A 57,671-nucleotide genomic window follows, 5' to 3' on the forward strand; every position below is an offset into this window, starting at 1 on the left:
CGGACCTCGCTGACCGACGGCCTGAAGACCCCGCCCGCCTGCGGCGTGGACACCCCGGCGCCGCAGGACCCCAGCGCAGCGGCCGTGCCCTCGGCCAAGGTGCCGGCGGGCAAGCGGGCACTCGCGGCGACGTGGGAGGAATGGAAGACGCACCAGCGGCTGACCGGGCCGGGCGCCATCCCCGACTTCGCGAACCCCGCACAGATGAACCACTTCACCTGGTACCAGACCCACGCGTGGACCACGCCCTACCCCGGCGAGGACAAGATCTTCGCGCCCAAGGACGTCCCGGGCGCCTACATCCCCTCGTCGGAGTCCGACGGCTGACGCAGACTCATCGCGTCCAGGGGCCCCCGGTCGGCGTCACCGCCGGCCGGGGGCCCTTCTGTCCCCACCCGGGCCGAGTCCGCGCTCCTCTGCCTGTTCGTGAGGGGCCGTCATGCACTCCAGCCACCATGCCGCGTCATCCGCGGTGTCCCCGGCGGGCAGCTCGCCGGTCACAACCGGCGGACCGACTGCGTCGCCCGCCGGGGCCTCGGCCCCGGCGGACTTCGACCACGGCAGCGAGGCCATCAGGCATACCTCCCGCCACCCGGTTCCAGGGCGCTGAAACCATCGTGAAACCGCGCTGAATGCGCCCTGCCGCAACCTCCTCGGCATGACGAAAACGACCTCGCACTCACTCGCCATCGCGGCCAAGGGGCTGCGCAAGGCCTACGCCGACAAGACGGTCCTCGACGGCATCGACCTGGCGGTGCCGGCCGGCACGGTCTTCTCCCTGCTCGGACCGAACGGCGCCGGCAAGACCACCGCCGTGAAGATCCTCTCCACTCTCATCACCGCCGACGCCGGCGAGCTGCGGGTCGGCGGTCACGACCTCGCCGTCGACCCGCAGGCCGTGCGGTCCGCGATCGGCGTCACCGGACAGTTCTCCGCCGTCGACGGTCTGATCACCGGCGAGGAGAACATGCTCCTCATGGCGGACCTGCACCACCTCTCCCGCAGCGAGGGCCGCCGCACCGCCGCCGAACTCCTCGAGCGCTTCGACCTCACCGAGGCCGCGAAGAAGCCCGCCTCCACCTACTCCGGCGGTATGAAGCGCCGCCTCGACCTCGCCATGACGCTGGTCGGCGACCCGCGGATCATCTTCCTCGACGAGCCGACCACCGGCCTCGACCCGCGCAGCCGCCACAACATGTGGCAGATCATCCGCGAGCTGGTCTCCGACGGAGTCACCGTCTTCCTCACCACCCAGTACCTGGACGAGGCCGACGAACTCGCCGACCGCATCGCGGTGTTGAATGACGGCAAGCTCGCCGCCGAAGGCAGCGCCGAGGAGCTGAAACGGCTCATCCCGGGCGGACACGTCCGGCTGCGCTTCACCGACCCCGCCGCCTACCAGTCCGCCGCCGTAGCCCTGCGCGAGGTCACCCGCGACGACGAGGCGCTGGCGCTGCAGATCCCCAGCGGCGGCAGCCAGCGCGAACTGCGTTCCATCCTCGACTGGCTGGACGCGGCCGGCATCGAGGCGGACGAGCTGACCGTGCACACCCCCGACCTCGACGACGTGTTCTTCGCCCTGACCGGCCCCACCACCATCCCCACCCAGCCGAACCAGCCCAAGGAGAACGTCCGATGAGCGCCCTCTCCCTCGCCGTCCGCGACTCGAACACGATGCTGCGCCGCAACCTCCTGCACGCGCGCCGCTACCCGTCCCTCACCCTGAACCTGCTGCTCACCCCGATCATGCTGTTGCTGCTCTTCGTCTACATCTTCGGCGACGTGATGAGCACCGGCATCGGCGGCGCCGACCGCTCCGACTACATCGCCTATATCGTCCCGGGCATCCTGATGATGACCATCGGCGGCACCGTCATCGGGACCGCGGTGTCCGTCGCCACCGACATGAACGAGGGCATCATCGCCCGCTTCCGCACGATGGCGATCCACCGCGGGTCCGTGCTCGTCGGGCACGTCGTCGGCAGCGTGCTGCAGTGCATCGCCAGCGTGGTCCTCGTCGGCGCCGTCGCCGTGGCCATCGGCTTCCGGTCCACCAACGCAACCGCCCTGGAGTGGCTGGCGGCGTTCGGCCTGCTCGCACTGTTCGCCCTGGCACTCACCTGGATCGCCGTCGGGATGGGCATGGCCAGCCCGAACGCCGAGGCGGCCAGCAACAGCGCACAGCCGTTGATTCTCCTCCCGCTCATCTCCAGCGCCTTCATCCCGGCCGACACGATGCCGGGCTGGTTCCAGCCGATCGCCGAGTACCAGCCGTTCACCCCAGCCATCGAGACCCTGCGCGGGCTGCTGCTCGGCACCGAGATCGGCAACAACTGGTGGATCGCGATCGCCTGGTGCGTCGGCCTGACCGTGCTCGGCTACCGCTGGTCGACGGCGTCCTTCAACCGCGACCCGAAGTAACGGCCATGACAGCGCGGGCTGCCTCCCGCAACTCGTCCCGCTCCAGGGCGGCGTACCCCGACACCGCGTCGGCGTACGCCGCCCCGGCAGTGTCTCCGGCGGCCGCGACCGCCTCCCGGGCGCGGTCCGCCGACATCGTCGGCTGGAACTCGCGCATCACCCCCAGCCGTTCGGCGAGCGCGATCATCCGTACGGCATCGGTGTCGCCGGACGTGAGCCCCGCCCTGCCGAGGGCGTGCAGCAGCGTCCCGAACAAGGGGAGTTCGGAGGGCGAGCCGACCGGATCGCACAGCAGGGTGCGCAGCCGCTGCCGCAGCCGGTCGACCACCTCCGTGACCAGCCCGAGCCGGCCGGCATGCGCGTGCGCCGTCACCGCCACGGACTGGATCAGGAACGCCCACGGGTCGAGCCGGGCGTCGCCGCCGCGCAGCGAGCCGGCCGCGAGCATGCGCTCCACGGCGCCGCGCCACAGGCCGAGCCCGACCTCCGTCAGCCCGCGGGCGAGCGCGATCTCGGCGCGCCCGCCGAGGTCGGGCCGGTAGAAGTCGTCCTGCTGCGGGGTGCTGTCGCTCTCTGCCTGCCGCAGCCAGTAGTCGGCCTCGTCGGTCTCGCCGCGCTGCAGACAGGCGAGGACCAGGAGCGAGCGGATGCTGATGTAGTCGTGCCCGTCGCCGAGCCGCGGCAGCACCTTGAGCGCCGCCTGGAGATGCTCGTACGCCTCCTCGCCCCGCCCCGTGCGCAGGCACAGCTCGCTCAGCCGGGAATGCACCATCAGCTGCACGGACGGATTGTCGACCGCCGCCAGTCCGGCGACCGCCCGGCGGGCCGAGACGAGCGCGCGGTCGATGTCGTGCTCGAACTCCCAGACGTAGCAGGCGACGCACTCGGCGATGCCGGAGAGCAGCGGCTGCTCGCTGCCGTCCGCACCCTCGCAGAGCTCCCGCAGCACGTCGTAGCCGGGAGGCCGTATCTCGGGGATCGCGCTCAGCACGAGCGCGGTGGCGCGCATCAGCGTGTCCGGCGGGGCCGGGGGCAGCCGCCGGAGGGTGACGAGCTGGCGTACGGCGCGCGGGCCGGAGCTCATGAATACGGTGGCCGCGCCCAAGACCGCGGCGGTGCGGGTGACTTCGACGTACTCGGGCCCGGGACGGTAGTGCGACAGCGGCGGGCCGGTGTCCGCGGCGATGGCGGCGAGGCGGGGAAAGTTGGTGCCGGTGGACCACAGACTGGCGAGGACGGCGGTAACGGCGGCGGTGGCGGGGTTGTCCGTACGGGCCAGGGCATGCCGCAGGGCCAGCACGAGGTTGTCTTGCTCGGCCTTGATCCGCTCCCAGGCGGCCTGCGCATCCGAGCCGAAGAGCGCGTCGTGGTACGCGAGCCCGAAGTCCCGTGCCCAGGCGAGGAACCGGCCCACGGCCTCCTCGTCCCCGCCCGCCTCCGCACGTCGGGCCGCGCTGAACTCCCGTACGGTCTCCAGCATCCGAAACCGCACCCCGGCCGGGGTCTCGGCGACGGTGAGCAGCGACTGACCGGCCAACTGTTCAAGAAGCAACAGCGCATCCTCGCCGAGGACCCGCTCCGCCGCTTCACCGCCAAACCCCCCGGGGAACACGGACAGCGTGCGCAGCGCCGCCCGGGCATCCTGCGCGAGCAGGTTCCAGCTCCACTCCACGACCGCGTGCAGCGTGCGGTGGCGCTCCGGCACCCCCCGCACCCCGCCGCGCAGCAGCGTGAACCGGTCACCAAGGCGGCGGGCGATCTCCGGCACCGACATCACCCGCACCCGCGCCGCGGCCAGCTCCACGGCGAGCGGCAGCCCGTCGAGGTGACGGCACAGCCCTGCCACCGCGTCCGGCGGCAGCTCCACGCCGGGCCGGGCGGCCCGGGCCCGCTGCGTGAACAGCTCGACGGAGATGCCCAGCCCCAGCTCCGGCAGTGCGTACACCGCCTCCGACGTCAGGCCCAGCGGAGCCCGGCTGGTGGCCAGCACCCGCAGGTCCTTCGAGGACGAGACCAGCGCCTGTACGAGGCCGGCGGCACCGGCGATGACCTGCTCGCAGTTGTCGAGGACCAGCAGCGCGGACCCGGAGCCGAGCACACCGAGAATGCCGGACACCGGGTCGTGACCGCGCACCGCGCCCGGCCGCCCCTCACCCGCGCCGAGCGCGGAAGCCACCTCCGCGGCCACGTCCTCGTCCGCCGTGACACCGGCGAGCGGCACGAAATACACCACGCGCTGCTCGGCCCGGCGGCTGACGGCGTGCGCGAGCCGGGTCTTGCCGAGGCCGCCGGGGCCGACGACGGTGACGGCGCGGGAGGCGCGCAGCAGTTGCTCCACCGCCGCGACGTCCTCGTCCCGGCCCAGCAGCGGGTTCGGCTCGTGCGGCACACCGTGCCGGACCACAGGCGACTCGCCGCGCAGCAACTCCTGCTGTACGGCCTTGAGCCCGGCGCCCGGATCCGTGCCGAGCGTCTCGCGCAGCTCACGCCGGTACGCCTCGTACCGCATCAGCGCGGCGGACGGGCCCGCCGTCGCCGCCAAGCCGCGCAGCAGCTCGGCGAGCACCTCCTCGTCCCGCGGATGCTCCGCGGCGGCCACGGCCAGCGGCCCGGCCGCCTCCGCGTGCCGCCCGAGCCGGGCGAGCGCGAGCGCCCGCGCGCGCACGAGCGCGCCGCGGACCGGGGCGCGCTCGGCGCGCAACGCGGCCACGGGGTCGTCGGTGCTGCCGGCCCCGTCAGGAGTGCCCTCCCACAGCGCGAGCCCGGCCTCGGCCGCGGCCAGCGATCCCGCGTGGTCCCCGGCTCTGACCCGGTCCGCGCCGGCGGCGGCGTGCAGCAGCAGGGCGGAGCTGTCGACCTGGTCCTCGGCGAGCGCGAGCCGATATCCGGCGGGCGTGCTCGCGAGGACGTCGGCGCCCAGCTGCGCCCGCGCCCTGGACACGAGGACCTGCACCGCCTTTCCCGGCCGCTCCGGCAGCTCGTCCGGCCACAGCCCGGCCACCAGCCGCTCGGTGCTGCAGCCCGTGCGCAAGTCGCCCGCGAGCAGCGCGAGGAGACCGCGGAGCCGGGGCGCGGTGATCTCCTGCCCGCGATAGGCGACACGTGGCAACAGGGTCAGGTCGGTGGTCACCCGTGCAGATTAGCCAAGGCACCGGCCACCGGAACTCCCGCCGCAGGCCGAACTCCCGCTGCCCGTGCGGCTCTGCTCCACGCGCGCCCGCCGCCGGGGCGTCTGCCGCAGCCGCGTCGACCGTTCCCGCCACCTCGTGCCGACCGTCCCTGCACCCCGTGCCGACCGCTCCCGCCTCCGCGCGCCGACCGCTCCTGCCCCTGCGGGCCAACCGATCCCGCCGCCGTGCCCGCACCCCGTGCCGCCGTGCGTCGGCCAACTCCGCCGGTAGGAGCACGTATGCGGTCCCGGGGCTGCCGGCGCCGGAAGGCCGGCCCGTGCGGTGGGCGTCTACCGTGCGGGAGCTCGCAGGCCCGACTCTTGCGGACTCAGGTCCTGTTCGACCCAGATCGTCTTCCCTTCCTCCCCGTAGCGAGTGCCCCACCGGCTGGCCAGTGAGGCGGTGATGAACAGGCCCCTGCCGTTCTCGTCCTGCGCTCGTGCGTGCCGCAGGTGGGGGGAGGTGGTGGAGTCGTCCGAGACCTCCACGGTGAGATGTTCGCCCCGGATGAGGCGGATCCGCGGATTCCCGGTGGCGTGGGTCAGCACGTTCGTCACCAGTTCGCTGACCACCAGCTCCGTGGCGAATGCGTGATCGTCCAGCTGCCATGCTTCCAACTGGTCGCGGACTCGCGTCCTGCAGTCGGCGACAGCGGCGCGGTCCCGGGGCGACGTCCAGGACACGTAGTCGTCGTGGGAGAGCCGCCTGACCACCGCGGTCAGGACGGTACCGCCTTCGCGGGCGCGAGCATGGTCGCCCATGAGCGCGTAGACGATGTTGTCGCAGGCTGCTTGGGCATTTCCCGCAGACGTGCCTGCTGCGTGCTGGATCAACGCGAAGGCGTCGTCGCCGTGCGCCGGGTGCAGCATCGAGGCCGAGTAGAAGGTCAGCAGCGTGTGCGGCTCAAGTGTGGTCCGGGACAGTTCGTAGCTGGAATGGTGTCCCAGACCGGGGCCGACGGGAACGCCGACCGGGCCGGTGGTGCCGTCCGGGGCGGTCGTCAAAGGCGGGGGCCAGTCCGCGGAGGCGGTCGCGATTCCTCCCGCGATCGGGTCGTAGACCGCGTACAGGCAGCGCGCTTCCCCGACGTGGGTGTTCTCTCCCGCGTCGGCAGATGCCTCGTCCTCCTGCTGGATGTTGTGCGTGACGTCGTCCAGGTGTGCCAGCAGTTCGTCGGGGGCCAGGTCCATCCGGGCGAGCGTGGCGAAAGCGGTTCGGAAGCGCCCTATGTCCACCGAGGCCCGCAGACCGCGCTGCGAAATCTGGCCCATGGCCAGGCCCACCCGAGCACCGGACAGGGCGATCACGTCGAACCAGTGCGTCTGGTGGGTGCCCGGGTTCCAAAAGTGCGCCGTGCGCACGCCGGGCACCTCGGGAAGGTTCTGCGGCAACAGCCTGCGCTGCAGGGTCGTCGCGGCGGTGCGCTCCCGGGTGTAGCGGCGTGCGTTTTCCATGTGGACGGCCGCCCGGTCGGTGATCTGCTCGGCCAGGGCCACGTCATGGTGATCGAACGGCGTGGTGCGCCGCCGGGCCCGGTAGAGGCAGACCAGCCCCAGGACACGGCCCTGCTGCACCAAAGGCGCAAGGATCATCGAGTGCACGCCGGCCGAACGCAGGAGCCCGGAACGGGCGGCGTCGTGCATGTGCCAGTCCGACGGACTGCCCCGGGGATCGACCAGGCGCGGCTTCGTGTCCGCCAGCGCCTGGCTGTACGGGGTGGGGTACGCGAAGCGGCTCGGCTCACCCACCGCATACAGGCTCGTGAATTCCGCGACGGAGACGAACGCCGCCCGGCGCAGGGGAGTGGTGCTGCTCAGCGGAGGCAGCGGGGCCTGTTCGCCGTGGAAGACGGCCTCCACCAGATCGACGGAGGCCGCATCGGCGAACTCCTCGGTGGCGACCGACGCCAGCTCCTGCGCCGTCTGCATCACGCCGAGTGTCGTTCCCACCCTTTTGTCCGTCGCGGCGAGCAGTCGCTCCGCGTCCTGGGCCCGCACACCCTCTGTGACGTTGTGGATGACCGTCGCGGCCCCCACGACCGCCGCGCCCTCGCCCAGCGGAAGAGCCAGCACGGAGTAGATCTTCTGCCCCTTCCGGACGTCCCGTACGACGACCGGGCTCGCGTCGGCGGCCCGTTCGGCCTTCATGACCTCCACGAGCAGCGGACTGAGCTGAAGCGTGTAGTCGAGCTCTGCCGCATTCTGGCTGATGACGTCATCGGCCGGCAGGCCCCGGATGGCGAGGGAGGCGGCGTTGCTGCGCAGAATCGTCAGTTCGGTGTCGTACAACTCGAGACCCGCGATGGCGTTCTCGAACGCCGACGGCATATAGGCGCTCTGCACCCGAGCCGTCCCGGGGCTGGCCGCCGATCCGACCGCGGAGATCACGGTGCCTTCGCCGCTTTGCCAGGCGTCGAACTGGACCACGGGCGTGCCGTCCTCCGCGCTCGCCTCCAGTATGTCCCCCAGCACGTCCAGAGCGGACTGTCCGACAAGGCCGTCAAGAACTGCCTGCGGGGTCCCCATGCCACGCACGGCAGTGATGAATCCGCGGGCGTCGAAGCTGAACGAACGCCTGCCGGCCACCCCGGACCTCCCTTCATGTGATGCCCGCCGCCAGGCCCGCAGCGGCTCCCCACCTCGATATCACGCTGCGTATCGAAGACAGCACCAGTTGTGGAGAGGGCCCTCCGGCATCACGACTCGTGGGGACACAACGAGCGGGACCACAGCGCTCGCTGTTGCGATGCCCTCGCCCCACCATTGTCCGGCTCGGGCCACGCGCACGCACCTTCCGCACGAGCCCGCAGACGTTGACTCCCCGGAGATGTAGTAATGCCACTCGTCGTTGGTGGGGCGCCAGTGCAGTCCCGGATGGCGCCGGGGGCGATCTCCACCAGAGCGCGATGTACAGCTCGGACGTCGGGATCGCGGAGAAGTCCTCCTCGACGACACCGAAGCCCTTGGCCGACACCGACCCGGGCGTGTGCGCGAACCAGTCGCTGATCAGTCCTGCTGTCCTGGGGGCTGTTCAGCAGGTGTCTTGCCGGCGAGCACATCCTTGAGCCGCTGCGTACCGAGAGTGACAGCCTGCTGGGTAGAGTCGGCCTCGGTGCCGCCAAGCCCTCCGTTCGTCACCGCGATCGCGTTGGTGCCGACACGAACGGCGGCAAGATCAAGCGTCATCGTGGCGGCTTTGCCACCCACCGGGCCCTGAAGCGTCAGGCGCAGCCCCTGGCGAGAGTCGCCGGCCTTCGGCAGCGAGGTCTCGATGACCTGGGCAGTGCGGGTGCTTCCGTCCTTGCCCGTCACGGTGAACTGGTCGCACTTCACCGGCAGCGTCTTGAGCCAAGCCAGCGACGAGTCCAGTTGCCCACGGTCATGGTCGGCGACCTGATAGAGCATTCGGGCGCCGTCGCTGCCACCGGAGAAGCCTGCCACCGCACTTGCCCCGGAGGGCTTGCCCAACAGCGCGTCACTGTAGAGCACGTCGAGCAGCTTCTGGCAGTCAGCAGCGGTCGTTTTGCTGTCGGTGAAGAACTGGGCAGCATCCACCTTGCCGATGAGCAGCGAATCCCGCCAGGTGGCGGCATCGTTGACCCGCGTCCAATTGCCCTCCAGATCCGTCGCGTTGATCAACGCGGTTTCCGCCGCGCCCTGGGTCAGAGCTTCAGCGGAACTGGATGACGTAGAGGTCGCTGCGTCGCTCCCTTTCGAGCAGGCCCCAGTGGCCAGCACGGCGCCCGCCGCCAGGGCCAGGGCGAGGAACCGGGCAGCGCGGGGTGGGTGACGAATCATCGCCGATGCCTCCTGAGGGACTCCCAACAGCACACTTCTGTCCCACTGCATCACCGCCCCTCCCGCCCCACGAGTCCTACAACCCGTATGGGTGGCAGTTCCCCCTCACTCCGCGCGTTCGCCCGTACGGAGATGCGACCACCCTCCGCACGGCTCAGACCTCCTGCTCCCGCAGGCGCGCAGCGGAGCGGCGAGGCGTACCAAGGGCTGGTGGCCGCGGATGATCCCCCCCGCCGGACAGCCGTACGCTCTCGGACTGGCATGCGGACGCCCATAAGGCCCCCGGCCCCCTCCCGCGGAGTGGGCACCGACACTCCCTGCGCGCGCGGCAGGAGGCCACGGAGATGTCCGGCCGCTCGCGGCAGCACGTGCGCCCGGTCGGCATGCCCCGCCTTGCGGGGGCCACCGTCTCCCAGCAGCCTGTTGGACGGGGGCGGCGAGAAAGGGAGCCCTGCGATGACCCAGCATCCGCCCACGGCGCCGCTCGACCGGCCGGTGGTCGGTTCGTACCCGACCTACGAGGGCGCCCAGCGCGCGGTCGACTTCCTCTCCGACAGCAAGTTCCCGGTGGAGCGCACCGCGATCATCGGCTCCGACCTGCGGATGGTCGAGACGGTCCTCGGCCGGCTCACCCGCGGCCGGGCCGCCCTGGCCGGCGCGGGCTCGGGAGCCTGGTTCGGCCTGCTCATCGGCGTGCTCCTGTCGCTGTTCGCCGCGGGCAACCACCACGTCCTGGTGCTGATGATCAGCGGCCTGTTCTACGGCGCGATCTTTGGTGCGCTCTTCGGCTTCGCCGGCCACGCGTTCACCGGAGGCCGCCGTGACTTCGCCTCCCGCAGCCAGATCGTCGCCGCCCGCTACGACGTGGTCGCCGAGACGGAGGTCGCGGAAGAGGCGAGGAATCTGCTCATCAAACTCGGCTGGCGCGAAGGCTGAGCAGGACGGCCGCTGCGGCCGCACGGTCCGGCACTGGACGGTGAGGACCCGTCACCGGTCCATGAGACTGCAGACGGTGAGGGCGAGCGAGGCTCCGGCCACGGTCAGGCTCGCCCGGACACCGACCAGCTGTCAGTCGTCGGCACCGGGATCCACAGCCAACTTGACCCGGCCCAGGAGTGGAGTGCGACCCGCTGGGGCTTGCGGAGCCGTACCCTCTGCCGGATTCCATGGAGTTCCTCCCGCCTGCCTCAGGCAGGCCGCCCACTCGACCCGATCAAGCCTCGCCGCCGAGAAGGCTCATACCCCGCGGGACCGACGCCCGCAGTTCCCTCATCAAGGCGCGCACGACAGCGGATCCGGCCAGTTCGGAAGTGGTGACATAGCCGACCTGGCGTGTCGGGCGCCCGGGGCCGAGGTCAGTGATCCCGACCGAGTCCGGTGCTCCGACCAAGGACAGCGCCGGCATGATCGCCATTCCGTGACCCCCGCTCACCAACGAGAGCACCGCTCCGTCGTCCTCCGCCTCGACGGTTGCCTTCGGGATCCAGTCCTGCGCAGCCCACCAGCCGCGGGTGTACGAGCCACAGTTCTCGGCCCAGTCGACCAGCGGCAGCGAGCGCGGGGCGGCGTGACCCGTCGCGTGCACCAGCGCATACGGCTCTTCAAGGAGCCCGGTCGCGACCAGACCCGGTGGAAGCTGCACGGAGCCGCCCAGTGTGGCGATGGCGATGTCGGCCTTCCCGTCGGCCACTTCGCCCGCAGTGCCGCGACCCACCTCGCGCACGATCCGCACCCGCGGCTCGATCCCGGGGTGCCGGGCGCGCAGCCGCTGCAGGACGGCCGGCAGCAGGTGGAGAGCCGCGCTGCGGAAAGCCGCGATCCGCAGCGGCCCCTGCGCAGCATCGGGCCGGGCCGCGCCGCGCGCCTCGGCGGTCAGGACGTCGAGCAGGCGCAGGACGCGGCGGGCGTACGCGACGGCCTGCTCTCCGGCAGGGGTGGGGCGGGCGCCGGTGCGGCCGCGCTCGAAGAGAACGGCACCGATCCTGCGCTCGCTGCCGCGAACCGAGTGGGAGACCGCCGACTGGGTCAGACCGAGGGTGCCGGCCGCGGCCGAGAAGCCGCCGCTGTCCGCGACCGCCACCAGGACGCGCAGTTCCTGCGGGGCGAGATCGGAGTCGGTCGTACGGGCCACGGGGCGCTCACCTCGACGTATGAGAACTGCTCATGGAACGGTGTGTCGCATGAGCCCAACCGGCTGCCCAGGGGGCGCATTCCCGCCCTACGGTCCGGTCATGAACGAGACCGCGCTCACCGTGCACCAGATCGCCCGCCCCCACGGCTTTCCCACCGCCGAGTGCTTCGCCTTCGTCGAGTCCGCACTTCCCGGTCCCGCAGCCGGCAGCGCGCTCGTGGAAAACCTCTACTGGTCCGTCGACCCCTACCACCGCGAGATGATGGACGACGTGCCCGGCGGCTTCGCGCTCGACGGACCGCTGGAAGGCCGCACCATCGGGCGCGTCATCGCCTCTCGTACGCCCCGGCTGGCCGAGGGCGAGATCGTGTTCCACCGGCAGGGCTGGCGCACGCACGCGGTGGTCACGCCCGAGGAGATCCGACAACTGCCCCGCTTCGACAAGGTGCCCCTGACCGCGTACTTGAGCACCCTTGGCGGCACCGGCCTGACCGCCTATGTGGGTCTGACCCGGATCGCCCGGCTCCAGGAGGGGGAGGACCTGTTCGTGTCGGCCGCCGCGGGCGGGGTCGGCACGGCGGCCGGGCGGTTCGCCAGGCTGCTCGGCGCCGGACGGCTCGTGGGCAGCGCGGGCTCGGCGGCGAAGGCCGCCCACCTCACGCGGGAGGTGGGCTATGACGCCGTCTTCGACTACCACGACGGGCCCGCCGCCGACCTGCTCGGCAAGGCCGCGCCGGGCGGCATCGACGTGTTCGTCGACAACGTCGGCGGCGCGCAGCTGGCCGCCGCGGTGGGAGCGCTGCGCGAGTTCGGGCGCATCGTCCGCGTCGGCACGATCAGCCAGTACAACACCCCCGACGCACCGCCGCCGCGCTTCAACTACGCGGACATCGTGGAGAAGAGCCTTCGCATGGAGGGCTTCCTCATCAGCAACTACCGCGACATGCAAGAGGAGTTGTACGAGTTCGCGGTACCGCATCTGCAGAGCGGCCGGCTCGCTCTGGACGAGACGGTGGTTGACGGCTTCGAACACATCGTGGACGCATTCCTGGGAATGCTGCACGGCAAGAACACCGGCAAGATCATCGTACGAGACCGCACACAAGCCCGCCCGGAAACCGGCACCCAAACTCCGGTGTCATGACGGGAATCCGTCCCACCAGTTCACCAGAGAACTCGGTATCACGGAGCGCCGCCGCTTCCAGGACCTCGGCACTGCTGCACCACGACCGGCCTCAGGCCCTGGATGGCGCTGCCGATCTCCGGGCCGATCAGCCGCTACGCCTTGACCGTGTGGTTGTCGGAACACGCCGGTGAGCTCGAGGCCCACGATCCACCAGCATGTCCATGAGCAGCGCCATCGCCTGGTCCGGCGGAGGCTGCGTGGTGACCTCGCTGGGCAGGCCGCCGGCCCGCTCGCCGAACAGCACCCCCGTAGCGCCGCCGGTACCGCAGCGCCCAGTCGCGGAACGTGGTGGCCACCAGCCGCACCCGCGTGCGCGGCGTCCTCCTGCTGCCCTCCACGGCCCGGCTCATCGCCTCCGACATCGCCATGCCCCGCGCGATCCGTTGAGCGACCTCGCCTCCGTGACCGCCCACGTGCACCTGGGCCATCGCAGCAGCCTTTTGGCGGGCTGACCCGGCCCGGCGGGAGGAATCGCCACCGGGGACCGTGCGGGGCAGAACGGCGCCATCTCCTCGCCGTCGCGATGAACTCCAGCGGCCACGCGGGGACTGGTAGGCCGGCGCCAGGGACCCCGTGCTCGTCAGACCGTCACCATGCCCAGCGATCCGCAACGGCACCGCGAAGAACCGACATCAAAGCGCGTGGCGCCGCCGCTGTCCCGGTCGCTCTTATTGACGCCGTGTCACTAACAGTGGTTCAGTGGCTGAGCCACTGAACCGCTGAATCATTGGGGGCCGGGGTGGAAGCACTGCCACGCGAGACGATCGTCGACGTGCTGGAGGAGCGGCTGCGCGAGGACATCCTCGCCGGGCGTCATCCCGCCGGGAGCTATCTGCCTCCCGAACGTGAACTCGCCGACGGATTCGGGGTCACCCGCACCTCCCTCAAGCACGCCTTCGGCCGGCTGGCGCACGCCGGGCTGCTGGAGACGCGCCACGGAGTGGGTACCCGGGTGCGGGATTTCCTGCGCCTGGGCGGGGCGGACCTCCTGCCGATGCTCGTGCGCCACAGCCCCGACTGGATCGGTGAGATCTTCGAAGTCCGGCGCAGCATCGGTGAGCTGATCGTGGAACGCGCAGCGACCCGTGCCACGGCGGCGCAGGTCGCCGAACTGCGTCTGCTGCTGGCGGCCGTCGGGGATGCGGTGGCGGGCGAGCCCGTGCAGCTGGCGGACGTGGAGGTGCACCGTGCACTGGCCCGTGCCACGGGCAACCGGGTGTACGTCCTGTTGACCAACACCCTGTTCAACGCGTACCTGCCGGTGCGCGGCGCGCTGGTCGGGCCCTTCAAGGACCCCTGGGCCGCTCATGACCGTCTGGCACCCGTCGTCGAGGCGGTGGCCGCCGGCGACCAGGAGGCGGCACGCACCGCCGCGGGCGACTACCTGTCGGCAACGGAACACATCATGCTCCAGGGGCTGGCACGCTCCGGCGGACGCCGGGAAGGTGCCCTGTGAGCGCACACGGGACGGTGTTCAAGGAGACCATGCTGGGCCGTGTGCGCCTGGCCGACGAGGACGGCGACCGCCCCGTGCGGCTGGACCTGCTGGCCCGTGCCGACGCCGTGCTGCTGCCCCACCGCACGACGCGGGCGCACGTGAGCGGACGGGTACGCATAGCCGGACGGGCCGACGACGCCGAAGCCGAGGGCGAGCTGGAGATCGCGCCCCTGTCGCGCCGCAGGATCCGCTACCGGATCACCTTCGCCATGGAAGGCCGGCGCCTCACTCTGGACGGCTGGAAGTCGGTGTCGCCCAAGCGCCCGCTCGCCTCGCTGACCGTACTGCCGTACACCCTGTACGAGGACGGTGACCGCGTGGGCGAGGGCACGCTGCGCTTTCCCCTCGCCACCGGCTTGCTGCCCTTCCTCGCGAGCTTCCGGTTCCCTCGCGCGGCCGCGTCCCCTGCCGACAGGCATCTGACGCCGCGTTGGGACGGCACACCGGGGCGGACCGAGGTCTGGTACACGACCCTGACCGATCCGGCCACCGACAGCGGGATCTGGCTGCACCACGAACTGGTGGCGCCCTCCGACGGGTCCGCTGCCTACGCGCACGGCTGGATCGCCGTCTTCCCCAAGGACGGCCCCGCCGAACACACACGTTTCGGCCCCGTACCGTGGACGGCGGATCCGGAGGGCTTCACCGCCGAGGGCATCTGCGTCCGACCCGGCCGGCTCACCGGCTTTGCGGGGACGTTCGCCTGGGCACTCACCGAGAGACCCGAAGGTCCGCCGCTTCACACCTTCCCCCGCTGGTCCTGGCGACGTCCCTGGCTGCCGGCCTCGCACATGCTCCCCGCCGCCCGCGCCCGCTACAGCGGAACCATCCGGTACGGCACCGGTGAGCTGCGGCTGGACGACGCTCCGGGAGCCGGCGCCCGCATCTACGGCCACGGCAACGCCCGCCGCTGGGCCTGGCTCCACGCCGACCTGGGTGGCGGCGACGTCCTGGAAATCATCGCCGCGGTATCCATGCGCCGCGGACTCGACAGGCTGCCGCCCCTGGTCTTCCTGCGCCTGCACCGAAACGGCCGTACCTGGCCCCGGCGCGCGGAACGCTCTGCCGTGGGCTGGGCGGGCATCGGCCGGTTCCGCGCGGACATCCGCCTGCCCGAGTGGCGGGTCAAGGGCAGGGCGGGCCTGAGCCGCATACAGGTGACGGTGACCCAGCCGCCGCAACACACACTGACGCTCGGCTACACCGACCCCGACGGCTCCACCGTGGTCTGCCGCAACACCGAGAGGGCGGACGTGGTGGTCAGCCTGGAACGCTGGTGGGGCACATGGCGGCAGGAGGCCGTATGGCGGCTGTCGGGCACCGCGCACGCGGAGGTCGGCGACCGATGAACTCTCGAGGTACCACCGCCTTGGCGGGACTCGCAGCCGCCCTGCTCGCGGACGACGGCACCACCGCGTGGACGCGGGCCGTGCCGCGCAGGGCCGAGATGCTGCTCGACGCCATGCCCGCTGCGGTACGGACGGCCGTGCGCGCCGCGGCCGCGGCGATCGACGCCTACACCATGGCCCGAACGGGCAGGCGGCTGTCCGCGCTCAGCGCGGCGCAACGGGAGCAGGTGATGGGGTCGCTCGGTTCCCACCGGGCCCTGCTGCCGCTCCTGGACGCGGTCAAAGTACCGCTGCTGCTGGCGGCCGGTAGCGAACGGACGCTGCATCAGCACCGCCCGGCACCCCTGGCGTCCGGCCCCGACGACCCGCCGCTCGACTGCACGCCGTCCCGCGACTGGCCCACGCGTTCGAGCGCCGACGCCGTCGTTGTCGGCTCGGGCGCCGGCGGAGCCATGGCCGCACGGACACTGGCCCGCGTCGGGATGCGTGTCGTCGTCCTCGAGGAGGGGGAGCACCACACCAGTGCGTCGTTCGGGCGCCGGGCCCCGCTCGACCGCTTCACCGACCTGTACCGGGACGGCGGCGCGACGATCGCCCTCGGCAGCCCCCCGCTGGTGCTGCCCGTGGGCCGCGCGGTCGGCGGCACCACTGTCGTCAACTCCGGAACGTGCTATCGCACACCGGACCACGTCCTCACCCGCTGGCTGGACCAGCACGGCTTCGCGGCGGCCGAAGGCTTCGACGTCCACCTCGACGAGGTGGAACGCACCCTGCGGGTGGCACCCCAGCCGCTGCAGGTGCTGGGCAACAACGGACTGCTCGCACTGGCCGGAGCGAAGGCGCTCGGCTGGGACGCGGCACCCTTGCGTCGCAACGCCCCGGGTTGCAGGGGCTCTTGCCAGTGTGTCGTCGGCTGCCCCACCGGTGCCAAACAGAGCGTCCAGCTGTCCGTGCTTCCCGAGGCCTGCGCGTCCGGCGCCCGTATCGTCACGGGCGCTCGCGTCCGGCGGATCCTCGTCGACCGCGACCGGCCGGGCGGTCCACGGGCTGCCGGGGTGCTGATTCGCCGCCCGGACGGCAGCGAACTGGAGATCCTCAGCCCCTTGGTCGTGGTCGCCGCGGGGGCCCTGCAGACCCCGCCGCTACTACGCCGCTCCGGCCTCGGGGGACACCCGCGGCTCGGCCGCAACCTCAGCGTGCACCCGGCGATCAGCGTCGCGGGACGCTTCGCCCGCCCGGTCACCAGCTGGAAGGGCGTTCTGCAGAGCGTCGGGGTGGAGCACCTGCGCGACGACGGCATCCTGATCGAAGCCACCGCGGCGCCGGCAGGCATGAGTTCGTTCGTGCTGCCCGGCATCGGACGTGAGTTGCGCCGCGAACTGGAAGGGACGGATCAGCTCGCGACACTCGGTGCCATGATCGCCGACCGGCCCTCGGGGCGTGTCCTCGGCAGGGACCGCACATGGCTGCGCTACGACCTGACGCCGCGCGATGCCGGCCGCCTGCTCCGGGCCCAACGGGCCATGGGCCGCCTGCTGTTCGCGGCGGGCGCCGAGGAGGTGCTGACCGGTGTACCGCAGGTGCCGCGAGCCCGCACCCCGGCCCAGCTCGAGGCGCTGCTGGACACGGTGACCGCGCGGCAGCTGCATGTGTCCGCGTTTCACCCCACGGGTACGGCGGCTGCCGGTGCCGACCCCGAGCGGTCACCCGCCGACCCGGACGGGCGCCTGCGCGGCATCGACGGTGTGCTGATCTCAGACGGCTCCGTGCTGCCCAGCTGTCCGGAGGTGAATCCGCAACTGAGCATCATGGCGGCCGCCCTGGCCGTCGCCGAACGCTTCGTGACGAAGGCGTCGTGAATAGTTGCCGCCGTCCGCGGTGCGCCGCCGCTCCGGCCCCGACCGCGCCACCTTCCGGCTCTTCAAGCAGACCCTGGCGGGTTTCTGCACTTTCGGGCCGCCGCGGGCATCACTTCGGGGCCGCGCGCCGGTAGCAGGCCCGGCCCCGGCGTCCGCGACGCTCGCAGAACGCCTCGCCCTCACTCCAGCCCGGCCCCCACCGGGCCCGCGCCTCTGGCGTCGGGGTGCCGGTACTGCCGGACGCGTTCCACGCTCGTGAGTGCAGGGCTGGGGCAGCCGGCGGGAGTGCTCGTGAGCGAGGCTGAGCACCACCGCCCGCACTGGTTTCGCCCGTTCGTCGCAGCTGGGAATCAAGCCCCGTACTGGTGGGCCGAGTAGGTCAGGTAGCCCGCGTCACCGCCCTGGTAATACGTGGCCTCGTCGACGGGGGCGATCGGAAGCCCGCCCCGCAGCCGCTCGACCAGGTCGGGGTTGGCGAGGAAGGCGCGGCCGAAGCTGATGAGATCGGCGCCCAGACCGAGCCAGTGCTCGGCGTCGTCGCGGCCGGTCTGCTTCGGACCCATCGGAAGGACGGGGTTCATGACGAGGGTGCCCGGCCATGCTCGTCGCAGGGCGACGAGCACCTCTTCGTCGGCGGTGGCCTCGAGGTGCACATAGGCCAGCCCGAGGGGGGCCAGTTCGGCCAGCAGTGCGGCGTAGAGCTCGATGACGTCGGTCTCCTGAACTCCCCAGAACGTCCCGCCCGGTGAGAGGCGGATGCCGGTCCTGTCCCCGCCGACGGCCTCGACGGTGGCGGCGACGGCCTCGACGGCGAACCTGATCCGGTTGGCGACCGGGCCTCCGTAGAGGTCCGTGCGCAGGTTGGCGTTGGACGAGAGGAACTGCGAGATCAGGTAACCGTTGGCGCCGTGGAGTTCCACGCCGTCGAAGTCCGCGTCGACGGCGCGGCGCGCGGCTTCGGCGTACGACCGCGCATGCTCGGGCACTTCGGCGGTGTCCAGCGCGCGCGGCGTCGGGGCGGGCTGGAGTCCGGTCGGGGTGAACACGTCGCCGACCGCGGGGACGGCTGAGGGCCCGACCGGCTGCAGGCCGGTGGTGTCGAAATGGGAGACCCGGCCGCCGTGCATGAGCTGGGCGAAGATGCGGCCGCCGTTGGCGTGGACGGCGGCCGTCACGGGGCGCCATGCCTCGACCTGCTCGTCGGTGTGCAGTCCCGGTGTACCCGGGTTGGACTGCCCGATCGTGCTCGGCTGCACCCCCTCGCTCACGATCAGCCCGGCTGTGGCCCGCTGGGCGTAGTAGGTCGCCATCGACGACGTCGCCAGGCCACCGGCGGCGGCCCTGACCCGGGTCATCGGGGCCATGACCATCCGGTTGGGCAGCGTGAGGCCGCCGAGTCGGTAGCTGGTGAAGAGGGTCGTCATGTCGGGACTCCTTCGCGTTCCGCCGTGCCCGCACCTCGGGCACGGCGGCTACGCTAAAACCTCACACTGACGTCAGAGGCAAGGGTCTGTGACGCAGAACTCAGCCGGGAGGGCTTTGTGAGGATCGGGGAGCTCGCGTCACGCGCTGGAGTCAGTGTCCGGTCCGTGCGCTACTACGAGGAGCAGGGGCTGCTCACCAGTACCCGTAGTCCGAGCGGGCAGCGGCACTACACGGACGGCGAGGTCGAACGGGTGGCATTCATCCAGCGGTTGTACGCCGCCGGCCTGTCCAGCCGCACCATCACCGAGCTGCTGCCCTGCGTCGACACCCCCAGTGAGGAGAACTCCGACTCTGCGCTGGAGCGGATGGCACTGGAGCGCGAGCGGCTCTCCACCCACATCGCCGACCTCGTGCGGACCAGGGACACGCTCGACGGGCTGATGGCCAGGGCCCGGGCGCACCGGGAACAGTTGGGGAAGGCTGTGGTCGGCTGACTGGGGGAGGGGCTCGCAGGCCGGCCCCGGCTCCTCCGGCACGCAGGCAGCCCCCCGGTGGTTGCCGGGACCGTCTGGGGTTGAGCTTGTATGAGGGGCGGGACTCCTCGGCGGTGCGTGGTCGTTGGCGTTGGTGGGTGCTTTCTGGGTCTGAGTTCGGGGTGGTGTTGGAGTCGGACCGGAGAGCGATGACACTCGTCCGTCGGCCGGGGCCGGCTGCGCGGCCTCGCCGGGACTCCACGACCTCAACCGGGGACGCGGCTGCCACTCCTGCCGGAAAGGCACCGGGCCGTCGCGACTCGCTACGACAAGCCTGCCGTCTGCTACGAAGCAGCCGTGAGGTGGACCATTTTCTTGGGGTCGACGATCCGGTCGAAGTCCTGTGCTGTGATGTAGCCGGTGGCGAGGGCCGCTTCGCGCAGTGTGGTGCCCTCGTCCTCCGCCTTGTGTGCGATCCGGCTGGCTTTGTCGTAGCCGATCTCCGGCGAGAGTGCGGTGACGAGCATCAAGGAGCGGGAGAGGTAGTCGTCGATCTGCTGGCGATGCAGTTCGACGCCTTCGATGCAGTACGTTCGCAGCTTCTCGCCGGCGTCTCCGAGAATGCGGGCGGAGTGCAGGAAGTTGTTGATGATGACGGGCCGCATGGCGTTGAGTTCGAAGTTGCCCTGGGTGCCGGCGAAGGCGATGGCGCCGTCCTCGGCCAGGACTTGGATGCAGACCATGACCATCGCTTCGCACTGGGTCGGGTTGACCTTGCCGGGCATGATGGAACTGCCTGGCTCGTTGGCAGGCAGAGCGAGTTCACTGATGCCGCAGCGGGGGCCGGAGGCGAGCCAGCGGATGTCGTTGGCGATCTTCATCAGCGGCACGGCGAGAGCCCTCAGTCCGGCCGAAGCCGCCACCATGGCATCCAGGCTGCCTTGGGCGGCAAAGGAGTTGGAGGCCGTGGCGAACGGGTAGTCGGCCAGCTGTGCGATCTCCTGTGCCACCCGGGCACCGAATCCTTCGGGGGCGTTGAGACCGGTGCCGACCGCGGTGCCTCCTACGGCCAGTTCGTACAGTCCCGGCAGGGTGGCCTCGATGCGGTCGACGGCGTCGGAGACCTGGGCGGCGTAGCCGGACCACTCCTGGCCTACGGACAGCGGGACGGCGTCCTCCAAGTGAGTGCGCCCGATCTTGACGATGTCCCACCACGCTTGGGACTTGGCTTCCACGGCGTGTTGAAGGTCCCTCACCTTCGGGAGCAAGTGCTCGTGGATCTGGCGGACGGCGGCGATGTGCATCGCGGTGGGGAAGGTGTCGTTGGAGGACTGCCCCATGTTGACGTGGTCGTTGGGGTGGATGGGCGTCTTGGACCCCAGCGTGCCGCCGACCAGCTGGATCGCCCGGTTGCTGATGACCTCGTTGATGTTCATGTTGCTCTGCGTGCCGGACCCGGTCTGCCACACGTACAGGGGGAAGTGGTCGTCCAGCGAGCCGGAGATCACCTCGTCGGCGACGTGCGCGATCAGATCGGCCTTCCAGCCGGGCAGGCGGCCCTCGCGCCCGTTGACGAGCGCGGCGGCCTTCTTTACGTAGCCGTACGCGTGGTAGACGGCCTTCGGCATGCGGTCGTCGCCGATGGAGAAGTGGATCAGGGACCGCTGCGTTTGGGCGCCCCAGTACCGGTCGGCGGGCACCTCAATGGCGCCCATCGAGTCCGTTTCGCGGCGGGTGCCAGTGGCGGTGATGCCGATCGGGATGTCCCGCACCTTCGGTGGCTGCCCGGTAGCGGCGTCCTGGTGCGCGGAGGTCATGGCGATGCCTCCTTCTCCGACAGCGGTCCATAGACCGGCTGCCACATGGTGTCCTGCACGGCCTGGACCAGATCGGCCGGCTGGCGGGTGGCGACCTTGTCCTGGACGGCCGCACGTACTACCGCCACGGCTACCGTGGCCGAGGAAGCGCGCAGGTTCGCCACCGGCGGCAGCAGTGGCGCGCCGGGGGCCCTGGCGTCGACCTGACCGGCCACCGCCTCCGCGGCGGCGAGCAGCATCCCGGCGGTGAGCCGTGTAGCTCCGGCGACGACGGTGCCCAGGCCCAGACCGGGGTAGAGCAGCGCGTTGTTGGCCTGCCCGATGACGTGGCGGACTCCGCCGTATTCGACGGGGTCGACCGGGATGCCTGTCGCCGTGAGGACCTTGCCGTCGGTCCAGGCCAGCAGGTCGGCGGGCATGGCCTCGATCTTCTCCGTGGGGTTGGACAGCGGGAAGATGATCGGCCGCTCGACGTGCTCGGCCATGGCGCTGACGACCTGCTGGTCGAAGGCGCCCGGCGAGGTGGAGGTGCCGATCAGCATGGTGGGATGGACGTGCCGGGCGGTGGTCAGCAGGTCGATGTCTCCGTCAGCCCAGCCCTGCACCTCCGAGGCCGGCCGTGCGTAGGGGGCCTGGTAGTCACGTAGGTCCGGCATGCCCTCGACCAGCAGCCCCTGCTTGTCGACCAGCCACACCCGGCGGGTGGCCTCCTTGGGCTCCAGTCCGTCGCGGACCATCGCGTCACGCAGCTGGTCGGCAATGCCCACCCCGGCCGTGCCAGCGCCGAAGACCACGACGCGCTGGTCACGGAAGGACTCGCCGGTGATCTTCAAGGCCGAGACCGCAGCGGCCAGGGTGATCGCCCCGGTGCCCTGCATGTCGTCGTTGAACATCCGATAGCGGTCCCCGTACGTCTCCAGGATGCGTCGGGCATTCCCCGGCCCGAAGTCCTCGAAATGCAGCAGCGCATTCGGATACAGCTCTGAGACCGTCTCCAGGTAGTTCTCGATGAACGAATCGTACGGCTTCCCGCGCACCCGGCTGTGGCGCACGCCCAGGTAGAGGGGATCATTCAGCAGGTTCTCGTTGTCGGTGCCGATGTCCATGACCACCGGCACGCAGCGGGCGGGATGCAGCCCCGCCGCAGCGGTGTACACGGCGAGCTTGCCCACCGAGATCTGGATGCCCTGCACACCCCAGTCGCCGATACCCAGGATCTCCTCGGCGTCGGTGACCACCACCAGATCGACCTCATCCCGGTGGAGCTGAAGTGCCTCGAATGAGCGGCGCACATCCTGCGGCCGCTCGATGGACAAGAACACCCCGCGCGGGCCCCGGAACTCGTGGCTGTACTGCTTGATCGCCTCACCCACGGTCGGGTCGTAGACGACCGGCAGCAACTCGGCGAGGTGGTCGTGCAGCAGCCGGTAGTACAGCACCTCATTGCGATCGTGCACCTGCTCGAGATTGATGAACTTCGCCAGATCGGTCGGCTCCTGCTGCAACTGCTCGTAGGCGCGAATCGCCTGCTGGTCAAGGGTGAGCACAGCGTCCGGCAACCGGCCTGCCAGTCCGAGGCGCTCCCGCTCCTCCGCCGTGAACGCGGTACCCCGATTGGCCAGCGGATCCAACAGGACAGAATGCGTGTGTATCGGCATGGGAACCCCTCTATGGGCATGACTCCAGTGGTCCAACCCCTATTTCCATGCTTGACCCGTTCTCCAAGCAGTGCCACCGGGGAAGCCCGCGCATTCCGGCGACATGGTCCGCCGCCGTATGCCGCCGATCAGCTGCCGACGCGACCGCGCCGGCGGCCGATCCGACTTCTTGCCCACCAGTAACGACGGCTCAAGCCGGGCCAACTGACTACTCGTCAGATCTCCACGCTCCACAACGCTTGATCATCCGCGACCTTGATTGATTTGTGTGCGCCCGCGCAAAGCCGCCTCAACGTTGGAGGGGCCGGGAGCCTGGCCCGCCAGTAGGCCGTCACCGTCGGTGGGCCAGCCGTCGTTCGTCCAAGCGGCTCACGCAGTTGGTGCGGGGCTCCCCGCACCGAAGCGGCATTCCTCTTCGAGGATGCTGAAGATCAAGGCGTCTTGCCAGCCGTCACGGATCACCTGGGTGGACGCCGGCCTCCCTCTCGCGTCATACCGAGCTTCGCCAGGACCTGGGACGAGCCGGTGTTCCGCATCTGAGGCGACTTCGGGTCCCGGACCGGGTTGCGCCGGCTGGCATCGTCCACGTCCTGCGCCAGGGTGCGGCCTGGCGTGACGTCCCCCAGCTGCACCAGGCACTGCTGGTCGAGCTGCGGGTGGCGGGGCTGCTGGAGATGGACGACTGCGCGATCGACGGCTCCCACGGCAGGGCGTTCAGAGGGGGGAGCATGTCGGGCCCTCGCCCGTCGATCGCGCCAGGCCCGGCTCCAAGCACCATGTGATCGTCGTCCGGCACGGCACCCCGCCGGCCGTCTCCCTGACCGGCGGAAATTGGCACGATGTCACGCAGTTGATCCCGTTGCAGGACGCAATCGCGCCGATCCGTGGGTTGCGGGGGCGGCCCCGTCACAGGCCAAAGCGCCTGCTTGCCGACCGTGGCTACGACTTCGACAAGTATCGCCGCCTGCTGTGGAAGCGCGACATCAAGCCCCGCATCGCTCGACGCGGCACTGCTCGCGGCTCCGGTCTCGGACGCACCAGGTGGGTGGTCGAACGGACATGTACCTGACTCCACCAGTTCAAGCGCCTGCGGATCCGCTACGAACGCCGCGCCGACCTCCACCAGAGCCTGCTGGAGCTGGCCTGCAACATCATCTGCCCCCGCCGCCTGCGCAGATCAGGATGATGGGCCCGTCAGCGGCGCCGGGGCTGTCGGCCAGTCCAGCACGGTGAGTTCGGGCCATTGCTGCCTCCAGCGGGCCGCCTTGGTCTCGTAGACCTCCTGCGGGGCAAGCACCGGATTCGGACGCACGACCAGATTGAACACATCGGCCAGACCGTGCGGCGCGTAGACGCGCCACCGCCCGTCAGGCTCCAGGCGGACTCCCATACAACAGGTCGTCGCGGCGAAGCAGTCAATGGCCGACTCTGTGGACGTGTGCGGGTCACAGGGCACGCCGAACTTCTGCTCGTACCAGAGGTGGACGCGCGCCTCGTTTCGGATCTCGACCTGGGTGGGGAGACCCCCAAAAGCTTCCTGACCTGCCCTGATCACCGCATCCTCGGCCTCCCATGACAAGTCGCTGTCGTCGAAGTAGAAGACGACTGATCACTCTCCATGCCTATCACCCGCCACAGACACCGCCTGCAGACTCAAGGTCTCATTCTGAAACGGTCAGTTGCCCTCGATCGCTACGGGGAGGTGGCGTGGGCCGCGCAGGACCGCGTTGGCGCGGTAGGGCGGCGGGTCTTCGAGCAGTCGGGAGAACGTGACGCGGCGGAACAGTTCGGGCACGGCCAGATGCAGTTCGATACGGGCGAGCGGCGCGCCGAAGCAGTAGTGGATGCCGGTGTACATGCCCAGGTGTTCGTTGTCCTTGCGGTCGGGGTCGAACCGGTCGGGGTCCTCGAAGCGTTTGGGGTCGCGGTTGGCCGCGGCCAGCATCAGCCAGACCGGGGAGCCCTTGGGGATCGTGGTGCCGGCGACGTCGATGTCGGCCAGGGCGGTGGTCCAGGGGACGAACTGGACCGGGGGCTCGTACCGGAGCACTTCCTCGATGAGCGGGACGGCCAGGTCGGGGTCCTTCCGGAACCGGTCGAGGATGTTGGGGTGGCGCAGCAGGGTGAGGGTGGTGTTGGTGATGGCGTTGACGGTGGTCTCGTGGCCGGCGACCAGGAGCAGGGCTGCGGTGGCCCGCAGGTCTTGTGGTGTCATGGTGGGGGCGAGTGCGCTGAGGATTCCGGGGCCGGGGTGGCGGCGTTTGGTCTCGATCAGGTCGGACAGGTAGGCGTCCAGCTCCTGGCGTGCCTGGTCTGTCTTTTCCTGGCTGTTGTCGTCGCCGGGGCGGGGGTCGAGTCCGGACGCGAGGGCGTCGGCCCAGCCGTGGAAGCGCGGTTCGTCCTCGCGTGGCACGCCGAGGACCTTGCAGATGGCGGTGACGGGAAGGGGGTAGGCGAAGTCCTCGACGATGTCGACTTGGTCCTTGCCCTCGAAGGCGTCGAGCAGTTCGGTGACGACCTGGGCCAGTTCTCCGCGCAGTCCGTCGAGGAATCTGGGGCTGTGCGGGGGACCGAACGGCCGGGTGATGGTCTCGCGCAGCTGGTCGTGCACGGGTGGGTCGGTGAAGATGAAGCTGGGCGGCAGGCCGAGCTCCTCCCCCGCCTGCCCGACGCGGGCGTAGCCGGGTGGACGGTTCCTCGTGTCATTGCTCAGCCGGGGGTCGTTGGCCAGGCTGCGCACCTCGTAGTAGGTGCTGACCACGTAGGAGCCGTCGTCCTGCCGCCTGACCGGTTGCTTGCGCAGTTCCGCGTAGAGCGGGTACGGATCGGCCCGATTGGCGTAGTCGGTGATCTGCGTGATGAGGGTGCCGGACGTCATGGTGTCTCCTGAGGGCTCCGTGCGGCGCAGGGCTGGTGATCAGGCATGCGACGGAACGAACTCGACACGCCGCTCGGTCGTTGAGTGACCCGCCAGCGTGACCGTAGCCCCGTGGGTGGGCAGATGGGGATCCGTTGAGGAGGGGTCGACCGCCTGCAGCGTTTCGGTGCGACGGTCGACCGTGCGGTACTGCGGTGGGAAGGGCGCGCCGGCCGCGGTCTGCTGCTCGTAGAACCCCAGCCACTTGGCTCCGTCGAAGGACGCCGCGGCGCTAGCGCGGCCGCGGTACGCGGTGTACGGGTACCGCGGCCGCGGTACCCGTACACCGCGACGAGCCGACCCTCGGTGAGCGTCCCCCGGGCGACGACCAGCTCGTCGCCCAGCGAGGGCTCCACCCCCTTCGTCGGCTCATTGGAGTGGTCGACAAGGATGGCCTGGACCGGGCAGGCGGCCGCAGCCCTCTCCACCCGGTCACGCTCTGTCTCGTCGAAGCGAGGGGAGAACAGCAACGCCTCACCGCCGTGCAGGGCGAAGACGTCCGGGGCGAGAAAGACGCATTGCGCGAACCCCCGGCACCGGTTGAGATCGACGACAAGCCTCATCTGGAACCCGCTCCCTGCGTGGGCCGCGGTTCCCGCAGACTCCGCAGCCATCTGCGCTCGGCCCATACGGTGGTCGGCATGTCTCTCCCTCAGGATGAGCCTCTGCGCGGGGCGCTCGCAAGGCGAAGGCGGCCGGGCAAGCCGATGCGCACCCGACCGGCCGACCGCAAGGGAGACGAGGCGCCGCCGGCCGCCTGAACGGCGGACGGGCTTGGGCCCGACAGCCACCAGTCCGGGTCCCAGGCTGGAGTAGCCGGTGACGGGCACAGGCTTCAGCGGCGAGGCGAGCAGGTCATGGGCGAGGGCATCGGCGCGGAAGACGGCAGCACCAGGGCCTCCTGCTGCTCGGTGATTCGTTCGATCGGCAAACCCCGAGACCGGTACGACAACAGCTGCATACAGAGCGAGCTGGTGGTTGTCCCCTACGAAGGCACGCAGCGGCGCCACGGCCAGGGGAAGGAAGTGGTCGATGTCGGTGCCGCGGCTGTCGTCGCAGTACATGCACCGCCCCGCCCCGTGGGCGATCCGAGCGAAGTGCCACATGTGGCGCCCCTGATTTCGAGGGTCGAGCGCGCGGGGGCCTGGGCCCGTTCAGCTGCCGAACGGGCGGTAGCCCAAGTGGACCGTGACGGTGAGGGTTGTGGCGCCGCCAACGATCCTGAGTGTCATGGCGGAGTGCGAGCGGTGCCGATCGACGCCCGCGCTCTGTGCGGTGGTGGTGCCGATGTCGGCGAAAGCGTGATCACCCTCGACGGGGCCCATGAGGCTGTGGGCAAGGCCTTGCGCGGAACGCTGGACGATGTCGGACGGCACGATTTCTCCCGGGGTGACGAACGCCGTCGGTGTTCCAGCAGACGCCACGTCCGTGGGGGAGGTCCAGCGGGTCAGGCGCGGCCGAAGAGAGGGGGGAAGCCGGACGTCGACGAGACAGAAGACGCTGCCCCACTGGGCGGCACAGTGTTCCGTACCGGCCAGTTCCGCCTTCTGACAGCGGACACGGACGAGATGTTCGGTCGACAGCCCCTCGGCCTCCCGCCAGCGGGCACTGGATGACGCAGCCTCCACGGCCAAGGCGATGGCCCACCGCATCGCCGCCTAGATACGGCGCCCGTCCAACTGGGCGCGAGAAGAGATCAGTTACTGCATCGCTGGCCCAAGGCGTTCGGATGCCATGTCCTCACAGCGGGATCCGGACGACGGTATCCGGTCGCCAAGGTCACCTGATCACAGAAGTGTGAAACAGGCGCTACGCCCACTCCACCCCGCCGCTGTCGGCCGCGGCCGTTTGCATGGCCGCTCGCCGTAGTGCGTGGCGGCATGCCTGGATGGCGGGGTGTTGGCTGCGGCCGCGGCGTACCGCGGTGAAGATGCGGCGTGTTTGCCGGCCGGTGGGGAGCGGGCGCAGTGCGACGGTCGGGGGCTGCCCGTTCCACATGAGGTCGGGGAGCAGAGCGGCGGCGTGGCCTTGCTCGACGAGACGCAGGTGGATCAGGAGGTCGGTGGTTTCGAACCGTACGTCCGGTTCGAAACCGGCGGTACGGCACAGCGTCATGGCCCAGTGCCGGGCAGCTGTGCCTTCGGGTTCCATGGCCCAGGGATGGTCGGCGAGCGAGCGCAGTGACGCCGTAGGGCTGTTCCCGGCGGTGTCACCCGCTGATGCGGGCAGCGCGAGGTGGAGGGTGTCGTCGAGGAGGTCTTCCTGTTCCAGTTCGGCGGGCCGGGGGTTGGGGTCGCCCGGGTACTCCTCGGCGATGACCAGGTCGAAGTCGCGGGCCTGAAGTGCCGGCAGGGCCATTTCCGGTGGCATCTGCGTGACGTGTACGCGCAGGCCGGGGTGGAGGCTGCGCAGCAGGCTCAGCGCGCCGGGCACCAGGGTGAGGGCGGCTGTCTGGAACGAGGCGATGCGCAGGGTGCCGGTCAGATCGATCAGGGAGGTGGCCAGGTCCGCCTCGGCGCGCTCCAGCCGCTCCAGCACCGCCTCGGTATGGGCGACCAGGATCTCCGCCTGGGCGGTCAGCCTCACGCGTCGCCCGACCGGTTCCAGCAGCCGCACGCCGACCTCTGCCTCCAGCTGGGAGAGCTGCTGGGAGACGGAGGAGGGGCTGTAGGAGAGGGCGGCGGCGACGGCCGCGAGGGTGCCGCGGTGTTTGAGCTCGCGCAGCAGGCGCAGTCGGTGCAGGTCGAACATCGGCGGAGTGCTCTCCTCGGAGTCGCGACGCAGCTTGAATGGTCGGTTTCTCTGATGAATATAGGTCGGAAACATTCGCTGGACCGAATGGATGTGTGCGCTGCACGCTGTCTGCGTGACTCAAGAGACTTCCGTCCTCCGCGCGGTTCGGTGGTGGGCGCGGCCCGCCGCCAGGTCCTGGACCTGCGCGCCCGCCCCCGTCCAGGTGCGTGCCTTCCACGCCTCCCTGCCCGAGTACGCCCCCACCCCACTGCCCGAACTCCCCTCGCTCGCCGCCGAGCTGGGGGTCGGGAGGGTGTTCGTCAAGGACGAGTCGTCCCGTCTGGGCCTGCCCGCCTTCAAGGCGCTGGGCGCGTCGTGGGCGGTGCATCGCACCCTTGCCGAGCGGGCGGCGCACGGCGAGGAGTCGGGTCCGCTCACACTGGTGACCGCCACCGACGGCAACCACGGCCGCGCTGTGGCCCGTGTGGCACGCCTGCTCGGCCAGCGGGCCCAGGTCTTCGTCCCGCAGGGAGTTCATGCGCAGGCCGCGGCCGCCATCGCCGCCGAAGGGGCGGAGGTCATCCGGGTCGCGGGATCCTACGACGAGGCCGTGCGGCAAGCGGCCCAGGCGGCTGCCGCGCCGGACGCGGTGCTGCTCCAGGACACCGCCTGGCCGGACTACGAGACGATCCCGGGCTGGATCGTCGAGGGCTACTCCACCCTCTGCGCCGAAATCGACGAGCAGCTTGCGGCCGCCGGCGCCGGGATACCCGATCTCGTCGCCGTCCCGGTGGGCGTGGGCTCGCTGGCCCAGGCCGTCGTCACCCACTACCGCAGCCGCCCGGCCGGCCACGCACCGGCGCTGCTGGCGGTGGAACCCCAGGCCGCCTCCTGTGTCATCGAGAGCCTCACGCTCGGCGAACCCGTCAGCGTCACCACGGGTGGCACCACCATGGCCGGCCTGAACTGCGGTACCCCCTCCAGCATCGCCTGGCCCCACCTGCGCAGCGGGCTGGACGCCGCCATCTCCATCACCGACGCCGACAGTGCCCGCGCAGCCGGTGACCTCGCCGCCCTCGGCATCTCCTCCGGCCCCTGCGGCGCCGCCCCGCTCGCCGGTCTCCGCGCCGCGCTCACCGGCCACGGCGCCGACGAGCGCCGCACCGCCCTGGGCCTCGGCCCCGCCTCAACGGTGGTGCTGCTGAGCACCGAGGGAAGCGCCGCCAACCCGCACAGCACCCACGGCCACTGATCCCCACCACTTCGTCCCCCCGCGGTCACGGTCACCGCCGCACCGTTTTCCGACGACTCCTGAGAGACAGGTCATGACGAGCACCACCCCCGACAAGATCACTGTCAACGGCGACCGCCTGTGGCAGTCCCTGATGGACCTCGCCGAGATCGGCGCGTACGACGACGAGCGCACCGGTCTGCGCGGCGTCAACCGCCTGGCCCTGACCGACGCCGACGCGGCCGGGCGGCGCAAGGTCATCGCGTGGATGGAACAGGCCGGACTGAACGTCCGCGTCGACGCCATGGGCAACATCTACGGCCGCCGCGAGGGCACCGACCCCACCGCGGCCCCGGTGCTGACCGGCTCACACATCGACAGCGTCGCCACCGCAGGCGCCTTCGACGGCTGCCTCGGAGTCCTGGGCGGCATCGAAGTCGTACGGGTGCTGAACGAGCGCGGCATCACCACCCGCCACCCCATCGAGGTCGGCGTCTTCACCGAGGAAGAAGGCGTCCGTTTCGGCACCGACATGCTGGGCAGCGCGGTCGCCGCCGGACGCCTCACCCTTCAGTACGCCCACGCCCTGACCGACCGCGACGGCCTCACCCTCGGCGCCGAACTTACCCGCACCGGCTTCAACCGCCCCGCCGACGTACGCCTCGACCCGCCGCACGCCTACGTCGAGTGCCATATCGAACAGGGCCCCGTGCTCGCCGAGAACGGAGTCACGGTCGGCGTCGTGACCGGCGTTCAGGGGATCTCCTGGCAGGCGATCACCATCCACGGCCGCGCCGCCCACGCCGGCACCACCCCCACCCACCTGCGCGCCGACGCCGGCCTCGCCGCCGCCCAGATCATCGTCCACCTGCGGACCATGGTCGACTCCGGGAACTACGGCGACCTGCGCGCGACGGTCGGCCATCTGACCGTCCACCCGGACCTGACCAACATCGTCCCGGCCCGCGCCGAGATGACCGTCGACCTGCGCAACCCCGACGATGCCCGGATGGCCAGCGCGGAGGCGGACCTCGCCGCCTTCCTGCGCACTCTGGAAGACAGCCGGCCAGGACTGTCCCTCCGTACCCGGCGAATGGCCCAGACCTCCTGCGTCCCCTTCGACGAAGGCGTTCAGAAGGTCATCGCTCAGGCCGCCGACGACCACGGTCTGAAGCACATCTCCCTGCTCTCCGGCGCTGGGCACGACGCTCAGGAGATCGCCGCGCTCTGCCCCACAGCCATGATCTTCGTACGCGGTGAGTACGACGGCATCAGCCACAACCCCCGCGAATACTCCACCCCTGAAGCATGCGCCCACGGCGTCAACGTCCTCGCGACCACTGTCCTCCGCCTGGCCGGCCAGGACTGACCACTACAGGCCTCCGCGCCAGTCCCGCAGGGCAGAGCTGGCGAGGCAGAAGGCGTCCTTGCGGCCCGCGACGAGATCGGGGCGGTTGAGACCGAAGACGCGGATGGTGTGTTCGCCCATGGCAGCGCGGTTGCGGTACTCGCCGCTGCGCAGCATCAGTACCTCTACGACGCCGACGGAAACCTGCTGCTCCGCCACAGCCCCGACACCACCACCCTCTTCGCGGGCGACGAGGAGATCACGCTCAAGAAGGACGCCACGAGCGCCGACGGCGTGCGCTACATCTCCCTCGCCGGCGAGACCGTGGCCGCGCATTCCTCCGATGACCACTTCACCTACCTGATCCCCGACCGCCAGGGCACGGGCACCCTGGCCACCGACGCCCAGACCCAGCAGGTCACCCGCCGCCAATACAAACCCTTCGGCGAGTCCCGCGACCAGTCCGGAACCTGGACCGGGCAACGGGGGTACGCAGGCGGTACCCAGGACGACAACACGGGCCTGACCAACCTCGGTGCCCGGGAGTACGACCCGTCCATCGGCCGCTTCCTCAGCCCCGACCCCCTGCTGGACACCGCCGCCCTTGCAGTCCTGGATCGCCTACGGCTACGTCGACGACACCCCGGGCACCGGCTCCGACCCGACCGGTGCCTGCGCGGACGTCGACTGCCCGACTCGCGACTGCCCCAGCTGCCTCAACCGGACGCCCACCGACACCGACTCTCACGCGCCGGCGCTGCACGACCACGCGGGTTCGGGCAGCACGCCAACCAACACCAAGGCAAACGCCCAGCGTTACAAGGCCGGCGTCAGCAACAGCACGGCCCACGCGCAGGCTGAGGAACGTGCACTGGAGCCTCAGAAAGCCACCGCAGACGAGGCGGCGGCCGCGGCGAAGAGACAGGCGTCCGGCTTCAAACACCGCTTGCTCAGCCTGGCAGCAGACGTCATCGGCCTCACCGACGCCTATAGGACGCGGTCCAGGCGGAGGCTCCGTGGTCGACGCGGAGAAGGCGGAGAGCGCGGGAGCCGGCGCGGCCGAAGACGCGGCAGGCTGCGTGACGCACAGCTTCGTACTCAGCACCGCCGTCCGTTTGGCGGAAGGCTCATCGAAGCCGATCAGCAAGGTCAAGGTCGGCGATACAGTCCTGGCGACCGACCCCCAGACCGGCGTCACGGCCCCGGAGCCGGTTCAGAACGTCATCGCCACCACGACGGACAAAGACTTCACCGAGCTCACCGTGGACACGGCATGAGCAGCCCAGGGGGAGAGGCTGTGGCTGGTATGGGGCAGTTCGTGGAACAGCCCCTGCAGGTCGTGCAGCACCATGTCTGGGTTGTCGCTGATCTGGTGGAGGGCATCGAGGAGTGGCTCGGGCCATTCGGTCTGGGTGGCTACGTCGACGGCGGGCAGCGCCGAGAGGCCGGCCCGCCGACCGGACACACCCAGCTCCTCTGACGCCAAGCGCTCCGCACTCATCCGGGTCACCGGGCGCGCGGACACCGCGACCGGGCGGCAGGGTAGTGGTGCTGACGTCGGAGATCACCTATCGGCATCGCCGTCCAGACCGCGTCGTCCGCTTTCCCCGTCCCGGACGAGGGGCCCTTGAGAGCATTCATCAGGAGGTTTCGTGCACGACATGCCGCTCCTCAAGAGCGTCGGTGAACTGCTGCGCCGGCGGCACGGCTCCTCACGCCTCACCCACCAGGCAGGGCCGGACGGGTTCGCCCTGGACAACTTGAAGGCCGGCGGGTTCACCGCCGGTACGCTCAGCCCCGAGGACGAGGCGAGCCTCGCCGACGAAGTGGCCCAGCTCCTTCCCCACCACTGGGATCTCCCCACCAAGTCGGTGGAGGCGCTGACCCCGCTCGTCGACCACCTCGGTGGCCAGCGCGAGCTGATGGCCTGGCTGGACCGCCATCCCGGGCGGCCACGGCTGATCGCGCGGATCTACGTCCTCCTGGGCCATCTCGACCGGTACAGCGACGACCCCGCGGTCCTTGCCGCTGTGCGGCACGCCAGAGCGCAGGACCCGTACCCCACAGGCTTGCGCGGTTACCTGACGCCGGAGACCAACGATGAAACCCTGGGCGGTCTCGCCTTCCGGATCGAGGAACTCCTCGGCGACAACCGTGAGGAAGACGCCACCGCACTCGCCCTGACGACCGCCGACTGGCTGCGCCGTGCGGCGCAGAACGCCGACACCTCGAACTCCGACATCCGCGAAATGGGCGAACTCGTGGACCATATGCACCAGGACATCAGTGAGGCCGTCCCGCGCTCCTGACGCGGCAGCGCGACAGGCAGCGAGCGAGGCCTCGAGGATGGTCACTGGTCGAAGGGTCCCGGGCAGCGCTCGGCGAGCCTTGTGCAAGATCTTCCAGCCAATCCTGTGCCCACGGGCGCAGGCCGTCAGCAGCAGTTCACACGCGCGGTGAGCGTCGAGCGAGTCCGCGTGCACGCGTTGATCGTCGAAGACGGCGAAGGTCGCCATCGGCCAGACGGTGCGCTCGACGGCACGGTGGGGGTGTGGCCGGTACTGCAGATGTCGAGTGAACAAGCACCCGGCGGATTGCATACGAGGGTATGTCCGTCCACGCTGCTGTCCCTGTAGGCACTGGTTTGGTACAGATCTCCCGCCACCGTTGCGCCTTCAGTATCTTGGCCTCACTGATCGGAAGGCGTGGCAGAGCAGTTGGGGGAGCTGATGGGGAGGCACGATGGGTTTGGCGTGGTCTTCGTCCACGGATTCAAATCTTCGCCCGCCATGTGGGACGCGTTCGGGCGCCTGATGGCCAGCGACACCGCTCTCGCAGCCATGACGCCCATGCGCTTCCAGTACGCGACCAGGCTGGTGCAACCCGGCCCGCTGCGTCGGATCCCCACGTTCGACACCGTGGCCGACAACCTCAAGGAGTTCATGGATACCGAGGCCGAGGGCTTCAGGCGTCTGGCTCTGGTCGCTCACAGCCAGGGCGGGCTGGTCGTGCAACGCTTCCTGGCGCGGATGCTCACCGAAGGGCGCGGTGAGGAGTTGGGGCGGATCCGCCGCGTAGTCTTGTTCGCCTGCCCGAACAACGGCTCCCAGCTGGGTCTGACGCTGCGCCGTTGGACGCTTCGGGCCAATCCCCAGGAGCGCCAGCTGCGCCCCCTTGACGAGCAGATCACCGACACCCAGCGAACCGTTCTGCGCGACATCGTCAACGCCGGCGTGGCCACCGAGCGCACGTGCCCGATCCCGTTCTCGGTCTACGCGGGGGAGACCGACAACGTCGTCACGCCTGCGTCGGCCCGCGGCGTATTCCCTGATGCCGGGGTCCTGCCAGGTGACCACTTCACCATCGTGCGCCCGGACACGACCCGTCATCGGTCCTACACCACCCTCAAGCGCCTCCTGCTGGCCGCGGCCGACACCGATCCGCCGACGGACATCCCCAGATCGCAGACCGTCTCCGTCGCGTCCCGCAGTGGAGCGCTTTCCGTCGAGGAATGTGCACCTGAACGCCTCGGCGTCCACCCGGCGATCACCGGTGACGCCCGCGAACTCGAAGAAACCGGGCACTACGTCCTCCCGGCATTCGTGGCTCGTCCGCACGACCACGTCACTCGCCAGCACTTCACAGAGACCGCCGCTGGGGCCGGCGTGGAACTTGTGCTCCTGCGTGGCGGATCGTGCACGGGGAAGACGCGTACAGCCTACGAGGCCGTCAAGGACCAGCTGACCGACTGGCAGTTACTCCAGCCTAGGACGAGGCCGGACCTCATCACGCTGCTGGAAAAGCACCACCTTCCTCCCCGGACTGTGCTCTGGCTCGACGACGTCCACCACTTCCTGGAGGGCGCCGAGGGGGAAACCGTCGCCGCCGGTCTGCACGGACTTCTGGACTTGCGAGGGCCCGTCGTCATCCTGGCCACGATCTGGCCCGGGCCCTATCGCTCGCTCACTGACATACCGCCTGCCACCCGACCGGATCCGCACCGGCAGGCCCGTACGTTGCTGCGGCGAGCGCGGCTGATCCAGGTGCCGGACACTTTCACCGGCCTTGCCCTCACCAAGCTGCGGCAAGTAGCCCTCACTGACGCCTCCCTGGCCAAGGCGCTGGCCACGGCGTACGAGCCCGGATCGATCTGCCAGACCCTCGCCGCCGGACCCGATCTGCTTGACCACTGGCGGCACGCCACCAACGTCTACGGCAAAGCTCTCATCACCGCAGCAATCGACGCCCGACGGCTCGGACATGGCCTGCCGCTCTCCGCAGCCCTGCTCCGCGACGCCATGCCCGGATACCTTTCGCCCACCCAACGCGCGCATGCTGACGACGACTGGTTCGAACAGGCCATCGCCTATGCGTTGCACCCTGTCATGCAGGTCACCTCAGCCCTGAACCTGATCCCCAGCCCCGGCGGAATGGGCGCTGTTCCTGACGTCTACGACCTCGCCGACTACCTAGAGCAGACCGTGGAGCGCAACAGATTCCTGGTGCCGACCAGTTTCTGGGACTCCGCAGTCGCCCACGAGACGGAGCCTCAAGCGTTGCGAGCTCTGGCTGAGAACGCCAAGGACCGGGCCCTCTACCAGCACGCTGCCCTCCTCCTGCACAGCTCCGTCCAGAAGCCGGGGGACTTTGACGACCATGTGGTCCTCGGGGGCTTGTTGCACGACCTTGGCATGCGCGACCAGGCGGTCCGCTACACGGCCGCCGCCGCGACAGCGGGGAAGGCTGACGGCATGGTTGCCGCAGCGCTGATGGCTCAAGAAAGCGGAGACGTCGAGGCGGCACTGCATTGGCAGCGACAGGCCTGGTCAGCCGGAAATGAACGGGCCTTCTTCTCGGTGTACTGGCTGTTGGTGGAGAGCGAGCGATGGGACGAGGCTGAAGCCTGGATCCGCCCGAAGGCCGGCGAATGGATCGATGCGGCCCGGAGTCTGGCGCAACTCCTGACCACGCGCGGCCGGCAGGAGGAAGCCGAAGAGATACTTTGGCCGCTGGCCCGCGACGACGTGTACCGCTGTCGCCGCGATCTCATCAATCTCCTCTACGAAGCCGGGAGGGAAGACCGGATCCACTCACTGTTCGCGCCCCTGGCCGCAGCGGGCGACGACAACGCGCGGGAATGGCTCGACGCGGTCCGTACCTGGGACAGCCCGAGCCAGGCGGCATCCGACGGCGTCTCCGATACCGGCCGGCCCTCGCCGAACGCCTACGTCGCTCACAGGGGCATGACGTTCGAATGGGGGCACAGCAAGCCCGATCCGCGGACCGAGGCCATGGCAGAGGCGGCCAGAGCCGAGGCAGCCGGGAACCTGGACGAAGCCGTAGGCGCGCTTCGGGCCGCGCTGCCCACACAGCATTGGCCCCTGCTGCAGCACCTCTCCGGGCTCCTGGAGCGTCAAGACCAGGATGAAGACGCGTTGGGCGTCTGGCGGGACCTCGTGGAAGCTGGCAACCCTGCGGCCCTCACGGAGAGCGTCCACATCCTCGAACGAGCCGGACGCGGAGACGAGGCGGAAACCCTCATCCGCCGCGAACTGCTTCGCGGACGCAGCGACGCGGATTCCTGGACCACGGAACCTCCGGCCCTGGCTCTGCTCGCGGAACACCTCACGACCACAGGCCGGCAAGCGGAAGCACAACTCCTACAGACGTACGGGCTCCGGCCCGACGGGACGACAGCCGCGTCCTGGCAACTTCCCACCTGGCCAGCACCATGACAGGGCGTTGAACTGCGACTTCCTGTACCCCGACGCTCCTGAATGCGAGTCGCTTGAGCATTAGCGGGAGTTAAGGCAGGTCGTGACGCTGGTGACGTACCGCGGGCCGCTCGCCCCGACGCGGTGCTCCAGCAGTCCGACAACGAGCCCGCCTGCCATCGCAAGCACCGGCGAGCCTGTCGACGGCTGAGGCGAAGGCGAGGGCGACGCGCCTACGCGATTCGTTGAGCCGTTGTGGAGGGCGTCTCCGAGGCAATGCGCCAAGAGCTGGCCCTGCTGAGGCTTTACCCAGCAGTTGGTCGACGGGGCATCCTGTTGCCCCGTCACCCTGCTGCCCAGTACCACCTTTCAGGCAACAACAGGCCCAGCGGCAGCGGATTTCCAGGTGGAGGAACCAAATCGACAGGGGCAGTGCCCAACGCATCGCTTAGGTCGACTTCGCCACCGATGAAGTCTGCACCGGCGAAGGAAACAATGCCGCCAGCGAACAGCGCGCTGTCGAAGGACACCTCGTCTCTGACGAATTGCCCTGTGAAAATGACCTCCCCGCCTGAGAACTTCGCGTCGCCGAAGAAGACTCGACCTCCAACGAACCGTGCCTCGAAGGCAACCCGGCCGCCGGAGAACCGGGCACCGGACGAGGCTCGCCCGCTGGCGAGTCGTGAGCCAAAGGAGACTTCACCGGCGGAGAAGTGCCCGCCAAAGGACACGTGGCCCGCGGAGAACTCCGCGCCCATGAAGGAGACATTGCCGCCAGAGAATCCTGCGGCGAAGGAGACCTCGCCGCCGGAGAACTGCGCGCCGTCGAAAGAGACCCGGCCATGGGAAAAATCGGCACTGTCGAATGTGACCTCGCCGGCGGAGAACTGTGCACGGTTGAAGAAGACCGCACTTCCTGAGAACTGCGCAACGTTGAAGGAGGTGCGGCTTCCGGAGAACTGTGCTTCGTAGAAGTAGACCTGGCTTCCTGAGAACTGTGCGCCGTTGAAGGTGGCCTTGCCTCCGGAGGACTCCGCGCCGTCAAAGATGACCTCGCCGCCGGAGAACTCGGCGCCGTTGAAGGAAACCCGTGCGCCGGAGAACCGCGCGTCGGACCAGTCGCCGACGTCGAAGACGACGTTGGTGAAGTCGAAGCTATGGCCCTGCCAGGTTTTCGGGTGGTCATCCGCTACGCGGAGATGGTCGCGGATGAGTCGGACGACAGTGTGGCGGACTTCGCGGAAGGCGAGGTAGTTGTGGCGGGCGTTCTGATCTCCGAGGCCGGGGCCGGGTATATAGGGCAGCCGGAGGTAGGCGCACAGGACGTCAATGCAGGTTTGGCGGAGACCCCTGGTGGGGGCGTCGTCTGCGAGCCCGGACAGGGCGTGGACTCCACCGAGACGGACGGCAGGCGAGGTATCGCCGAGTTGGGAGACCGCGGTGGTGAACCGTTCCGTGTGCAGGCGCGTCGCCTCGCGCAGTTCCCCGTCTTCGTCGACGCGTCGCCGCCGGTAGGCGACCACCAGAGCAACGAGAGCGCCCGATCCTGCGACCACTCCGAAGGAGAGTTTCACCAGATCGAACAGCGTCTTGGACGTCAGCCGGGCCTCAGGCTTCAACTGATGCACGCCCAGGAGTGCAACCAGGATCCAAAACACGCCGCCCGCCACGATGAGCGCGGCCGCGAAGGCCAAGAGCAGCACAAGGCCAACCGGCCGTAGCCGCAACCCGCGTTGCCGCCCCCGCCGCCTCCAGGGCCCCACAAGTCCGCCATGCGGTGACTGTAGGGAGGCCTAGCTCAGCTTTCCAGCATTCCCGTGGATTGCGAGGCGGCGGATCAGAGGAACAGGCGGTCCGGCTGGCTCTGCCTGGTCCTCGAAGAGCCCCGGTGCTGCGGCGTCGGCGGAGCCTCCGCACAGACGCACTGAGTGGGGCGCGCTTGTTCGCTCAGCGAAGGCGAGCAGAATCGTGTCTTCGGTCGGTCAGCCGATTGCGGACCGCGCGAAGGCGACCGTAGCCCGAAGGCGGCTCGCCGGCCAGCGCAGCGGTGGCTCATGGGACCTGTCGTTCCGCGCCATCAGTTTGCCCCCGGAAGCTTGGCCTTGGCTCGTGCGCAGATGCTCCGCGCACGCCCAGATCGTGGCCACAACGCCTGGCGCAGGGCAGGATCATTTGTGACAGAATATGATCACCGAAGAAAATTCACTCATAACGGCTTTGATGTGTGGACTTCGAGGGAATGATGGCTCGCCAGGGGGGTGAGTAGGTGACCCGGCATTGCTGAGTCGTGGGCTTGTGCCCTGGTATGCCGTCGCCAGTTGGTGGGACCTGCTCTGCCGCACCGTGCCATGAGGACTTCAAGGCCCTCACGATGACATTGCAGTAGGGGAGGGGCTCATGCCCGAAGAAGCGGCGACCACGCTGGCAATGGCTGGGGCGACCACCGTGGTTGCGGCCGTGGCTACGCGGGCCTGGCACTCCACTCGCGCCACGGTTGCGCAACTGTTCGCTGGGAGGGGTCGACCCCGGCGGACACCACGATGCCCATCTGGTGTTCGACTTCCTTGACGACCTCGCACTCGACGTCGTCGTAGCCGGCCAGTCGGTCCATGCCGACGGACTGCCCGCGCCTGCGGCCTGGTTCGGCCCGGCCAGCCCTCTTTTTGAACAACCGCTGGCCGGGGGCGCCCTCCTCGCGCCGACTACATGCTGGTGAGCCCGCACCGCTGTCGAGTCCGCCGAACCCCACCCGTGTCGGGGGATTCGGGGAATTGCGTCTAACTGCCGTTGGCGGGCTGGCCGTTCAAGGCAGGGCCCAGGTCCACCGGGGTGGACGTGGGGTTCGGCGGCGGAGGGAGGACGATGGGGGGCTGGCCGGCGGGCGGGACCGGCGGGGTCATGTCGGACTTGGGCAGCTTCGGTGGGGTGGTCTGCTTGAACAGCGTGGTGTCGAAGTCGACCAGGCCGGTCTTCTCCATCACCGTGATGTGATCCAGGACGGTGTCGTTGGCCTGGTCGGCCAGGGCACGCACGAGCGTGTTCTTCGTCGTCGAGCGGATCTTTGCCACGGTGTTGAAGATCGAACCGTGCGTCTGGCGAAGAATGTTGGCGAAGTCGATGTCGAACTGCTTGCCGGTGTCGGCCTTGAGGGTGGTGACGAAACCTTCTTGCTGCGGGCTGGCCACGTTGGGCAGTGTCACGTTCAGCATCGGCGCGATCTTGCGGCAGGTCTCGTCCAGCGCCGCGTGCCCGTCGATCAGGTGCTGACTGGCGGTGAGGACCCCCTTGCTCTGCCCCTTCTGGAGCCCGATCTGCCCCACCGGGTGCTCCCACAGACCGGCAGCGCGCACCGCCACCACGAAGGCCCGGTCACCCTCGGTGAACGGCCCCCACTGGGTGTTGGCGATGATCCGGTCGTTCGAGGTCGTCACGGTGTCAACGCCGAGCATCGACGGGTAGACCAGCGCGCCAAGTGTCAGGGCCAGCGCGCCCCCTACGAAGATACCGCCCACCATGTTCATCGAACGCTGCACCGTTCCTCCTGCCCGTCAAGAAAATCCGCCGGTCCGTCATCGCCCGACTGGGGCGGACGAAGAGCATTACGCACACGGCGCCGTTCAGGTTCACCCGACCCGGAAAAAGGTTCATGAACGGCACACAGGAAGCGCGCGAGTGTGCGCGACGACGGCATACGGTGTCTTCGGATGGTCCGGGTGCCGGGCGGGTTCAGGGCGAGGACGGCCGGCCAGTGCGGGTGACCTGCGGCGCGACCAGGAACTGGGGATCGGCAGATCCGGCGTCAGCGCGCTTCCCGGTTCCACCAAGCTGACCAGCCCGGCGTCGGCGATCGGGCGCACCGAGTCCTTGAACACGGCGGTGACGTCCATCATTCTGTGCGACGGAGAGCCGCGACGCGCTCGTCAGGCAGTATGCGGACTCCGGGAGGTATTCGTCCGGCTGGACACGGGGGAGAACCGTGCGGAGGTCTCGGCCAATGTGAGGCACCACACGCCGTGCTACACCAATGGCCCAGCATGGCAAGCGCCGAGTTGAAGGGGGCCGCAAGCCGGCGCCCCGGACGGCTCAGGGCATGGTGCTGGACACGATCACATGAGGCGTCTGGCTGGTTGGTCACGCGTTGGCCACGTTGGTCACCGATTCCCCGCATCGTCCCAGGGGCCAGAGCGCCAGAACCGAAGCAACGATCAAGGCCGCCACCCCTGGCCTGACCAAACCATAAAGGGCCTCTGACTAGGTATTTTGTCGTCCGGGAGCAGGTTCTCGCTTACCGCCTGGTGCCCTGACCGGGAGGGTTCGCGGGGTTGTTGCAGGCGGCGCAGGGTTCGCGGAAATCCGTTTCGAGCGCTGCCCTGGCGCCTCTACTGTGGCGCGGTGATGACTCAGGTGATCGTTGTCAACGGTGGTTCCAGCTCGGGGAAATCCGGCATCGTTCGGTGTCTGCAGGCAGTCCTGCCGGATCCGTGGCTGGCCCTCGGCACAGACACGCTGGTTGAGGCGATGCCAGCTTCCATGCAGGCGTCGGATGGCGGTATCGAGTTCGCTCCGGACGGAGAGGTGGTCGTCGGTCCTGAGTTCCGAACGCTGGAAGCGGCATGGATCGAAGGGGTTGCCGCGATGGCCCGGGCGGGCGCCCGGGTGATCGTCGATGAGGTCTTCCTCGGCGGAGCGTACTCACAGCAGCGATGGCAGAAAGCCTTGGGTGAACGGCGGGTGCTGTGGGTCGGCGTCAGGTGTGACGCCGTGGCGGCGGCAGGCCGGGAGGTCGCACGAGGCGATCGGACCGTCGGGATGGCCGCGTCCCAGGCGGAAGTGGTCCACCAGGGCGTGGTCTATGACCTGGAGGTGGACACCACGCATGCGGAGGCGATGGAGTGCGCACGGACCATCGCAGCGCGTGCCAAGTGATCGACGGCCCGGCTGCCTGCCATTGTGACCGCAGCGCCGGAACGAGTCAGGCGGAGGTGGTGAGGGGGCGTCCGCCCCAGCGGAGGTCTTTCTCACTGCCAGTGCGGGCGCGTTCCTTGCGTTGTGCGGCGAGGATGTCAGGGTGGCGGGCGTTGGCGTCGGCGTTGCGCCAGCGCAGGTAGGTGTGCAGGGCCCGGGTCCGCACGGTGTGGTTGGAGTTGGCGATGGTTGTCCGCGGTTCCGTCAGCCGAGCATGCACGCATTCACTCGTACGACCCAACAAGCCGCAAGGGCCGAGCCTCTGCCGCGGCGCGAGCAGGTATGCCACGGTCGTGCCGATAGCCTGCCGGAGTGACTGAACAGGTGCGGGCGGAACGCCCGACGGGAGGAAGGACAGCGATGGCTCGTCGCTATGACTGCGCCACGGGATCCGGGCGAGCCGACGTGCTGCGTGAGGCAACCTTGGCGGTGCGCCGGGGTGAGTTGGTGGTGTTGCCCACGGACACCGTGTACGGCATCGGTGCCGACGCATTCAACCGCGAGGCGGTGGATCGTCTGCTGCGGGCCAAGGGCCGGGGCCGCGCCATGCCCTCACCGGTGCTGGTCGCCTCCGCCGACGCGCTGCACGACTTGATTGTCGACTTCCCCGAACAGGGCTGGGCTCTGGTGGAGGCATTCTGGCCCGGCGGTCTGACCCTGGTCGCCCGTCACCAGCCCTCACTGGACTGGGATCTCGGGGAGACCCACGGGACGGTCGCGGTTCGGATGCCCTCCCATCCGGTGGCGCTCGATCTGCTGGCCGAGACCGGGCCAATGGCCGTCTCGAGCGCCAATCTGACCGGCAAGCCGTCCCCGCAGGACTGCGATGCCGCCCAGGGCATGCTCGGCGACTCGGTCGCCGTCTACCTGGACGGCGGGCCCACTGCGGCCGCCGTGGCCTCCACGATCGTGGATCTCACCGGCCCGGTCCCTGTCCTGAAGCGCGCGGGCGCGATCAGCGCCGAACGGCTGCGCACGGTGGCGCCCGACCTACAGGACGGCGCGTGACCTCGCCCGACGGCGTCGCAGCCGGCCTGATGAAGCGCCCGCGCCTGGTGTGGCGGACGCCATGGTGTGTTGAGCCGGCCCTCGTCGTAGCCTGCCGACATGAGTGACGCCCCGGCCCTGACCCCGTCCGAAGCCTTCGAGCTGCTGCTGGCCGGCAACCAGCGGTTCGTCGCAGGCAGATCGCAGCACCCGAACCAGGATGCCGCCCGCCGCGCCGAGACCGCACCCGGCCAGCGCCCCTTCGCGGTGCTCTTCGGCTGCTCCGACTCACGCCTGGCCGCCGAGATCATCTTCGACCGGGGGCTGGGTGACTTGTTCGTGGTCCGCACTGCGGGCCACGTGGCCGGTCCGGAGGTACTCGGCAGCATCGAGTACGGAGTGACCGTGCTGGACTGCCCGCTGGTAGTGATCCTGGGCCACGACTCGTGCGGAGCAGTCGCTGCGACCCGCGCCGCCCTGACCGACGGCGTCGGTGCCAGTGGCTACGTACGCGATCTCATTGAGCGCGTGACGCCGAGCGTCCTCGCCGCACGCGCCGCCGGTCTCACCGCGGACGACGACATCATCGCCGAGCACATACGGCACACCGTCGACCTTCTCCTGGATCGCTCCCGAATCCTGGCCGACCAGGTCAACAGCGGACGGACCGCCGTAGTGGGCCTGTCCTACCGGCTGGCCGACGGCAGCGCCCGCCTGGTGACTACCCGCGGGCTGGAGGCGGAAGCGGCCACCTCCGGCTCCAGCGCCTGAGCAGTTTCACTGGGCAGACGACGACCGGAGGCCGGCTGCGCGCGACCGGGCGCCGGTGGTGAGCGACGCTCACCTGTTGCTGTTTCATTCTCCCGGCATGGCGCGGCCCATGACAGCCGTCACGGGTCGTGCCGCGCCGCAGGATGTAGGCCGTGAGCATCTCTGCGGGGGATCCGGTACAGCACACACTGGCGAAGCGGCCCCTCGGGCACACTCGGATCCTCGAAGTCGTCGGCCGGATCCCGGGTCATGCCGATCCGGCGCATCACTGCCTGGGAACGAAGGTTGTGGACGGTCGTCGACGCCACCACTTCCGGCAGCCCGAGGGCCTCGAAGCCGAAAGCCAGGCAGCCCAGGGCGGCCTCGGTGGCGTAACCGTGCCCCCACGCCGAACGCATCAACCGCCAACCGATATCCACCCCCGCGAACGGCATGTCCTCGCCCACCGCATCCAAGCCGGCACGTCCGATGAACTCACCAGTCTCTCGTGCTTCGAGCGCCCACCACCCAAAACCTCGCTCGTCGAACTCGGCTTGCATGAGTGCCATCGCGGCATCGCTTTGCTCCCGCGTCAGCAGTTCCCCCAGGTGTTCTCGGACTTCAGGATCGGCGTTCATGGCCGCCCACTGTTCGAGGTCGGACTCTCGCCACCGGCGGAGCAGAAGACGATCGGTTCGCAGCTCTGGCATGCCGCCCAGCCAACCCGATCTGGTTCAGGGTGTCGATCGGTTATGCCGAACCCTACGGTGCTCGCCCAGGCCGGACCCGCTGCGCAGTTCCTCACGGCCTACACCACCCGGCGGGACACCATTCCGTCACGACCCGACGTAACCCGCGTTAAAGGCCTCTGGCTACGGTCTCCACCTTCACGAGCACCCTCCAGGGCCTGCGGCCTTGGGTCCCTTCGACGAACCGAGCGTTGGGAGATGAGCCAGTAGACGAGCGCCGCGGGAGGCGAGACGCACAGCAGGACGATCAGCAGGCGGGAGTCGATCACACGAATGGGTGACGCAGGTACTTCCATTTCGCTCGGCAGATCCCTCAAGAGGGCATGGAGTTGCTCGCGAGTGCGCGCTTCGTAGGCCGCGACCACCCGTTCTTCAAGTTCGGGAAGTGTCAGTCGGCCTACTGCGTAGTGGTGTTGCAGTTGCGCCTCGACCTGGTCGCGTTCGGCGTCCGAGGCTCGTAACGCGGGGCTGGTGATGTGCTCCTCGCCGTCATTCATGGCGACCTCTCAGGCGCGGGGGGAGTGGCGTCCGGGGATGGGCGGTCTTGCAGGTCGACGACCGCGATTACCACCCGCGTCCAGACCCCTGGAGCGTCCCGGTCCCCGAATTAGGTGGCGAGTCGCTCGATGTGACCGCGCAACTCAGCGAGCGCCTCGTCGGTCAGCCTCAGCGCACCACGATGCAGGTTGACCTCCCGGCGGCCTCCAGCCTGCTTGGACCGGTAGGCAGCGTTGATGTCGGCCCGGGTGGCGTCCAGCATCGAGCCGAGGAACTCAGCCATCTCTTCTGGGTTCGCAGCATCGCTGGGGGGTTCTGTCACCGCGGGGGTGTAGACCCGCTCGACCTTGCCGCGGGCCAGCGGCCGGTATTCGGCGATCTCGATCAGCCCGGCCCGTTCGAGGTGATTGAGGTGGTAGTAGAGCCGGTCAGGTGGAAGGTCGACGTGGTCGGCGAGTTCGCGTGCGGACTGTGGCATGTCCCACAACGCTTCCAGGAGCCGGATGCGCAGGGGATCGGCGAGCGCTTTGTGTACACCGTGCCACCGCCGGGGTGATGCGCCGGGGCCTTGTGTGCTCATCGATCCCCCTCATTGCACGAGTCTTCACTAATTGGAAAATTCTACAACCAATAGGCGACCGCGGCCAGTTGCCACTGTTGATGCCCGGCGGGGGAGGGGTTTCCCACCCGGACGCGGGGCTGGTGCGATGCTTGGGCGGGCCCCGGCAGCACGACCGCGGCTTGCTGGGCTTGCGCCTCGGTGTGTGCGAGGCGGCAGGATTCGATGCCGGTGAAGGTCTTCGTCCAGCCGCTGAAGGACTCCGGCGCACCTGTTCAGCCTCCGAGGCCGGACTTCTCACCCACGCCGACGACATCGGTGGCCTCGCTTTTGACCTGGACCTGAGCGATGTCGAATACGCCTTGGACGGCATTCATCGGCGAGGTGTCCGCGTGTGCCGGAGGTTGCGGGCCCCGAGGGGCCGGAGGCCGGGCGTAGAGGGCCGGTGGAAGGGAAGCCGGCGTGGGGTGGTGGGCACCCCAGAAGCGACAGCGACGTCATGGACGGTGCCGGTCGCGTCACGGGTGCTCGAGATGCTGTCGGGCTGCGTCGATGTGCTGGATCAGGTTTTGGTATCGGTCGTGCAGTACACGGGCGGTGTGCCGGTCACCGAGTTCGGTACGCAGACGCCACCGGTCGGAGAGTTCCACCGCGCGGTCCCGAAGTTCCGTCAGTGAGGCACTGTTCGGCAGGCCGAGACGTTGGTGCGCGGCCCGGCCGTGTTCCCTGATGGCGTTCAGGACGTCGTCGAGGTCCCGCTCGCCGGGTTTTGTCGCGCCCGTGACGGCGCGCTGCAACAGGTCCAGTTCCCGAAGTCCGAGCTCTTCGCCGACGAAAGCACCGATCAGGGCGGCAGAGGCGTCCAGCCGATGTTTGTCCGGGTCGCTCAGGTGGCGACGCAGCCGGTGGTCGGCTTGGTGGAGCAGCTCCGCGGTGATCCGGATTTTCAGCAGGTCGGCGCGGTGGGTGAAGTGGTTGGTGAGCCGGGTACGGAGCTCTTCCAAGCCGCTGTGCCGGTCGAGGAGTTCCCGCAGCTCGGTCACGGAGTCAACTCCGTCGCGTAGCAGCCGAGTGGCGATCAGTAGTCCGTATCCGGTGTAGCGGTCGTACAACTGCTTGCGGCGATTGGGGGCGAGTGGCAGACCGCGGTCGGGGCGGCAGAACATGTTCGCGCCGCGGAGTGCCGTCTCCAGTTGGCCGGCGGGCAGGTCAGCGAGTGTCTTGAAATCGCAGAGCTCCGCCTCGTCCAGGGTGGCGGCGCTTTCCGCGAGTCGGCCGCACACCGGCTGGATCTCGAACAGCACTTCGCGGACTCCCGGCTTCGTCAGCATTGTGCTGATGATCTGTCGGGCTGCTTCGAAGGGGGAGTCGTTCGCGGGCCACAGATGGCCCGGTTCCTGGCCGAATCAGGAGTGCAGGTCGTCGCGGTCGCAGGGGCGAGTATCAGGGCGCTCAACGGCGCCGTGCTCGCCGCCGCCCCCACGCTGGGCCAAGGCGCAGAGCTGCTGTACCAGGTGTGGCGGCATGTCGCCGAGGAGACCAGGCCGCCGCCGTTCACGTCAGGCGTTGCGCTGGATGAAAGGACGCTGGAGCAGCTGCTCAATCTTCCGGCTCGGGCGCTCGGCCCCATGCTCCGGCCAGGGTTCCTCGACGACCTCCTGGCCCGGTACGTGGATCCCGGCGGGCTGCACCGTGGCCTGCCGATGTATGTGACGACCTTCCGCGGCGTCGACCCGGCCCTGGTCCCGTTGAGCTGGCGCGACCTGCTGGAAGTACGCGAACTCGACGGCCCGGTGCGGGCCGCCGGGAGGGTGCGCGTCGGCTGGGCGGTCGACATCATCCGTTCCTGGGCGTTCAAGGCCAGGTCGGACTGGCTGTACATCAACGACCTGCCCTTGCGGACCTGCACAACGCGATCCTGGCGAGTGCCGCGAAACCGGTCGTGATGCCGCCGCGCAACGTCGGTGGTGTTCCCATGCGCGACGGGGACCTGCTCGGAGGCGGGAACATGCCGGTCGGGGCGTTCGCCGCGTCCATCACCTCGAGCCGGCCCCGGTTGGTGGCGGTGTACAGCTTCTCGATGTCCTCGTGGAGCGCGCACAGGTGGGCGGCCACACGCTCGTCGATGTCGTAGCCGCCGCAGTCCTCGAGCGCCGAACTGGCCACCACCTCGTGGTCCCTGGTGCCGACATGGACCAGTGCGGCGTCGAACGTGCCGCCGCCGAAGTCGTACGCCAACACCAGATCGCCGGGCTGGAAAGGCTGTCCGGACGGCGTGGAGAGCGCGGCTGCGACGGGTTCGGGCAGCAGTTCCACGGCGGTGAAACCAGCCGCTTCCCCCGCGCTGATCATTTGTTCGTTTCGTCGGTCGCCCATGCGGTACGCCGCCGGTACCGTCAGCACAGCGTGTGTGACCGGCCCACCGTGTACGGCCTCGGCCTCCCTGCGCAGTGTGGCCAGGATGGCCGTCACCAACTCGCCAGGGGAGTACTGTCGCCCGTCGATCACGCTTGCCTGATTGTGGCTCAGTAGCCGTTTGATCTCGGAGCGGTAGTTGGCCGACCGGACTCCTTTGCGACGAGTCGCCAACGAGCCGACCAGGATCTCCTCGCCGTCCACCAGCACAGAAGAGGGCCAGCCGAGCCTTCCGGTTGCGGGCTCCTGGAGCAATTCCAGCTGCCCGTCCACCAAGAGGGCCGCCGCCGTCGATGTTGTACCGAAATCCACGACCAGGACTGGTTCATGCACTCCCTGATTCCCCCGGCGCGAGCGACGCAATAGCCCAGCTTGAAGCGTTATCGAATTATGAGGGGATTGATGGCTCAATGTATAGGTTTCTCGCTCATGTCTATAGATCTTCAATCGCTGAGGTTACGGCGGTTGGAGGTCGAGGCCGTCTCGGCGATGAGGCCGGGTAGGTACTGCATCCGTCACCCGGAGCTCGCCGACCATCTGAAGCCAACGCTCTGTCGCCGGCGGTTCGTCGACATCCGACCCCGGTCCGGTACGGGCCTGCGAGTCCCGAGGTCCACTGTCGACGACGGTCAGCGGTGCATTACACGGTCACGCCGCGCTCCTCCGGTCCTTGTGCGGTTCCTGTCTCCTTCGAGATCACCGCGACGTGCCCCAACCCAGACGGTTCGCCCGGCCTGTCCTACAAGCAGGCAGTTCCCACCTCGGTCTACAGCCCCCTCCGGGCTGGAAGAACCTGGGTACGGTCACGCGCAGCCGGGATGGAAAGATCATGCCGGCCGGTGCGGTCCGTTGATTTCGATGAGAGGCAGAGACGCCATGAGTTGGATGGACATTCTCAGGCAGCTCATGCCCTCCCATCCGGGAGCAGGGGATGCCGTCGATTGGACTGCGGTGGAGCACAGTTGGAGGACAGGCTTCCCGCGCGACTACCAGGAATTCATTACGCTCTACGGAGCGGGGGCCGTTGACGACTACCTCGGTTTCCTCCTCCCGGAGTCCCGGGTGGCGGAGGGCGTCAACCCCACCTTCCAGGGGATGGAGGCGGAGACCCTCAACGCGCTGGATTGCTGGCAGTACAAGGCCCCCGAGGGAAGCGGGCAGAGCGAGTTGATCGCCTGGGGCGTCGACTCCAGTGCCGACATCCTGTGCTGGCGAGTGACCGACAGCGATCCGGACACCTGGCCGGTCGTCGTGTGGAACCGGGACGACGGAGTCTGGCTGGAGTATTCGTGCGGTCTCGTCGAATTCCTGTGCCGGGTGTTCCGTGCAGAGTTCGACGAGTGCCCGCTCGGGTCTGTCGGCCTCTGGGGCAACGCGTCGCCCCGTTTCCTCCACCGCGACGAGGAAGCACTCCTGCGGAGTCAAGGTCTCGACCCGTGGACCGGGGAACCCGACCCGTTCGCCGGCATGTTCGGCGACTGAGGCGACTCACGCAGGATGGGGCGATGACTGCCTTCGGTCCACTGGCGTCTAGGGATCTTCAATGGCTGGGACTACGGGCGGCTCGAGGTCGAGGCCGGTCTTGGCGATGAGGCCCTCGATGAGGCCGGGCCGGTACTGCATCCGTTTGAGCCGGGTCTTCACGAGCACGGTGAGCTGGTCGAGGCTGTGTTTGGTGAGGTTGGCCAGTGATCTCTTCAGGTGTGACCAGACGCCCTCAACCGGATTGAACTCGGGTGCGTACGGTGGCAGCTGGTAGACGGTCAGCCATAATCGGACGCCGATCAGCTGCCGCATTCTGCGGCTGACGTGCGTGTTCAAGTTGTCCCAGACCAGGACGATCGGTCCGCCGAGCTGCTGATGCGCGGCATCCAGCAGGCGAGCGTAGTCGGTCTCGGTGAAGCTCTTGCGCCGTCCCTTCGCCGGGCCACGGTCGAGGTGGATGCGGTAGACCAGCCGGGGCCGGTGGCCGGACTTGATGCAGATCAGCGCCGCCACGGAGACGCGTTTGGTGCCCGCGGCGGTGACCCGCACGACGGGTGTGTGGCCTCGCCGGCCCCAGGTGCGGCCTTTGGGCGGCCTCAGCCCCTGGCCAGCTTCATCCTCGAAGCAGAGCCAGGCGCCCAGGTCCGCCGCGGTCTCTTTATGACGGGCCACTGCTCGTCCTTCCAGGCGGCGATCTTCTCCTCGTCGCGCTCGGCCGCCTTGCGGGAGGGAACCTGCACGCTCCAGCCGATGCGGTGCAGCAGCAGGTCCATCCCGGCCAGGGTGTACTCGACGCCGAAGCGGCGGCGCACGACCCCGGCGATCCTCGCCAGAGTCCAGCACTGGTCGCTCCAGCCCGCAGCAGCAGGACCGGCTTCCAACACCGCTTCCAGCAGTCGCAATTGACTCGTATCGAGTTTGCAAGGGGCACCGCCGGGCCCCTTGGAGACCAGGGCCTGCCGACCGCCCGCAGCCAACGCCCGGCGCCAACGGCTCGCCGACATCCGGGTCACCCTGAAGCGCCGGGCAACCTCCCGGTCACTGACTCCCGCCTCGATCAGATCGGCGGCCGCCAGCCGCACCCGCTCACGCCGATCCCGCTCCTCAGCTGTCAGCCCTCCGCCATCGGGATACCTCATCCCTCCGGCATACCGTGGCTCACGACAGTCGTCACGACCCCACGTAACCCGCACCCTTAAAGATCTCTAGTACTACAACTGATGGTTCACGTGACATGCCGTGACGGTGGTGGGCTCGTTGGGCCTTCTACCTCCGGGGCGGAGAGCGGAACTCGCATTGCGGGGCCGGCGGTTCCTCTGCGCGGCCGCGGCCGCGGCATGCGGGCGGCGGACGTTCGTGGAGCAGGTCCCGGGGCTCAACAGTTGTGATCGATGACGAAACCCACCAGGTCCTCGATCTGCTGCCCGAGCGTGACGCCGCCACCCTCGCCCCATGGCTCGCACCCCATCCCGGAATCGAGGTGGTCTGCCGCGACCGTTCCGGCGCCTACGCCGATGCGGTGGCCACCGCCGGGCCCCAGGGCCTCCAGGTCGCCGACTGTTTCCACCTCTGCCACCACCCAGGTCGGAGCCGGAGCCCGAGTAGGAGACGCCTTCGGAGGCAGCTTCCGGCCGGGACGGCAAAACAGATAGCCCAACCGGCAAGTTCAGCGGTACGCCCGCGCGGCGCACTGGCAATACATGGCCAAGGGCCGCGAACGCGCCTTGCTCGGCCAGTCCCTTGGGTTGCGTCACTGTCCGTGCGACATGCGGCCGCGCGGCGGCACCGTGGGTGGCGACCGTTCTGGTCGCGACCGTCAACGCGTGGCGGTGACCGGCGCATTTGATGAAGCAGGACGCGCCCAGGGGCTTGCGCCGCGGGACCTGACGCGCTCTGACGGCTGCCGGGCGCGGATGTGAAGGCCACCGACCCCTGTCGGCGACGCTGGGTGATCCAGTGCAAGCACCGTCGCAACGGCCCGACGGCTCCGTGGTGGGCACGCCGGAACGCCAGGTGGGCCCGGACGGTCCGCCGTCGTCGGCGCCCGGTCCCACCCGACGGTGTCTCACACGGTGTGGACGGTTCCGGCGTACCGCTGGGCGAACCGGGTGCCGGTAGCCGCGGTGACCGTCACGTCGTACCGCCCCTCGTCGGTGCGCCACGTCAGGCGGGTGCGGTCGCCGGCCCCGACCCACACGGTCCGCTCCTCGCCGGCGAAGTCGTTCGGCGTGATCGTGAACGCCCCCTCGGTGCCACCGGCGTTGCGGAGCTCCAGCTCCAGCGAGGCGTGCTCCGGCTGCCCGGAGCGCCGCAGGGCCGCCGTGACCGACGGCACCGCCACATCGTCCTGGCCCTCGCGGACGACGGTGCCGGAGAAGCGGCGGACGAAACCGTCGGCGCCGTACACGGAGAAGTCGTAGCGGCCGTCGGTGTCGGCGGCGTCCCACACATAGGTGCGGGACGAGCGCGGCGGGACCGTGAAGGGTGTGCCGGTGAAAGGCAGCGAGACGTTCGGTAGCACGCTGAAGTGGTAGCCGACGCTACCGTCGTTGGTGAGCGTGCAGGTGACCTTGCCGGTGGTCCGGTCGACCGTGACGTCGGCCCACGGACGATACGGCAGTGCGCGGTGCGGGCGTCGGCCCTGCTCCTGCGCCGGCATGGACTGCTGGTCGGGCACCTTGACCGGCGGCAGGGAGCTGCCGGCGTCGGCCTTGGCCATCAGGGCGACCGTGTCGGGCAGCGTCGGGATGCTGTAGTCGGGCTTGGCGAAGTCGAAGCAGCTGGTCAGGTCGCCGCATACGGTGCGTCGCCAGTCGGAGATGTTGGGTTCCCGCACACCGGTGACCCGTTCCAGGAAGCGCAGCACCGACGTGTGGTCGAAGACCTGGGAGTTGACCCAGCCGCCGCGCGACCACGGCGACACGACCCACAACGGCACCCGGCTGCCCAGGCCGATGGGCTTGCCGTTCGCGAACTCGTCCTTGGTGCCCGGCTCGGGGAACGGCGGGATGACATGGTCGAAGTACCCGTCGTTCTCGTCGTACATGAGCAGGAAGACGGTGTGCTTCCACACCTCTGGGTTGCTGAAGAGCGACTGCAGCGCGGTGTCGACCCAGTGGGCGCCGTAGTCGGGGCTGGCGTTCGGGTGCTCGCAGAACAGGTAGGGCGCCACCAGCCAGGAGACGGTGGGCAGCGTGCCGTCCTTGCAGTGCCGGTCGAAGGCCGTGAGGTCGAACTTCGTCATGGCGTTGACATAGCGCGGATCGTCCTTGGGGAACGCGTGGAACTGCTTGAAGTACGACAGGGCGTTGTCGTCGTAGTCGCCGTAACGGTCGTCCGAGCCGTCGGGGTTGTGGTAGACGCGCCAGCTGATGCCGGCCTCCTCCAGGCGCTCGGCGTACGTCGTCCAGTCGGCCACCGGGTTTCCCGTGACCGGTGTGTTGTCGGTCCATGGGCCGGTGGTGCCGTCGACTCCGGGTCCGGCGGTGCCGGTCCACAGGTAGAGGCGGTTGGGGTCCGTGGGGCCGTTCAGCGAGCAGAAGTAGCCGTCGCAGAGGGTGAAGGAGTCGGCCAGCGCGTACTGGTAGGGGATGTCCTGCCGGGCGAAATAGCCCATGGTCCGCTCGCCCTTGGCGGCGACCCACTTGTCCATGGCGCCGCCGTTGACGGCCGTGTGGCCGGTGTCCCAGTCGTGCGGAAGGCCGCCGGCGTTCTGTGCGTTGTACTTCGTGGTGTCCATGCGGAACGGCAGGAGGTAGCCCTCCTTGCGGCCTCTGGCGGGCTGGCGGAACACCGGGTCCCCGCCCGGTAGGACGGCCGCCTGGCGGTCGGCGAAGCCCCGTACGCCACTCAGGGTGCCGAAGTAGTGATCGAAACTGCGGTTCTCCTGCATCAGGATGACGACGTGCTTGACGTCGGCGATGCTGCCGTGGCGGGCATCATGGTCGGAGGCCTCGGCCGTGCCGGGGAGTCCGGCCGCGAGGGCGGCTCCGGCCGCGGCGGTGCCGATGAAGGAGCGGCGGCTGATCTCGGTCATGGGAGGAAGGTCCTTCGGATCGTTCGCGGTCAGCCGCGGGCGGGCAGGGAGAAGGTGACGACGGCGGCGGCGTGGTCGGAGGGCCAGCCGTTGGCGGCGGTGTCCGGCACCGGTCGGGGCCAGCCGGTGAAGAGGTTGTGCGCCTCCAGTACCTTGAGCCGCCCGGCGAACTGGATCTGGTCGATCCGGTCCTGCGGTTCCGCGCCTCCGCCCTCGCGCTGCGTCCTGACGGGGGACCAGGTGATGCCGGGCGTCTTCAGCGGGCCGGGGTGGGCGTCGCGGAAGGCGTCGACGAGTCCGGCCCGCTCCAGCGTCTCGGTGACGGGCCAGCGCACCCGGCCCACTCCTCCGTGCGCGGACGCCGTCCGGCTCGTCCAGTCGTGGTGGGACGGCGAGGCGAGTCCCGCCGCCAGCACGAGGGGGGTGCGCGCGGCGAGTTCCGGTCGCAACGCGGCCACCAGTGCCTGCGCCTGCTGGTAGCGGGTGGTCGCCTTCTCCGCTGCCTCGGCCTGCGCGGGGGTCCGGCCCGCGAGCAGCGCGTACGGCCCGTAGTCGGCTTCGTCCAACCGGGCCGTCCACAGACGCACCGTGCGGTCGCCGGGCAGATGCAGTGTCGCAGCGGCGGCCGGCAGTGCCGCGGTCGGGGCGACGACGTCGGTGAGCGGATAGCGGCTCACGAGGCCCAGGCCGCCCGCCTGGTGCACGTGCCAGCCGAGCGCACCGGCGAGACTACCGGCTCCGTTTTCACCGCACTCCTGGAGCGTGACGACGTCCAGGTCCTGGGCCAGGACCAGCCGCAGTTGCTTCTCCAGGAACCCGTCGACGTGGCTACCGGCGTCCCAGAGGTTCAGCGTGGCGACCTTCAGGCGCAGCCGGTCCCGGGGGGCGCGCACGGGCACCTGGACAGCGACGGTGTCGGTGCCGACGGCGCTGTCGGTGACGGCGACCACGATCCGGCCGGGCGTGCGCGGGGCGGAGGCCGGGGCTCTGCCGTTGACCGTGCCGTCCTCGGCCACCGAAAGCCACGGGTCACCCGCGACCCGTCTGAAGGTCGCGCCGCCGGGGGCATTGCCCTCCGGTCTGACCCACAGACCGCCCAGCTTCACCGAAATGCTCGTGCCGACGGTCTGTGGGGCCGTGGTCAGGGCGTCCACCACCGCATGCGGGCGGGGGATCACGGGGCGGACAGCGAAGCTGAACGCGGCCGAGTGGGCGAGGATGCCGTAGCCGTCCTTGGCCAACAGGTAGGCGGTGTACGGCCCGCCGCTCAGACCGGAGGTGTCGAGGGTGATGTCGCCGGCGGCGCCGGGGGTGTACTCCCAGGCGAGGGAGGAGCCTTGCCCGGGCACCCGGTCGCCGTCGTACACACCGATCCAGTTCTTCGCGTCGGGTGTGTCCGTCGTCCAGTGGAAGGCGACCTTGTCCCCCTCGTGCGGGGTGAGTGTGGTCATCTTGATCGAGTCGCCCGCGGGCGCGCCCGCGAAGTTGAACGACTCTGTCCGGGCGAGGATGCCGTAGCCGTCCTTGGCCAGCAGATACGCGGTGTAGGGGCCGTCGCTCAGGCCCGAGGTGTCGAGGGTCGTCCGGCCGGACGCGCCGGGCGTGTACGCCCACACCAGGGAGTTGCTGCCGCTGCCGGGCAGCCGGTCGCCGGGGTAGACGCCGATCCAGTTCTTGGGGTCGGGCGCGTCCGTCGCCCAGGTGAAGGACAGTTTGTCCCCGAACTGCGAGGCTGTCGTGGAGCCGGTTGTGATGCTGCTCCCGGACGCTGCGGTCTGTGAGAGGGATGACACGGTGTTGGATCCTCTCCGCCCCGGGTGCGGCCGTGGCGACACCCGGGTGAGCAAAGTTGTCTAGATAACTTCGCCCCCCAGCAAGCCGTCTCCGGGTGACGCCCCCGTGAACGAGGGGTTGCCGCTCCCCGGGTAACAGACGGAAATCTGAAGCTTCCCAGTGCGGGGCGGACTATCGAATCTTCTCGAGAGGCGACGTCTGACCTGCAATTTCCTAACGCTTTCAGCCTCCATCGGAACTCGCGGAAGCCATCACCATCTCCTTGTGTCCAGTCCCCGTCCCGGGTGGGCGCAAGAACTCACGTCCGCCACCGGCGCGCACCGAACTGTGCACAGAGGGGTCGCTGAGCGAGCACAAGGGGACGGTCAGGTACGGCTGATGTTCCCCAGGGGCTACCGCGTCGGCCGTGCCCTTCGCCAAGCAGCAGCAGTTGCATGTGGTCGACCGCCATGACGCAGTATGGGCGTCCGGCCAGCGTCCCCTGCGGGAGCTGCTCCGGCCCATGCCGTCGCCTCACAAAGCGATCGCTCTCTTGAACAGGCCCTAGAAAGCACCATCTTGGACGGAAACGTCCTTCGTCCAGATACTGACCGTGTGCCAGTCGCTGCACTCCAGCTGGAACCGATGAACACCGTGCGTGTGCTCCAGCTCGCGGGCGTATGGCTGTCTGCGGCAGCGCTTGTGCCGTTCGGTCTGCTCCAGGTGTGCGCACCACGTCCAGGTCTGAACTGGCGTGGCGGGACCCACTGTTCGGGGCGGCCGTGGCACTTCAGGACGTGCAGCATGGCGCCTTCGAGCTGGAGGAACAGTACGACGGGGCCTTGCCGTCGCGGGTGTTGCGGCTGCCGCAGCCAACTTCCTGGTCAGTCCCGACGCCTCGTCCTGAGCCTCGAAGACCGAGACCACATGCACGTGCTGCACACACGGACGCCGGTCAGGAACCAGGCCATCAGTCGGGCGTTGCCAGCGCCGTCTGGCCGTGGCCGTGGCGGAGATGAGCAGGGTTCCCGTCCCGGTTCCTGTAAGGCAGGGACCTTCCCCGGTGTGCGGTGGTAGGACGGGGCTGTCATCGGCACTGCGGACAGCAGCCAGAGTGCGGGCCGAACGAGGCGACCGCGAGAGGGAGTTGGGTATGGCGGCAGAGAACATCGACGATGTCGTGGACAGGCTCGCCGGGATCGTGCGGGAGGCCGGCCGCGCCGGTGACCGGGTCGGGTACTTCGCGGCGCTGTACCGTCAGGTGACCGTTGAGGTCCGCACGGCCATTCACGGTGGGCTGTTCGAAGACGGCGCCCGAATGGACCGTTTCGACACGTTCTTCGGCAACCGCTACTTCGAGGCGTACGACGCCTGGCGTCGTGACCAGAGCGGGCCGCGTTGTTGGCGCGAGACGTTCGGGCTGCTGGACGACGCCGACACCGTCATCGTCCAGCACCTGATACTCGGTGTGAACGCGCACATCAACCTCGACCTTGCCATCGCCGCCGCGCGGACCAGCCCGGGCAAGGCCATCCACGCGTTACGGCACGACTTTCTGCTGATCAACGACATCCTTGGGCGGGTGGTGCTGGCGGTGCAGGACTCGGTCGGCGCCCTGTCGCCACTCCTGTCGCTGCTGGATCAGGTTGGAGCCCGCACCGACGAGCGGATCCTCGACTTCAGTGTCCGTCAGTCCCGCGAGGAGGCGTGGTACAACGCCGTCCTGCTTGCCGGCCAGAACGAGGAGGAGCGCGAGGCCACCATCGAGCGGCTCGACATCCGGGCCGCCGTGCTCGCACGGTTGATAGCGCGACCGGGCGTTCTCGTCCGGCCGGCCCTGCAGCTGATCCGGAGCACCGAGAGTGATGACGTGCCAGCCGTCATCACTCATCTGGACAACGCCATGGAGCGACCCTCCGTGCGGCAGGGGACGAGGTGAGGCCCGGCGGATCGACCGTCCGACATGCCGCTGGAGCCGGTGTCGAACACGTGGTCACCTAGTGTCAGAACGAGCCTTGGCTGTCGCTCGACGTCGGCGGTCACGTGCGGGGCGGAATACAGACCGGAAGCGCCTCGATGCCCAGGTGCTCGCGCAGCAGAGCTTTCACGGCCCGACCATCGACGAGATCGATGCGGCCGGAGCGGGTGGCGAACGCGTGGCTGCTCGCTCCGAACCAACTGATGGTGACCAGGATGCCCCGGATGAGATTTTCGGCACGGGCAAGGTCTCCCCGTTTCCGTGAGCGCTGCGCTCGGGCCGCGAGGACACCTGACACGACCGGACCCAGGGCGCTACCAGATCAGGCACCAGTACTTGCCGGCCTGCCCGGTGCCGACCGATGTGAGGCCTTTTGGAAGCAGCGCCGGGTCCGGCTTGCCGACGGCCGCCAGCGAACAGGCAGGATCTCCGACCACTCCGGCGGCAGCCATGCGCTGAGCAGCGGCCGTCGCTGCCGCGCTCGTGTACCACCGTGTTGGCGACGGCGACGGGGGTGACACGGACGGCGCGGATGGCGGGGGTGACACGGACGGCACGGACGGTGGGGGTGACACGGACGGCACGGATGGCGGGGGTGACACGGACGGCACGGACGGTGGGGGTGACACGGATGGCACGGACGGTGGGGGTGACACGGATGGCACGGACGGTGGGGGTGACACGGATGGCACGGATGGCGGGGGTGACACGGATGGCACGGACGGTGGGGGAGGCGTGGGCGGTACGGA

At 69.4% G+C, this 57,671-nt stretch carries 46 protein-coding genes and 5 pseudogenes (1 of these 51 running past the window's edge); 25 read left to right on the top strand and 26 right to left on the bottom strand.

Features of this window, described 5'->3' with window-relative positions:
- The 3 genes from ACZ7M3_RS34425 to ACZ7M3_RS34435 form a co-directional block, all read left to right on the top strand.
- Positions 1 to 327: the end of a phosphoesterase gene (locus tag ACZ7M3_RS34425; RefSeq protein ID WP_472068488.1), read on the top strand. 2,427 nt of this gene lie to the left of the window's left edge; the window shows 327 of its 2,754 coding nt (coding positions 2,428-2,754); its start codon lies off the left edge, out of view; its stop codon occupies positions 325 to 327.
- 331 nt (positions 328 to 658) lie between these two features.
- On the top strand, positions 659 to 1,639 hold the full coding sequence (locus ACZ7M3_RS34430; protein ID WP_472068490.1) for an ATP-binding cassette domain-containing protein: 981 nt from the start codon (positions 659 to 661) through the stop codon (positions 1,637 to 1,639).
- Positions 1,636 to 2,421: an ABC transporter permease gene (locus ACZ7M3_RS34435; protein ID WP_095850152.1), complete on the top strand. Its 786-nt coding sequence runs from the start codon at positions 1,636 to 1,638 to the stop codon at positions 2,419 to 2,421. Before ACZ7M3_RS34430 ends, ACZ7M3_RS34435 begins: the two co-directional genes overlap by 4 nt.
- Here the strand turns inward: ACZ7M3_RS34435 and ACZ7M3_RS34440 are convergent.
- The 3 genes from ACZ7M3_RS34440 to ACZ7M3_RS34450 form a co-directional block, all read right to left on the bottom strand.
- The gene (locus tag ACZ7M3_RS34440) at positions 2,402 to 5,551 is read right to left on the bottom strand and encodes an ATP-binding protein (protein WP_472068492.1); all 3,150 of its coding nucleotides are present in this window, start codon (positions 5,549 to 5,551) and stop codon (positions 2,402 to 2,404) included. The genes ACZ7M3_RS34435 and ACZ7M3_RS34440 overlap by 20 nt on opposite strands.
- A 330-nt stretch (positions 5,552 to 5,881) precedes the next feature.
- Complete coding sequence (locus ACZ7M3_RS34445) at positions 5,882 to 8,176, bottom strand: ATP-binding SpoIIE family protein phosphatase (RefSeq protein WP_472068494.1); 2,295 nt, start codon at positions 8,174 to 8,176, stop codon at positions 5,882 to 5,884.
- Positions 8,177 to 8,596: 420 nt separating this feature from the next.
- Complete coding sequence (locus tag ACZ7M3_RS34450; protein WP_472068698.1) at positions 8,597 to 9,388, bottom strand: hypothetical protein; 792 nt, start codon at positions 9,386 to 9,388, stop codon at positions 8,597 to 8,599.
- Between the two features lie 456 nt (positions 9,389 to 9,844).
- Between ACZ7M3_RS34450 and ACZ7M3_RS34455 the strand changes: the two genes are divergently transcribed.
- Complete coding sequence (locus ACZ7M3_RS34455; RefSeq protein ID WP_452981894.1) at positions 9,845 to 10,324, top strand: YflT domain-containing protein; 480 nt, start codon at positions 9,845 to 9,847, stop codon at positions 10,322 to 10,324.
- A gap of 277 nt (positions 10,325 to 10,601) precedes the next feature.
- Here ACZ7M3_RS34455 and ACZ7M3_RS34460 read toward each other — a convergent pair whose 3' ends face one another.
- On the bottom strand, positions 10,602 to 11,519 hold the full coding sequence (locus ACZ7M3_RS34460) for a LysR family transcriptional regulator (RefSeq protein WP_472068496.1): 918 nt from the start codon (positions 11,517 to 11,519) through the stop codon (positions 10,602 to 10,604).
- A gap of 100 nt (positions 11,520 to 11,619) precedes the next feature.
- Here ACZ7M3_RS34460 and ACZ7M3_RS34465 point away from each other — a divergent pair, with 100 nt between their 5' ends.
- The 4 genes from ACZ7M3_RS34465 (at position 11,620) to ACZ7M3_RS34480 (ending at position 17,411) form a co-directional block, all read left to right on the top strand.
- Complete coding sequence (locus ACZ7M3_RS34465; RefSeq protein ID WP_472068498.1) at positions 11,620 to 12,663, top strand: zinc-binding dehydrogenase; 1,044 nt, start codon at positions 11,620 to 11,622, stop codon at positions 12,661 to 12,663.
- 781 nt (positions 12,664 to 13,444) lie between these two features.
- Positions 13,445 to 14,161 (top strand): FadR/GntR family transcriptional regulator, encoded by a 717-nt coding sequence (locus tag ACZ7M3_RS34470; protein ID WP_472068500.1) that lies wholly within the window; start codon positions 13,445 to 13,447, stop codon positions 14,159 to 14,161.
- Positions 14,158 to 15,552, top strand: coding sequence for a hypothetical protein (locus tag ACZ7M3_RS34475; protein WP_472068502.1), 1,395 nt, complete (start codon positions 14,158 to 14,160; stop codon positions 15,550 to 15,552). The genes ACZ7M3_RS34470 and ACZ7M3_RS34475 overlap by 4 nt, the downstream gene beginning before the upstream one ends.
- Complete coding sequence (locus ACZ7M3_RS34480; RefSeq protein WP_472068504.1) at positions 15,549 to 17,411, top strand: GMC family oxidoreductase; 1,863 nt, start codon at positions 15,549 to 15,551, stop codon at positions 17,409 to 17,411. The genes ACZ7M3_RS34475 and ACZ7M3_RS34480 overlap by 4 nt, the downstream gene beginning before the upstream one ends.
- Before the next feature lie 350 nt (positions 17,412 to 17,761).
- On the opposite strand, the gene ACZ7M3_RS34485 is transcribed toward ACZ7M3_RS34480, so the two are convergent.
- A complete protein-coding gene (locus ACZ7M3_RS34485; RefSeq protein WP_472068506.1) occupies positions 17,762 to 18,835 on the bottom strand; it encodes an alkene reductase in 1,074 nt (357 codons plus the stop codon).
- Positions 18,836 to 18,952: 117 nt separating this feature from the next.
- Here ACZ7M3_RS34485 and ACZ7M3_RS34490 point away from each other — a divergent pair, with 117 nt between their 5' ends.
- The gene (locus tag ACZ7M3_RS34490; protein ID WP_472068508.1) at positions 18,953 to 19,330 is read left to right on the top strand and encodes a MerR family transcriptional regulator; all 378 of its coding nucleotides are present in this window, start codon (positions 18,953 to 18,955) and stop codon (positions 19,328 to 19,330) included.
- Between the two features lie 323 nt (positions 19,331 to 19,653).
- Here the strand turns inward: ACZ7M3_RS34490 and fumC are convergent, their stop codons facing one another.
- The gene (gene fumC, locus ACZ7M3_RS34495; RefSeq protein ID WP_472068510.1) at positions 19,654 to 21,126 is read right to left on the bottom strand and encodes a class II fumarate hydratase; all 1,473 of its coding nucleotides are present in this window, start codon (positions 21,124 to 21,126) and stop codon (positions 19,654 to 19,656) included.
- Complete coding sequence (locus ACZ7M3_RS34500) at positions 21,123 to 22,820, bottom strand: NAD-dependent malic enzyme (protein ID WP_472068512.1); 1,698 nt, start codon at positions 22,818 to 22,820, stop codon at positions 21,123 to 21,125. Before ACZ7M3_RS34500 ends, fumC begins: the two co-directional genes overlap by 4 nt.
- 476 nt (positions 22,821 to 23,296) lie before the next feature.
- Here ACZ7M3_RS34500 and ACZ7M3_RS34505 point away from each other — a divergent pair.
- Positions 23,297 to 23,970, top strand: a pseudogene (locus ACZ7M3_RS34505) (IS5 family transposase).
- On the opposite strand, the pseudogene ACZ7M3_RS34510 reads toward ACZ7M3_RS34505, so the two are convergent.
- The 5 genes and pseudogenes from ACZ7M3_RS34510 to ACZ7M3_RS34530 all read right to left on the bottom strand — a co-directional run.
- Positions 23,962 to 24,387: pseudogene (locus ACZ7M3_RS34510) on the bottom strand (nucleotidyltransferase family protein); the annotation flags it as partial. The pseudogenes ACZ7M3_RS34505 and ACZ7M3_RS34510 overlap by 9 nt on opposite strands.
- A gap of 72 nt (positions 24,388 to 24,459) precedes the next feature.
- Positions 24,460 to 25,662, bottom strand: a complete 1,203-nt coding sequence (locus ACZ7M3_RS34515; protein ID WP_472068514.1) for a cytochrome P450 — start codon at positions 25,660 to 25,662, stop codon at positions 24,460 to 24,462.
- Positions 25,663 to 26,081: 419 nt separating this feature from the next.
- Positions 26,082 to 26,264, bottom strand: a pseudogene (locus ACZ7M3_RS34520) (ferredoxin); the annotation flags it as partial.
- A 591-nt stretch (positions 26,265 to 26,855) separates the two neighbouring features.
- Complete coding sequence (locus ACZ7M3_RS34525) at positions 26,856 to 27,329, bottom strand: hypothetical protein (RefSeq protein WP_472068516.1); 474 nt, start codon at positions 27,327 to 27,329, stop codon at positions 26,856 to 26,858.
- 181 nt (positions 27,330 to 27,510) lie between these two features.
- Positions 27,511 to 28,452, bottom strand: a complete 942-nt coding sequence (locus ACZ7M3_RS34530) for a LysR family transcriptional regulator (RefSeq protein ID WP_472068518.1) — start codon at positions 28,450 to 28,452, stop codon at positions 27,511 to 27,513.
- 115 nt (positions 28,453 to 28,567) lie between these two features.
- Between ACZ7M3_RS34530 and ACZ7M3_RS34535 the strand changes: the two genes are divergently transcribed.
- The 7 genes from ACZ7M3_RS34535 (at position 28,568) to ACZ7M3_RS34565 (ending at position 36,748) form a co-directional block, all read left to right on the top strand.
- Complete coding sequence (locus ACZ7M3_RS34535; protein WP_472068520.1) at positions 28,568 to 29,686, top strand: diaminopropionate ammonia-lyase; 1,119 nt, start codon at positions 28,568 to 28,570, stop codon at positions 29,684 to 29,686.
- Between the two features lie 73 nt (positions 29,687 to 29,759).
- Entirely contained in the window at positions 29,760 to 31,034 is a 1,275-nt protein-coding gene (locus tag ACZ7M3_RS34540; protein ID WP_472068522.1) for a M20 family metallo-hydrolase, read from the top strand.
- 108 nt (positions 31,035 to 31,142) lie between these two features.
- Entirely contained in the window at positions 31,143 to 31,874 is a 732-nt protein-coding gene (locus ACZ7M3_RS34545) for an RHS repeat-associated core domain-containing protein (protein WP_472068524.1), read from the top strand.
- Between the two features lie 155 nt (positions 31,875 to 32,029).
- Complete coding sequence (locus ACZ7M3_RS34550) at positions 32,030 to 32,290, top strand: Hint domain-containing protein (protein ID WP_472068526.1); 261 nt, start codon at positions 32,030 to 32,032, stop codon at positions 32,288 to 32,290.
- A 41-nt stretch (positions 32,291 to 32,331) separates the two neighbouring features.
- Positions 32,332 to 32,493: a hypothetical protein gene (locus ACZ7M3_RS34555; protein ID WP_472068528.1), complete on the top strand. Its 162-nt coding sequence runs from the start codon at positions 32,332 to 32,334 to the stop codon at positions 32,491 to 32,493.
- A gap of 181 nt (positions 32,494 to 32,674) precedes the next feature.
- Positions 32,675 to 33,322 (top strand): hypothetical protein, encoded by a 648-nt coding sequence (locus ACZ7M3_RS34560; RefSeq protein WP_472068700.1) that lies wholly within the window; start codon positions 32,675 to 32,677, stop codon positions 33,320 to 33,322.
- Positions 33,323 to 33,718: 396 nt separating this feature from the next.
- Positions 33,719 to 36,748, top strand: a complete 3,030-nt coding sequence (locus ACZ7M3_RS34565) for a hypothetical protein (protein ID WP_472068530.1) — start codon at positions 33,719 to 33,721, stop codon at positions 36,746 to 36,748.
- A gap of 323 nt (positions 36,749 to 37,071) precedes the next feature.
- Here ACZ7M3_RS34565 and ACZ7M3_RS34570 read toward each other — a convergent pair whose 3' ends face one another.
- The 3 genes from ACZ7M3_RS34570 to ACZ7M3_RS34580 form a co-directional block, all read right to left on the bottom strand.
- Positions 37,072 to 38,430: a pentapeptide repeat-containing protein gene (locus ACZ7M3_RS34570; RefSeq protein ID WP_472068532.1), complete on the bottom strand. Its 1,359-nt coding sequence runs from the start codon at positions 38,428 to 38,430 to the stop codon at positions 37,072 to 37,074.
- 758 nt (positions 38,431 to 39,188) lie between these two features.
- On the bottom strand, positions 39,189 to 39,338 hold the full coding sequence (locus ACZ7M3_RS34575) for a hypothetical protein (RefSeq protein WP_472068534.1): 150 nt from the start codon (positions 39,336 to 39,338) through the stop codon (positions 39,189 to 39,191).
- 166 nt (positions 39,339 to 39,504) lie between these two features.
- On the bottom strand, positions 39,505 to 40,248 hold the full coding sequence (locus tag ACZ7M3_RS34580; protein ID WP_472068702.1) for a DUF4142 domain-containing protein: 744 nt from the start codon (positions 40,246 to 40,248) through the stop codon (positions 39,505 to 39,507).
- 874 nt (positions 40,249 to 41,122) lie between these two features.
- Here ACZ7M3_RS34580 and cpt point away from each other — a divergent pair.
- On the top strand, positions 41,123 to 41,653 hold the full coding sequence (gene cpt / locus ACZ7M3_RS34585) for a chloramphenicol phosphotransferase CPT (RefSeq protein ID WP_472068704.1): 531 nt from the start codon (positions 41,123 to 41,125) through the stop codon (positions 41,651 to 41,653).
- 46 nt (positions 41,654 to 41,699) lie between these two features.
- Here cpt and ACZ7M3_RS34590 read toward each other — a convergent pair.
- Positions 41,700 to 41,882 (bottom strand): annotated as a pseudogene (locus tag ACZ7M3_RS34590) (IS630 family transposase); the annotation flags it as partial.
- A gap of 170 nt (positions 41,883 to 42,052) precedes the next feature.
- On the opposite strand from ACZ7M3_RS34590, the gene ACZ7M3_RS34595 reads away from it, so the two are divergent.
- Positions 42,053 to 42,700 carry an L-threonylcarbamoyladenylate synthase gene (locus ACZ7M3_RS34595; protein WP_472068536.1) on the top strand — a complete coding sequence of 216 codons (648 nt, stop codon included), beginning with the start codon at positions 42,053 to 42,055 and terminating at the stop codon, positions 42,698 to 42,700.
- A 99-nt stretch (positions 42,701 to 42,799) separates the two neighbouring features.
- On the top strand, positions 42,800 to 43,450 hold the full coding sequence (locus ACZ7M3_RS34600; protein ID WP_472068538.1) for a carbonic anhydrase: 651 nt from the start codon (positions 42,800 to 42,802) through the stop codon (positions 43,448 to 43,450).
- A gap of 119 nt (positions 43,451 to 43,569) precedes the next feature.
- Here ACZ7M3_RS34600 and ACZ7M3_RS34605 read toward each other — a convergent pair whose 3' ends face one another.
- The 4 genes from ACZ7M3_RS34605 to ACZ7M3_RS34620 form a co-directional block, all read right to left on the bottom strand.
- Entirely contained in the window at positions 43,570 to 44,139 is a 570-nt protein-coding gene (locus tag ACZ7M3_RS34605) for a GNAT family N-acetyltransferase (RefSeq protein WP_472068540.1), read from the bottom strand.
- A gap of 98 nt (positions 44,140 to 44,237) precedes the next feature.
- Entirely contained in the window at positions 44,238 to 44,675 is a 438-nt protein-coding gene (locus ACZ7M3_RS34610) for a DUF1707 SHOCT-like domain-containing protein (RefSeq protein WP_472068542.1), read from the bottom strand.
- Between the two features lie 110 nt (positions 44,676 to 44,785).
- Positions 44,786 to 45,256, bottom strand: a complete 471-nt coding sequence (locus ACZ7M3_RS34615; protein WP_472068544.1) for a helix-turn-helix domain-containing protein — start codon at positions 45,254 to 45,256, stop codon at positions 44,786 to 44,788.
- A 497-nt stretch (positions 45,257 to 45,753) separates the two neighbouring features.
- The gene (locus ACZ7M3_RS34620) at positions 45,754 to 46,566 is read right to left on the bottom strand and encodes a hypothetical protein (protein ID WP_472068546.1); all 813 of its coding nucleotides are present in this window, start codon (positions 46,564 to 46,566) and stop codon (positions 45,754 to 45,756) included.
- A gap of 54 nt (positions 46,567 to 46,620) precedes the next feature.
- Between ACZ7M3_RS34620 and ACZ7M3_RS34625 the strand changes: the two genes are divergently transcribed.
- Positions 46,621 to 47,181 carry a hypothetical protein gene (locus ACZ7M3_RS34625; RefSeq protein ID WP_472068548.1) on the top strand — a complete coding sequence of 187 codons (561 nt, stop codon included), beginning with the start codon at positions 46,621 to 46,623 and terminating at the stop codon, positions 47,179 to 47,181.
- Here the strand turns inward: ACZ7M3_RS34625 and ACZ7M3_RS34630 are convergent.
- Positions 47,117 to 48,097 (bottom strand): Hsp70 family protein, encoded by a 981-nt coding sequence (locus ACZ7M3_RS34630; RefSeq protein WP_472068550.1) that lies wholly within the window; start codon positions 48,095 to 48,097, stop codon positions 47,117 to 47,119. The two genes, ACZ7M3_RS34625 and ACZ7M3_RS34630, sit on opposite strands and share 65 nt — an antisense overlap.
- 504 nt (positions 48,098 to 48,601) lie before the next feature.
- Between ACZ7M3_RS34630 and ACZ7M3_RS34635 the strand changes: the two genes are divergently transcribed.
- Complete coding sequence (locus tag ACZ7M3_RS34635) at positions 48,602 to 49,132, top strand: SMI1/KNR4 family protein (protein ID WP_472068552.1); 531 nt, start codon at positions 48,602 to 48,604, stop codon at positions 49,130 to 49,132.
- 48 nt (positions 49,133 to 49,180) lie between these two features.
- Here ACZ7M3_RS34635 and ACZ7M3_RS34640 read toward each other — a convergent pair.
- Positions 49,181 to 50,274 (bottom strand): IS630 family transposase gene (locus tag ACZ7M3_RS34640; protein ID WP_472068554.1). Its coding sequence is split into 2 segments (ribosomal slippage): positions 49,181 to 49,779 and positions 49,779 to 50,274, totalling 1,095 coding nucleotides; the frame shifts between segments, so codons are not numbered across the junction.
- Between the two features lie 245 nt (positions 50,275 to 50,519).
- On the opposite strand from ACZ7M3_RS34640, the gene ACZ7M3_RS34645 reads away from it, so the two are divergent.
- Positions 50,520 to 50,981 (top strand): transposase, encoded by a 462-nt coding sequence (locus ACZ7M3_RS34645; protein ID WP_472068556.1) that lies wholly within the window; start codon positions 50,520 to 50,522, stop codon positions 50,979 to 50,981.
- A 60-nt stretch (positions 50,982 to 51,041) separates the two neighbouring features.
- Positions 51,042 to 51,151: pseudogene (locus tag ACZ7M3_RS34650) on the top strand (restriction endonuclease); the annotation flags it as partial.
- 49 nt (positions 51,152 to 51,200) lie between these two features.
- Here ACZ7M3_RS34650 and ACZ7M3_RS34655 read toward each other — a convergent pair.
- The gene (locus ACZ7M3_RS34655) at positions 51,201 to 53,171 is read right to left on the bottom strand and encodes a phosphocholine-specific phospholipase C (protein WP_472068558.1); all 1,971 of its coding nucleotides are present in this window, start codon (positions 53,169 to 53,171) and stop codon (positions 51,201 to 51,203) included.
- Positions 53,172 to 53,200: 29 nt separating this feature from the next.
- A complete protein-coding gene (locus ACZ7M3_RS34660; RefSeq protein WP_472068560.1) occupies positions 53,201 to 54,964 on the bottom strand; it encodes an endonuclease/exonuclease/phosphatase family protein in 1,764 nt (587 codons plus the stop codon).
- 1,133 nt (positions 54,965 to 56,097) lie between these two features.
- On the opposite strand from ACZ7M3_RS34660, the gene ACZ7M3_RS34665 reads away from it, so the two are divergent.
- Complete coding sequence (locus tag ACZ7M3_RS34665; RefSeq protein WP_472068562.1) at positions 56,098 to 56,883, top strand: DUF5995 family protein; 786 nt, start codon at positions 56,098 to 56,100, stop codon at positions 56,881 to 56,883.
- 100 nt (positions 56,884 to 56,983) lie between these two features.
- Here ACZ7M3_RS34665 and ACZ7M3_RS34670 read toward each other — a convergent pair whose 3' ends face one another.
- Both ACZ7M3_RS34670 and ACZ7M3_RS34675 read right to left on the bottom strand, forming a co-directional pair.
- Positions 56,984 to 57,220, bottom strand: a complete 237-nt coding sequence (locus tag ACZ7M3_RS34670; RefSeq protein WP_472068564.1) for a restriction endonuclease — start codon at positions 57,218 to 57,220, stop codon at positions 56,984 to 56,986.
- A gap of 16 nt (positions 57,221 to 57,236) precedes the next feature.
- The gene (locus ACZ7M3_RS34675; RefSeq protein ID WP_355492472.1) at positions 57,237 to 57,374 is read right to left on the bottom strand and encodes a hypothetical protein; all 138 of its coding nucleotides are present in this window, start codon (positions 57,372 to 57,374) and stop codon (positions 57,237 to 57,239) included.
- Between the last annotated feature and the right edge of the window lie 297 nt (positions 57,375 to 57,671).

It is taken from the genome of Streptomyces sp. NPDC111656 (assembly GCF_055656965.1).

Coding starts and splice junctions, on each gene's coding strand:
- ACZ7M3_RS34430 (WP_472068490.1), top strand. CDS start 659: ATGACGAAAACGACCTCGCACTCACTCGCCATCGCGGCCAAGGGGCTG.
- ACZ7M3_RS34435 (WP_095850152.1), top strand. CDS start 1,636: ATGAGCGCCCTCTCCCTCGCCGTCCGCGACTCGAACACGATGCTGCGC.
- ACZ7M3_RS34450 (WP_472068698.1), bottom strand. CDS start 9,388: ATGATTCGTCACCCACCCCGCGCTGCCCGGTTCCTCGCCCTGGCCCTG.
- ACZ7M3_RS34455 (WP_452981894.1), top strand. CDS start 9,845: ATGACCCAGCATCCGCCCACGGCGCCGCTCGACCGGCCGGTGGTCGGT.
- ACZ7M3_RS34465 (WP_472068498.1), top strand. CDS start 11,620: ATGAACGAGACCGCGCTCACCGTGCACCAGATCGCCCGCCCCCACGGC.
- ACZ7M3_RS34480 (WP_472068504.1), top strand. CDS start 15,549: ATGAACTCTCGAGGTACCACCGCCTTGGCGGGACTCGCAGCCGCCCTG.
- ACZ7M3_RS34485 (WP_472068506.1), bottom strand. CDS start 18,835: ATGACGACCCTCTTCACCAGCTACCGACTCGGCGGCCTCACGCTGCCC.
- fumC (WP_472068510.1), bottom strand. CDS start 21,126: ATGACCTCCGCGCACCAGGACGCCGCTACCGGGCAGCCACCGAAGGTG.
- ACZ7M3_RS34515 (WP_472068514.1), bottom strand. CDS start 25,662: ATGACGTCCGGCACCCTCATCACGCAGATCACCGACTACGCCAATCGG.
- ACZ7M3_RS34530 (WP_472068518.1), bottom strand. CDS start 28,452: ATGTTCGACCTGCACCGACTGCGCCTGCTGCGCGAGCTCAAACACCGC.
- ACZ7M3_RS34540 (WP_472068522.1), top strand. CDS start 29,760: ATGACGAGCACCACCCCCGACAAGATCACTGTCAACGGCGACCGCCTG.
- ACZ7M3_RS34560 (WP_472068700.1), top strand. CDS start 32,675: ATGCCGCTCCTCAAGAGCGTCGGTGAACTGCTGCGCCGGCGGCACGGC.
- ACZ7M3_RS34575 (WP_472068534.1), bottom strand. CDS start 39,338: ATGGACCGACTGGCCGGCTACGACGACGTCGAGTGCGAGGTCGTCAAG.
- ACZ7M3_RS34580 (WP_472068702.1), bottom strand. CDS start 40,248: ATGAACATGGTGGGCGGTATCTTCGTAGGGGGCGCGCTGGCCCTGACA.
- cpt (WP_472068704.1), top strand. CDS start 41,123: ATGACTCAGGTGATCGTTGTCAACGGTGGTTCCAGCTCGGGGAAATCC.
- ACZ7M3_RS34595 (WP_472068536.1), top strand. CDS start 42,053: ATGGCTCGTCGCTATGACTGCGCCACGGGATCCGGGCGAGCCGACGTG.
- ACZ7M3_RS34600 (WP_472068538.1), top strand. CDS start 42,800: ATGAGTGACGCCCCGGCCCTGACCCCGTCCGAAGCCTTCGAGCTGCTG.
- ACZ7M3_RS34605 (WP_472068540.1), bottom strand. CDS start 44,139: ATGCCAGAGCTGCGAACCGATCGTCTTCTGCTCCGCCGGTGGCGAGAG.
- ACZ7M3_RS34610 (WP_472068542.1), bottom strand. CDS start 44,675: ATGAATGACGGCGAGGAGCACATCACCAGCCCCGCGTTACGAGCCTCG.
- ACZ7M3_RS34615 (WP_472068544.1), bottom strand. CDS start 45,256: ATGAGCACACAAGGCCCCGGCGCATCACCCCGGCGGTGGCACGGTGTA.
- ACZ7M3_RS34620 (WP_472068546.1), bottom strand. CDS start 46,566: ATGCTGACGAAGCCGGGAGTCCGCGAAGTGCTGTTCGAGATCCAGCCG.
- ACZ7M3_RS34625 (WP_472068548.1), top strand. CDS start 46,621: ATGGCCCGGTTCCTGGCCGAATCAGGAGTGCAGGTCGTCGCGGTCGCA.
- ACZ7M3_RS34655 (WP_472068558.1), bottom strand. CDS start 53,171: ATGACCGAGATCAGCCGCCGCTCCTTCATCGGCACCGCCGCGGCCGGA.
- ACZ7M3_RS34665 (WP_472068562.1), top strand. CDS start 56,098: ATGGCGGCAGAGAACATCGACGATGTCGTGGACAGGCTCGCCGGGATC.
- ACZ7M3_RS34675 (WP_355492472.1), bottom strand. CDS start 57,374: ATGGCTGCCGCCGGAGTGGTCGGAGATCCTGCCTGTTCGCTGGCGGCC.